Genomic DNA, 57,671 nt, shown 5'->3' on the forward strand with positions numbered 1-57,671 from the left:
GGGTGAGTGCTCATCCGGCCTCGGGGGGGATGTGGCCGTGGTCGAGGGGGTTCGTAAGGAACTATAAACCACCTGCTGCGAGGCTGTCTACCCCAGAGCTGAAAAACTTCTAGCCGCGAAGTTACAGCGGCGCGTTCGCAGGACGTTTCGGCAGATCAAACGGCAGGTTTGCCAGGCTGGCCAAATCGGGGACTTTCGGCAACTCCGGTACATCGAACGGCAGCTTATCGCGGTATTGCGGGAGCAGCGCGACACCAACGGCCGCAAGCGCCGCGATCGCCAGGATGGTGCCCGAGATGGCGGCGTTGCGCGAGGACTGCTTTGCCATCACGCCTTCCAGCTCCGCATTCACTGCGTCCAGGCGCGCCTGGGCTTCCTCCACATCCTGCTCAGCGCGGGCGATACGGGCCGCCGGATCTGAAGGATCTGGAGTGCCTTCGTGAACCTGCGCGATCACTCGATCGCGTTCCTTCTTTGCTTCCCTCAGGTTGGTATCCGCCAGGCCGTAGTTTGCACCCGCGTCGGCCATTTCCCGGTCTGCTTTTGCTTTCTCCTCTGCATCGTGGGCCGCGTTGACCCGGTTCAAAGCATCCTGCAGAGCCTTCCTGGCCTCGTCGAGCGCCATCTCCGCCTGCGTGACCTCCCGCTCAGCTCGATCGATCTTCTTCTGCTCGTTCAGAGCCCAATTCAGCTCTCTTTTCGCCGCGTCGAGTTCCTTCTCCGCCTTGTCGTACTTCTCCTGCCAGCTGGCAGGAGGCTGGCTGGAGCCGAACGTGGGCGTGGCGGGTTCGGCCATCACCGGCGCAGGCAGAGCGGCGGTAGTAAGCGCCGCAGCGGTAGCCACGGCAAGGAAACGGGAGCGCATGGTGGGGCCTTTCACGGGAAGCAATTGCGCGGGAAGCACACGGGAACAGAAGACACTGGCTAATAAGGTAGCGCGGCCGGGCGGGTAAAGCACTACTCCCACGCGTGTTCGACAACCGGTGCGAACGCGGCTCGTGGGGTCGGTGGGCGCGATAGGGTTTTCGTCATGACATCGCTTAGCGACGAGCTTCAGCAGCACCAACCCCAGCAGCAATCAGAGCCTGCCCCAGCACTGACGGATCAGACTGCTTTAGCGCCCGGTTTGATGGTCAAGGTCCGCGATGAACTCTGGCTGGTCACCAGCGTTACGCAATCCACGGACGGCTACCTGCTCAAAGTCCGCGGCCTGTCGGATTACGTGCGCGACACCACGGCGAGTTTTTACACGGCGCTTGACGACGTGAAGGTCTTCGACCCGGCCAAGGTCGAAGTCGTCGCCGACCACTCCCCCGGTTACCGCACCACGCGCCTGTGGCTGGAAACCACCCTGCGCCAAACTCCGGTGCCGCTGTACCAGGAGCAGCTTTCGGTGGCGGAGGACATGCTCATGGACCCGCTGGACTATCAGCTCACGGCGGTGCGCAAAGCGCTTTCCGACGATAACCTGCGCCCCCGCGTCCTCATCGCGGATGCCGTCGGCCTGGGCAAGACCCTGGAGATCGGCATGATTCTCTCGGAGCTGATCCGGCGCGGCCGCGGCGAGCGCATCCTGGTGGTCACCCCGAAGCACATCATGGAGCAGTTCCAGCAGGAGATGTGGTCGCGCTTCGCCATCCCGCTGGTGCGGCTCGACAGCGCCGGAATCCAGCGCGTGCAGCGCATCCTGCCGGCGAGTAGGAACCCCTTCACGTACTTCCCCCGCGTAATCGTGTCGATGGACACGCTCAAAAGCGGCAAGTACCGCGCGTATTTGGAGAAGGTCCGGTGGGACGCGGTGGTGATAGATGAGATCCACAACGCCACCAACGTCGGCACCCAGAACAACGAGCTCGCCCGCACCCTCGCCCCCACCACGGAGGCGCTCTTGCTTGCCTCCGCGACCCCGCATAACGGCGACCCGGAGTCCTTCAAGGAGATCCTGCGCCTGCTGGATCCGACGGCGGTGCTGCCGGACGGCACGATTGACCAGGAGGCCGTCGCAAGGCTGCTGATCCGCCGCCACCGCCACAGCCAGGAGGTCGCCAGCGTGGTCGGTGAGAAGTGGGCGGAGCGCAGAGAGCCGATCAACATCCCGGTCGAGGCCTCCGCAGAAGAAAACGCCGTCGCCGCCGAGCTTGAGCACGTGTGGATGCGCAACAACCCCGCTTCAGACCGCCTCTTCCCGTGGACGCTGATCAAGGCGTTCCTCTCCTCCCCGGCGGCGCTCGAGGAGACGATCCAGAACCGCCTGAAGAACCCGAAGCTAGACACCACCCAACGCGCGGCCCTCGATCGCCTCCAGCAGCTCAACGCCAAGGTCACACGTGAAAACTCCAACAAGTACGCGGCTCTGGTGAACTACCTCCAGGACATTGGCATCGCCAAGAACAGCCCAACACGGGTGGTGGTGTTCTCGGAGCGCGTCGCAACGCTGCATTGGCTCCAGCAGAACCTGACCAAGGACCTCAAGCTCGGCAAAGAGCAGGTTCAGGTCATGCACGGCGGCCTCTCGGACGAGGAACAGATGCGGCTTGTGGATGAGTTCAAGCGCGAAGACTCCAAACTCCGCGTCCTGGTCACCGGTGACGTGGCGTCCGAGGGCGTGAACCTGCACACGCTGTGCCACAACCTGGTGCATTACGACATCCCGTGGTCGCTCATCCGCATCCAGCAGCGCAACGGCCGCGTGGACCGCTATGGGCAGACCGAACCCCCGCAGATCGCGGCACTCCTTTTGGACACAAAGCAGGGCGGTTACGTCGGCGAGCTGCACGTGCTGACCAAGCTGATCAACCGCGAGAACGAGGCGCACCGCCTGCTCGGCGATGTCGGCTCGCTCATGGGCAAGCACACGGTGAAGGGCGAGGAGGAGGAGATCCGCAAGGTCATCCAGAACCAGCTCGCGTTCGACGACGTGGTGAAGGCCCCGCAGGATATCGCGAGCTCGCAGCCGCAGACGGCTGAGGAGCTCGACGCGTTCTGGATGTCGGGCTTTGGGCTTATCGACGATGCCCTGCCGGAGCAGCCTGCCCTCACCCCAAGCAACCGGGGCGGCCAGCCCAGCCTGTACCCCTCCGAGATCGCGTACCTGGAGGACGCGTTGAACGAGGCGTTCCACGCAGCCCCGGAGCGCCCGCTCGCGGCCGGCGGGGTGGGTTACCAGCTGCACAAAAACGGCGTGGCGGAGCTGAAGCCGCCGGAGGACCTGCGCAGGCGCCTGGAGGTGCTGCCGCAGGATTACCTCACGGACCGGAAGGTGCGGGAGAACTTCCAGCTGGCCACCACCCACGCCCGCGGAGATGAGGTGCTGCGAAACGCGCGCACGGGCGACGACGGTTCCACGTGGCCGAAGTCGCACTTCCTTGGGCCTCTTCACCCGGTGACGGATTGGGCGGCGGATCGAGCTTTAGCGTCGTTAAGCGCGGGCCAAATCCCGGCCATCGCGGGCGATGTTGCTGAGCCCACCGTGCTGCTCATGGGCACCTTGACCAATAAGCGCGGCCAGGTGGTGTCGCGCGCGTTTGTCACGGTGGCCGGCATGCGGCCGGATACTATCGCGGACCCGGTGGAATGGCTGCGCGGGGTGGGGCTGACGGAGCGGGCGATCAACCCGGGTGGGCTCACGCTGCCGGAGGACACCGCCGAGCTGATTGAGGGCGCGGTGCTGCTCGCCGGCGGCCAGCTGCAGCCGATGATGTCCGCCGCCCGCAAGCACGCGGACGAGCGCATCGCGCACTGGGTTCAGCGCACCGAGGATTGGGAGGACGCACGCGAAGGTGCGCAGACCACGCTGCGGCTGACCCGTTCGGAGAACCTCATCGCGCAGGAGAAGGCGCTTATCGCCTCGTTGCAGCCGGATCGCGAGCTCATCCGCCCGCTGGTCCTGGTACTGCCCAGCACCACCACAAACAACACCGCCGACACCCACCAGGAGCACTAACCCATGGCTACGCACGATTCCATCCTGAACGTCGACGAGTGGATCAGCGACCACTACTTCACCACCGACGAGGCGAAGGGCGAATCCTTCACCAAGCGCGTGAAGAACCGCGTGAAGGAGTGGGCGCAGCTGGAGCACGAGTCCGGCTCCCCCTCCCCCGTCAAGCGCCTGCAGTCGCTGCGCGGCGAGCTGCAGACGGCGTTTGCCACCGGCGCGGACCCGGCCGTCACGAACCAGCTTGTGCGCGACGCGTTCGGCTACGGCCTCCCCACCACTGTGCGCGCCGCCCGCGCCGGGGAGACCTTCACTTTCGAAGGCTGGTTGGGCCACGTCGGCACGCTGGCGGTGCTGGCCGCAGGCGAGCCGGCGGAGACGGAGGAAGACCTCACCTCCCTGCCCATCGACGTCGCCCAGGAGGGCAAAGACCCTGCGCCGGTCAAGGTGTCCAGTCTGGTCGGCGACCTGTTCCTGTCCAACGAGCCGCCGGAGTACGTGGTGGTCATTGCCGGGCCCTGGGTGATGCTGGCGGAGCGCGAAACCTGGCCGCTTGGCCGCTACCTGGCCATCAATCTGCAATTGGCGGTGGAGCGCAACGACACGAAGAAAGCCGGCGAGCTCGAGCGCGTCGCCGTCATCCTGGCGCGGGAGAACCTGGAGCGCGCAGCGGACGGCACCACCTGGTGGACGCAGACACGCGAGGAGTCGCAGCAGCACGCGGTGAAGGTCTCCGGCGACTTGCGCGACGCGGTGCGCGAGTCCATCGAGATCATCGGCAACGATGTTCTCGACCGCCGCCGCGAGCACAACCTGCCAATCGACACCATCGACGGCAACGAGCTCGCGCGCCAGTCCCTACGCTACCTCTACCGCATCCTCTTTCTGCTCTTCGCCGAGGCTTCCCCGGAGTTGGCTATCCTGCCCACGGGCGCACCGGAGTACGTCGACGGCTACGGCTTGGACCGTCTGCGCGACCAGATTCTGGATGAGCCGGTGACCGACAAGGCCCGCCGCGGCACCCACCTTTACGATTCGCTGCAGCTGCTGTTCACCCAGGTCAACGACGGCCACGACCCGCTCGAGGTCGCGGGCGCCGACCAGGACGCGCAGAACGAGGGGCTCACCTTCCGCAACCTGGAGGCGGACTTGTTCAAGCGGGAGAGCACATCGCTTATCGACGAAACCAAGCTCTCCAACGCCGCCCTCACCAAAGTCCTGCAGAACCTGCTCCTGTCCAAGGTCTCTGCGGGGCGCGACCGCGGCTTCATCTCGTACGCCACCCTCGGCGTGACCGAGCTGGGCCAGGTGTACGAGGGCCTGATGTCCTACCACGGTTTTATTGCCGAGGAGGACTTGTACGAGGTCGCGCCGAAGGGCGACGCCTCCAAGGGTTCCTGGGTGCTTCCCACCCACGCCGCCGACACCGTGCCGGGCGATAGCTTCGTGCTGGAGGACAAGGAGATGGCTGAGGGCGGCACATCCAAGGTGCGCCGCGAGCACCCCGCCGGTTCGTTCGTGTTCCGCCAGTCCAGCCGCGACCGGGAGCGCTCCGCGTCCTTCTACACCCCGCAGGTGCTCACGGAGTTCACCGTCGGCCAGGCCATCGAGGTGCTGCAGGAGGAAGGACGCATCACAACATCGGAGGACGTGCTCAGCCTGACGATCTGCGAGCCCGCCATGGGTTCCGGCGCCTTCGCCGTGGAGGCCGTGCGCCAGCTCGCGGAGCTGTACTTGCAATTGCGCGAGGACGAGCTGGACCAGCAGGTGGAACCCAAGCAGCGGACCGTGGAGCTGCAGAAGATCAAGGCCCACATCGCACTGCACCAGGTGTACGGCGTGGACTTGAACCCAACCGCGGTGGAGCTCGCCGAGATCTCCCTGTGGCTGGACACCATGACCAGCCAACTGAAAGCGCCGTGGTTCGGCCTGCACCTGCGTCGCGGCAACTCGCTGATCGGCGCGCTGCGCTCCACCTACTCCACCGCGCAGCTGAAGAAGCGCGAGTGGCTCACCGCCGTGCCGCGCCGGGAGCCGGTGCAGAACTTGGCTAACGCTATCGACGCCGGCGAGACCAAAGATGCCAACGTTTCCGGCCGCATCCACCAGTTCCTCCTGCCGTCTGCCACCTGGGGAGCGGCCGCGGACGCGAAGGACTTAAAGACTTTGGCCGCGGACGAGATCAAGGCCATGAAGGCGTGGCGCAAGTCCGTCACCGGCAAAGTACCCACCAAGGAGCAGGCGAAGAAGCTGACCAACCTCGCCGCGCGCGTGGAAGCCTTGTGGACCATCACGCTTTCGAAGATGCGCATCGCCGAAGACCAGATCCGCCGCGACATCGATATCTGGGGCCGCGACACCGAACACACCGCGAAGAACGTGCGCCGCGAGCAGATCGAGCGCGAGCTGCTGCACAATGCCGACGGTGCCTACCTGCGCCTGCGCCTTGCAATGGACGCGTGGAACGCACTGACCTTCTGGCCGCTCACCGAGGTGGACGCGCTCCCCGACCTCGACGAATGGCTTGCCGCACTCACCGACATTCTCGGCACCGAAGTCACCACCAAAGACACCACCCAGTACCAGTTCGCGAGGGCCCAGGACTGGGACGAGCTGGTAAAGCTGGAACGCTACGACATTCAGTTCTCCAACGCGCCCCGCATCGACCGGGTGCTGGAGAAGCACCCTTGGTTACGCATGGTGCAGTCCATCGCCGCCGAGCAGGGCTTCTTCCACTGGGACCTCGACTTCGCAGCGGTCTTCGCCCGCGGCGGCTTCGACCTGCAGGTGGGCAACCCGCCGTGGGTACGGCCGCGCACAGACCTGGACGCGCTGTACTCCGAGGCCGACCCGTGGTTCTCCCTTGCTCACAAGCCGACGCAGGCTGAGAAGAAGGCGCGACGTGAAAAGTGGAACACTGATCCCTCTGCCCGTGAGGTTGTCTACCGAGGCCTCGGTGAATCAGTTGCAACCGCTGCCGTGCTTACCGACGTGACGCGCTACCCGCACCTCGTGGGCCAGCAGCCAGATCTTTACCGAGGGTTCATGGAACGGACGTGGGGCAACGCATCGGAGGATGGAGTCACCTCGCTCATCCACCCCGAGTCCCACTTCACGGAGAAGAAAGCGGCCCCTTTGCGCCGGGGTGCATATCTGCGGCTGCGGCGCCATTGGCAGTTCATTAACGCTCTAATGCTGTTCGATATTGATGATCATGTGGTCTACGGCGTACACCTCTACGGATCTGAACTCGAGGTGCCTAGTTTCATCATGGCTGGCCGCATGTACCATCCGGCAACCGCTCAGGAATCAGTCCACCACGATGGGACAGGGGACCTTCCTGGTATCAAAGATCCCGATTACAACTGGGACCTGCGTCCGCACCGTCACCGAGTGCAAACGGTTGATCTCAGGGCGCTTGAGGTGTGGCACTCCATCATCGAGGACGATTCGGTTCCGCCCATCGAATCCCGCATGGTCTACACCGTCAATACCGAAGCCGCGGCAGTGCTCGAGAAGCTTGCCGCCGCACCCCGTATCCGCGAGCTCGGACTTCAGTTCTCAGCGGGATGGCACGAGACTGCCGACAAGAAAGCCGGTTACTTCGACACCGGGTGGGCGCACCCAGATTCATGGGATGATGTCATTCTCCAAGGCCCGCACCTCGGTGTGTCCACCCCCATGATCAAGCAGCCCAATCCCTCCCTGAAGCACAATCAGGATTGGTCCGAGATCGATCTCGAAGCGATGCCTGCGGACTTCATCCCGGCGACGGCGTACCAGCCTGATCGCGAACTGTCGCCAACGTACGACATCGACTACGGAACTTGGAATGATGTCTCCGCGAAGGAGCCATTTCGGATCGCATGGCGAGTAATGGCAGCGACAACCGGTTATAGAACGACATACCCGTCTCTAATCCCTCCCGGGGCCGCTCACGTCGACGCTGTCGGTTCCGCAGCCAGCACCGAGAACGCAGCGGACACTGTTCTGCTGGGAGCGACGCTCTCCAGCCTCGTCGTGGATTTCCTGGTTCGTGCCTCAGGTGTGAGCCACCTCCGGCCAGCCGCGGTGGAAGGTTTAGTCTTTGGAAAAAGATCTTTGGGCCGCGCGCATTTGCTACGCAACTACCTCCGTCTCAACTGTCTCAACGAGGCGTATGCGCCTTTGTGGGAGGAGTTGATGGGGGAACCTTGGGGCGTCGATAAGCCTTTGCGTAAGGATGAGGAGCGTCGAGCCGCGCAGGTGGAGATTGATGCGATTGTGGCGTTGTCGTTGGGTGTGACGGCGGATGAGCTGTGCATGATTTATCGGACGCAGTTTCCTGTGATGCGGCGTTATGACCAGGAGGATCGGTTTGATGCGAATGGTCGGAAGGTGCCGAAGGATGTGTTGAAGTTGCAGGCGAAGTTGCGCGACGGTGAGGAGTTGTCGATGGCGGATCGGACGTGGGTGCATCCGCAGTCGGGTGTGGAGTACGTTTTCGAGTATCCGTTTAGGCGGTTGGATCGGGAGGCGGATATGCGGGAGGCGTACGCGCGGTTCGAGGGGATGGTCGGATGAACCCAGCCCAGCCAGAGACTATTCCGTTATATTTCATATAGAAGTGTTGGAGTAGCAGGTGGAAGAACGTTACGAACGCGTGGCGAGGTTGTTTGCCGATCTCGCTGCCGTCCAAAACGACGCATACCTGGCCGGATATCTAACTACTATCTCGGAACAGATTGCGGATGCTAGGGAAATCCCCAGCGGACTCGATGCCCTATTTTTAGGGGATAACCAGGGAGCACAGCGAAAGATCTTTTGGGCTCCTATTCGCGGGGGCGGCGATGAGACGATGCGAGAACGTGCCCGCGACTTTGCGATTCGTGCCACAGCAGAACCCCTAGTGGTACTGGAGGGGCTACCCGATTTAGAGAAGCTGGAAACCATTAGCTCACTAATTTCGCGTCAGCTCGAGCTCGACAAGAAAGTGATTGTGACGGGGGATGACTCAGCCTTCCACAGCGGTCTGAAACACCAACTATCAACGCAGATAAACCGGTTGAAGCCAGAATTGGCGAACTCGGCGGATAAGATCAAAGAACTTGAAAATCGTCGGTTACAGCTGCAGCACGAAATCTCAGTAGTAAACAGCCAGAGTCTCGACATCGTCGGGTATAAAGTGCCTCTAGAAGAAGCGGCGAGACGCATCTCAGAGAATCAGGCTAAGTTCGAATGGATTCAGCAGGCAGGCCTAAAGAGGCTTAGTGCGAGGTTTCCGCTCACCAAAGCTGAGGTGGAGAACCTTGGTCGACTGCTGGAATCATTCGGGAGTCCAGAACTCCATTCAGCAGAGAAGTTCGTTAGCTTCGAGCCGAGCCTCCTCCCAACGGTCGCCGAGTTCGCGTCGCTCTTCGAATCGTCAGTGTCGGGCGACGCGAAACAGAGCACGATTGTTACCTCCTTATTGAACCAATGGGGTTGTCTAAGCCCTTCCGGAAGAGCCTCGGTTCAACGAGCGGTAAATCGCTTCTTAGAAGTAACTGGAGAGCTGGAAGCGTACGGTGGCCATCTAGGTGACGAGATTCAACGTGAGGGGTTGAGCTCGGTCTATCGGCAGATCAGCAGCAAGGAGCGAGAGGTCCGGGATCTCTACACGCAATTTCGGCGACTCCCAGAGGCTTTGGGTGGAAATTTCAGGATTGAAGTAATTGGTTCGCCTGGGCAGTATGAGGGGGCAGCGAATGAACTTCTGAGTTATTTACATGCGGGCAACACCTTAAGGCTCAAGTCAGACGGGAGTGTACGCATCCCCTACTTAGGACACCGGGCGGTGCGCAACGCGAAAGCATTCTTGTCGGGTGTTCTAATAGACGGGAAACCGCCCATGGACGTTGCCTCGGTCGATCTTTTTCTTTCGTATCTACACTTGCTGCGCGTGCGGGAGTTGGCGAGAGCCATCGGCTTACAAGTTGGGACCGGGTCTTTCGAGCCCCCGAAACTCTTGCAAACGACCTCCGAAGCCTTCCATGATTGGTTTCAATCGAAATCCCTCCTTGGGGAAGCGGTATCTGAGATCGCTTCGTTGGAAGACCTTGGTCTCCAGACGAGTCTCATCGCAGGCAGGGAAGCAAAAACGCTATTTTCGTTGCAGAACGTGCTGGACGAATTCATACGAGAAGAAGCCCATCGCGCTGATGAGTTAGAACGTCTTAAACGTTTGGTGTCCGATCGTTTTCCCACTGCAGCGAAGCCTGATTGGGTGCGTAACTTCAAGAAGTCATTGAGCGAGGGTGATGTCAACCTTTATCGGTCGGTGTTGGAAGAGATTTCAGAGCACAATGCGCGGGTAGAAGATTGGCGCGAGCTAGAACGGCTGCTCAACAAGGTGGGTGATTGGGCACTTCCCGTCGCGAACTCGCTGAGGCGCGGAGACAAAAGGTTCCAGCTTTCGGAGCTAAAGGAGGCAGAGCGTGCGCGGCGCTGGCTCCAAGCATCTGAAAGTAGCTGCGAGTACGGGAAACAAATTGCAGTACGTCACCAGGAGCTCAAGAAGGTTGAGGTTCAGCTCGATGACTTCCAGCGACAAACTACTCTCCTGTCCAACTTGACATCAGGTTTAGGGGAAGAGGATTCATCCCCATGTGCGGCAAAGGGGGTTGTGCTTTCCAACCTGCGCTTTATAGAACGATCGGCATTGCTTCGTTCTGTCCCACCATTACCCGAATGTGTCAATTTACTAGTGGTTGACGACCCCTCAGCGCTTGGACCCGAGTGGCTCTGTCTTAATTACGTCGCAAAGCAAGTTGTGGTGGTGTCTGACAACTCGGCGAAGCCGCACATGGCTACGAGAATGGTTGATGGGGATCCCCTTGCGGCTATGGCACGCTCGCTGAAACTAAAAGACGCGGAGAACTTGTATTGGTTGTGGGTAAACCAGGTCCCGTCCGCCCACATTTCATGGATTGATCCGTCCTTGACAGGCGCACGGTCCCGTCCGTCTAAGGAATCTCGCCGTAAGGGAGAGCAACAGTACAGAGAAACCTTGGCTAGGGCAGAGAAGGCTCGTCGCCAGCAGTTCAGAAACTCGGCGAACAACCAGAGCCGAGCGTCAGTCAAGCGTCATCAGGGCAGAGAAGACTATTTGCGGTTGGAGAAGTACGAGCAATTTTCGGGTTCGACTGTATCAATCTATGTCGCAACGAACGACCAGATTGATCAAGGGATTCTGAATATCCTTGCAGTGGAAGGCCCTATTCTCGAAAGACCCCTCTTCCAAAGGTATGTTCGGCGAGGAGGAGACTTGCGCGTGGCGGATCAGGCCACCAACCGTTTGCGAGCTTCAATACTGCGTCTGAAGCGACGGGGACTGATTCTTGAAGAGAGTGGAGAGAGGGCATACCGGTTGCCGGACCAACCTGCGGTGCGTCCAAGGACGAAGGGCCCGAGGTCAGTCGACGATATTCCATACAAGGAGTGGGAAGCCCATCTTCAGTACGTAGTGGATCGACACCACATTAAGTCTGCCGAAGACGCTTACCGTCGGGCATTGGACCGGGTGGGTCTAGAGAGGCTGACAGTTAGAGCTGAGAGCCGCATCGCTCGCGCTTATAGATCCATTCGTTGACCAGAACCCAGCAGTTTGGTTGGAACTATGATGATCTTGATTACATGTTGACGAAAAGTTCTTCTGAGCAATGGTGGTGCGGTGGGTGTGTCTGAGAACGATCTGGTACGGATGAGTCGACGAGTGCGCAGTCCAGAACGACCGACACTTCAGTCAATCCATTTAAAGTCAAAACAAGAAATTAGGCTTGATACGGATTCAATCCTCGCTTTGGTCGGCCCCAACAATTCGGGAAAATCGTATTTCATTCAGCAACTACGCGCTGTTCTCTTCGGGCGTTCGATAGAGACCGCCGATATAGACCGTGGTCTTCTCGAGTCGGTCGAAATCCGATGGCCAACGGAGGACCTTTCGACTTACCTACGACAAGTTGCAGAGGCTAATTTCAAAGATGAGGGTACTTACTACAATCCCGATTTGCCATACGGTTTATACGGCAATTCGGGCTTTATTAGCAAGCAGGATTTTTCCGGATGGACCCATGCTAGTAACCGTTTTGGAGAATTCATTGAGGCATTCGTTCGTTTTGACGAGCCGCTGAGTCGCATAAGTGAATCTGATCGAAAATCGCTTGAGGACCTGTCAAGTGCCATCGTCAAGCTCAGGGACCAGGAGAACGCTTACGACGCGGTACGCGAGGACTTTAGATATATCTTCAACGAGGAAATTAACTTCCACATCCATGGGGGAAAACTAACTTTTTTCCTCGGGCCGCGGCCGTGTGAAATGCCGTCGATCGCGGACGCTAATCCCGCCAGCGTCATTTCGTTCCTCGAAAACGCAAGAACCGTAGACCAGCAAGGACTCGGAATGCGCAACGTAGCTGGGTTATTAATGCGTCTCTACACAGATTCGAGGAGCTTAGTACTGGTCGATGAACCTGAGGCTTTTTTGCATCCGCCGCAGGCGTATCGATTAGGCCAGGTTCTCCAACGCGTCTGTCGGGTTGAAGAGCGGCAGATCGTTTGTGCAACTCACGACCGCAATCTCCTAAGCGGCTTATCCCGCGAAGGCTCCAGGCAACTGGTTGTCCACAGGCTCTCATATAAGGGCGACATCGACACCGTTTATTCGTCGACGACTGTGCAGTCAGAGGTATTCCAAGACATTAGAGCTAAGAGCCGTATCCGCTATACACCGATCCTTGAGTCGCTTTTCTCGGCGGTTGCTGTTCTCGTTGAGAACGAGAAGGATGCGCTCTTCTTCGAGGAGGCATTCGACCACTACGCGGCTACTTCTACCGTCCCCCACGCAAACGCGCTGAGAGATTCGATAATCTTCATTCCGACGAGTGGAAATGGAAATTTCCCTGCGACTGCGTCTTTACTCAGAAGTCTTAAGACTCCCACGTTGATTGTGGGTGATTTGGACCTGGTGTCTGAGAAGAAGCGCCTCTTGTCCACAGTTTCTGCAATGGGGTGCAAAGAGTCTACCGAGGTGGAGCGTTTGGTGGACGCGATCAATCATCGTTTCAAGGAGATTCACCGGACCGAATTCGAGGGGACTCCGAAAGGGGCGCTAGAGGGCAAGCTCAAGAGCAAAGTGGCCGATGAGGTTAGCGCGGACCACGAGGATGAGAGAATCCAAGAACTAGTTAATGATTTGTTGGAGACCTTGGCACGGATTGGGCTCCTGCTTATACCAAAGGGCGAACTCGAGGATTTTGATAGGTCTGTTGTCGCTTCTTCGGATAAGACCCTTTGGGCGAGGGAGGCAATTGACAGGAAGGTCTTTGAGAACGACGCGGTGCTGAATTTTTGCGAATCGGTGGCATCCGCAGCGTTCAGGGCAATCAATGAAGATGAAGCCTCATCGTTCGTATGACTATGTCACTAGCGAGAGTTCGTTTCCGGCTTGAACTACGATTCCGAACGTGTCTTCCCTCATCCCCGTCCACGCATCAGAGCACGTCCTCGGCGGTGTCTCCGAGTACCTGGCCACCGCGTTCTCTTTGGCGAACCCGGAGACCTCAAACGCGCTTAAGGCGTTCCTGGAGGACGCGGAACGCGGCATGTTCCACGGGCCGTAGTTCGTCGATAATCCAAAAGCTTCCAGCACGGTTCGGAGATGGCGGAGTGAACGCACCGAAAACGACCTTTTGCTCGAAAGGTTCAGCCTAGAACAACAAGAAAAGGAACGTTCGCACCGAAATGCCGGTTCCGTAGCGTACGATGAGGCATCAGACGAACATTCCGGAACGATCGATCCGTTAGGAGGGCCCAAGTGGACACCGCGACTTTGGGCGCGTTCGTGCGTCAGCAGCGCAAGGACCGGGGCTGACGCAGCTGGATGTGGCGGAGCTTGCGGAGGTGTCGGACCGCTTCCTGCGCGAGTTGGAGCACGGCGAGCCGACCGCAGAGATTGGGAAGGTGATCGACGTGCTTACGGTGCTTGGGTTTGATCTTGAACCAGTGGTGCACAGGGGTAGCGCGTTGTGATCGCCGCGGACGTATACGTAGGCGCGCGGTCTCGGCGGAGTTCGACGTATCGGCGGAGACTGCGCGTAATGCGTTGGAGCGGCTCGAGGCTGACGGGATTGTGGTGTCGGCGCAGTTGGACAAACGGCAGCGGGCGAGGCGTTCACCGGAAGTACTCGCGTTGTTGAATGAGTTCGCGGCGTTAGGCGGGCGGCGCGGGTAGGGGGTTGGATCCCACTTCATAGAGCCTCACAGGTGTAGTTGCGCGACTCTTTACGGTGCGGGATTGCTATATAGTGTGCGCTGCGTGCACCACGCCCTCTCCGGTTAAGCCGAGACGGCGTGGTCTTCCTGTCAAACCCATTTATTTGACCCACAATCATGTGCTGGAGGGGCTCGTGCACTCGCCGGAGGAGGATTTCGGCGCCGTGATCACGCGGTTAAGGGAATTTCAGAACAGGCACGGGGTCGTGGAGGGACTTAGCGATGAACCCGAGGACCTGCCCGCCGGCCCAATACCGAACATCAACGCTCCGACCGAAAACGACGATGGCCCAGGGAGGACATCCTCATGCTCGCGTACTTAATCCAGTATCAGCGTCGGACGGGTGAGATGGCACTTGAGAGGTTCGACTCGCTGCGCGACGCGACGGTGGAACGGTTGAAGCTCGATCGTTCAAACACCGATCCCGACCTCGAGATTGTCGCGATCGCCAGTGAGAGTGAAGACCATCTTCGGGTATCGCACTCCAGGTACTTCTCGGCGGGTTAGCCCGTTACCTTCGTGATTCCTAAGGCAGCTCGACTCCGCACTGCTGAAGGATGGTCTTGGGGAGGCGGAAGCGGGCGGTCATGTGCGGGTCCACGATCTGGCTAATCTGCGTGTCGCCGGTCAAGGAGAGCAGCATGAGGGCATCGGTCTTATCAAGGTCGGTGCTCTCGGCGAGCCAGTCGCGCATCATCCGGGCGGATTCCTTCACCGCGTCGGTGAGGTCGAGCTCGGAGGAGATGGTGTACACGGAGTCGCCGGAGTCGAGGAATGGCAGCGGTAGCGGGCGGCCCTGCAGGAGGGTGACGCGGATTCTCACCTCGGCTTCGATTTCGGTGCCGCAGACGGCGACTTCGCCGTCGCCCATGACCGCGTGCACGTCCCCAAGGCTTAAGTTCGCGCCCTCAACCTCCACCGGCAGGTAGAGCGTGGAGCCGACGACAATTTCCTTGGTGTCCATGTTGCCGCCATGCTGGCGGGGCTCGCCGGTGGGAACCGAGTCCGCCGCGGGTGCGGTGCCGATGACGCCGATCATGGGGCGGGTATCGATTGCGATGGTGTCGGTAAAGTGCGCTTTGCCGTCGCGGATGGGGACGAGGCGGGTGCGTTCTTCAACGGTGCCGGGCAGTGCGCCGAAGTCGGGGTGGGTGGTCATGGTTGCGCGGTCGCCGACCTCGATGCTCAAGATTTCCACTTTGAGGGTGTCGCCGGGCTGGTTGTTGTTGATGGCGATCGGGCCTGTTGCCGGGTTGACCTTGTCCCATCCGACGCTGCTGAACAGCTCCGTCTCATCGCTGATTGTGTTAGAGAAGCAGTCCATGGTGTGGACAGTGAGCTCGTCCCCGCTTTCGATATGCAGCTGCGGCTTATGCTCCGGGGACATGGACAACACGCAGTTGTGGGATTCGATGGAGTGCAACCTTCAACCTCACTTCGTCTTGATGGGGACTATCGGACGCTTGTTGAGTTGATGTTGGCCCTAGTCGGTGTATGGGGGACGCTAATGGTGGATAGCCAGGCTCCGCAGGCGAACATATGTGTTATTATGCGGTTTGTGGTGGCTTGACGTTAGGCGAATAGCCAAGAAGTGCTACATGGTGCTATTGAGCTCCAGGCGAGTTCGAGTTTACGCGGAACGCTGCTCGTGCCGAATAGGATATGTATCCATCCGCAGCCGGGGTGGAATAGGAGCACGAGTAGGGAGGCGGACATGCGGGTGTCATACGTGCGGTCTGAAAGGGGAGCTCGAGGTAATGACTAGTTTCTTGCAGTGACTAAATAGCGCAAATGGGACCTCAATAATCGTTGCGTTTCTAACCCTGATCGGCGCTTTTGGGACAACACTTATAACCAACCATAAAGCGGACCAACGCCGAATAGCGGATCAGATCGCCGAGGATAAACGCCGGAGAAGCGAAAGGGCTGTACAGCTGGTTCTGGAAGAGACAGCACGAGAGAGACGGGAAGTTAGTCGTTGCGTTAGAGAGATTAACGAAGCCGCCGAGGAAGCGGTAGGGATTGTCAAAAACAGCGTAAGCGCCTTGCTGGGCAATAGTGGGCACGGAGGCAGCTCCGCGCTACTTGAAGCAAAGGCTTTCCAAGCCCAGGCGCGGGCGGAGTTCTACCTCCGAGCGATAAGTGCGACGGACAGGCTCCGTTTGGAAGTGATCCAGCCCGACGTGAGGAGCAAAGCGGAGGAATTATCGCGATTCCTTCACGATGAGTCTAACCGGTTCAGTTTCCGCTACGGATCGGATTTTGAGGCTTTGCTCGGTGCCGTATCGGATGAGCCGATAATCTCTGCGGATTTGAAGAAGAGGATTGCGGCCCTCATTGATTCGGCGTTCGAGCACCTGCACACGCCACCTCCGAATGATGAAAACCAAGGCGAATCGAACAGGGGCAATGGTGACTGAGAACTCCCGAGAGAAAGGAAACGCGTTGCAGGAGATAGAGACCATGAGAGCTTTAAAGAAAATTCTTGGACCAACTGCGGAAAGTTTGAGTGCCGAAATGTTGGATTGGTCCAGCAGTGATAACGTGCAACGAGTAGCTGCGAAGGCCAGTGCAAAGAACATTAACCGCGGGAATGCCTCAATCCCGCCTCGGGCGGCGCGAGCGGTGCTGATCGAATCCTGCTGGGCAGATAGCGAGATCTTGGCAGAGTATCTATCGGGGGTATTAGCGACATCTCAATCCGGAAATAGTCGGGGTGACGGTGGTGTGATGTGGGCATCGCTAATCGGACGACTGCCTAGTGACCAACTGGCTTTGCATTGGGCGATCTATACCGCGGCCCATAAGCGCACTCGGGGGGCCGAATATGAGTCTGTTTTTGAAGCGATAGATGAGCAGTATGTCATTGACGCATTATCCATAATTAACAAGTTTGGTTGGGAGCTCGACCACTGGAGAGTTGTCACCCGACTTTTTGAGGCCGCGTATGGGCTTGAACGTGAGGGCCTTTTGAAGAACTTCTCCTACGGCCCACCAGATTTTCTGGAAACCCAGTGTGTCTACACCCAGGGGCATATTTTCGACCCAGAAAAGGTGTTCATGACTTTTTCGCTGACGCACCACGGGGTGGGCTTGCTTTTACAAGTGTTGGGCCTGCCGGACACTTGGTTGAGCGATTTCATCTCAAGGTCCGAGGTGACAGAGCGGATTGACTCTGTAACCAGTCTTCCAACGTTTGATCCAGCAAAGTTGGTCGGTGACTTCCCTCGAGCTCACACCTAAGTTTGCTTTGTGGATTGGTGGGGAGCAGGAGTGCCTCGAATTACTAAACGCCGATGCCCGCCGCCAAATTTGCCACGTGCGGTCCTGCTTCCTTTACTGATACTGACCCGATACCGAAATCAGACCAGTTCATGGTTGCCCGTTCGAATGCATCCCATTGTTCCTCTGTTGTTGGAGGGGCATACATCACGGACACAGGGACATCTTCTTCCAGCTTCAATTCCCGGTCTTCGTGTAGGAGGGACCCGCCGGTGCGCCGCAGGTTGAAAATGCGCAGTGTCCAAGAATCGACGCTCTGTTCGTGCCGGGTTTCGGGGGGTATGTTGAAAGGTACTGAACGAACTAGCTCCCGGACACGGGTGCCTTCGATTACAGCAAGATCGGTCGGAGCTTGGGAGCCGCCTAGGTTGACCCGAGGGTTTCGGTGAACCAGCGGGGCGAGATGCGTTTCGGCCTCGTATAGCTCCTGGACCTTCTTCCTCAGTTCGCGGTAAGCATTCGACCGTGGAGTCGGAGTGCGACGCACGAACATGGCATAGAGATATTCAGCTGCTTCCTCCAGAAGCATTTCGGTTGACAGTGTGCCTTCGGAGTGAATCCGTGCGGCGTTATGCCAGCGTGCGGCTGTGGTGCTCATAAAAGCACCGAGGGGGGTTTCTGATTCGAGGGGGAGAATTGGATCGACTGCAGTGAGAGGTTCAATTTCCGCGCGCAACACGCCCAGGATTGATCGTGACGCCGCCCTTGCTTCGGGGGTCATGCCGGCTGTTCTTAAATCGGCTGGGGAGATGAACTGGGCCGTTGAGGCGCCGTCTTCCCGCTCCACTACAACCCCAATTCCCTGCCGATCGAGCAGAGTCGGATCGGGCTGGAGCGCAATTGTCCAGTAACGAAACTTCATCGCACCAACCTCCTGTTCCGTAGTGCTTCGGTTTGCAGCCGCTCGATTGTGTAATCTCTGCGACTTAAGCAATACCGCGCGATTGTCGCGACGTCCGATTCTGGCACGCCCCACTCTGGTGGGAGTGCTTCGAGAATCTGCTTCACAATATCCTCGCGCAAGTCGGCCACTGCTTCAATAGCCTTGGTCCAGGAGTCTTCTGGGATGAGGCTGTCGGGGTGGGCGATTTCTGTTTGGGCATGTACATGCGAAGTTGGAGCTAGAAACCACTCCGGTGATTCATCTGCGCCGAACCACATTCCGTGATCAACGGAATAGATCCTCATGTCAGAGGTGGCGTCGTAAAGTACCTGTAAATCCTTTGCGTTGCAGAGGAGCCACAGCGCGATGAGCCGCGGGATACGGTCGCCGTTCCCGTCGGATTTTCCGAACTGAATTCGAGTGTGCAAGTCTCCGATATCGGCGTAAGGCAAGAGACGCGAACCGAAGACAGGTAAAGAATCGAGGATCACGGAAACTCCGTGTGCACTGGGTGGGGTCTTCGTGCCTACGAGGTCAGAGGGGACGTTGATTATCTCCCAGGGGACCGTTGGCGCGTCTATCGCTTCCCCAATTACCGAACACACAACTTCATTGATTGTGGCCTGAGGCCCGTGTTCGTTCTTCAGCTGCTTGCACCAGTACAAGGAGCCGTCGCTAGCGGAGACAAGAAATGGGTGCGCTCCCGTGTCCGCAGTTTTAGTCGCCGTGACGAGGTCTAGTCGCGGCTTCGGTATGCGCCGTTCGTCCTGCGGCTGATTCAAGGCCGTCACCCTCCTCGGCACTTTTCAGATGCTCGTCCTCCAAACACCTGCAAACTTAATGGCATAACCTTACCTGCGTGTCTTCCCTCATCCCCGTCCACGCATCGCAGCATGTCCTTGGTGGCGTGTCTGAGTACCTCGCCACCGCGTTCTCGCTGGCGAACCCGGAAACCTCAGCGGCGCTGAAGGCGTTTTTGGAGGACACGGAACGAGGCATGTTCCACGGCCCGTACGTGCGGGTGCGTCTGCCGTACGCGCGTGCCATCGGATGGGACGGGATCTTGGACTGGATGCCGGAGTCCTTCGATTTCACGCCGTACCACCACCAGGCGGAAACGTTTCGCAGGCTGCGCAGCCGCGACGAAAACGGGGAGCGCCGCCCGGACCCCACGCTGGTGATCACGGGTACGGGATCGGGTAAGACGGAATCCTTCCTCTACCCGGTGCTCGACCACGCTGCGCGCACCCGCGCACAGGGCAAGACCGGGGTGAAGGCCCTGCTGCTTTACCCGATGAACGCGCTCGCGAACGATCAGGCGGACCGCCTCGCCAAGTTGCTCACGCAAGAGAAGGGGCTAGCCGGGGTCACCGCCGGCATCTACACCGGTGAGGCCAAGGGCAATGTGAAGCGGGTGACGCAGCAATCGCTCATCAACGATCCGGACGAGATGCGGCTCAACCCGCCGGACATCCTGCTTACGAACTACAAGATGCTGGACCAGCTGCTGCTGCGGCCTGAAGACCGGGAGATCTGGCGTAAATCCGCAACCAGCTTGCAGTACCTGGTGTTGGACGAGTTCCACACGTACGACGGCGCGCAGGGCACCGACGTCGCGCTGCTGCTGCGCCGCCTCGGGCTCATGCTGAAGAAACACCAGCCGGAGGGCTTCCTCGGGGAGTACGCGGCGAACCCGTTGGGGCGCGTTACGCCGGTGGCAACGTCGGCGACGCTTGGTGGTGACAAAGAGCGTTCGGACGTGCTCAAATTCGCGGGCACTATCTTTGGTGAAACGTTCGCGCCGGACGCGCTCGTCGGCGAGCGCACGCTGACCTACCGAGAGTGGACCGAGGAGATCGGGCAGACCTTCGGGCACCTCGCCACTCCCCTGTCGCCGGACATTGATCAGCTGCGCCAGATCGTGCAGACGATCGCGAACGACACTTCCGGGCGAGAGCACGCGGACGTGGTGCTGGATACGTTCCGCACGCAGCTTTGGGGCGTGGCGGCGGATGCGGACCTGGATGCCGCCATCGCCGCCTACGCGGTGCACCCGCTCACCGAGGCGCTGCTAGGCGGCGACGGCAAGGCGAAGCCGCTCATCGATAGGGAGGGCGAGACGGAGAAGACACTGCCGTCGATAGTGCTCAGCGACATCGTCGTGCGCAGCCTGGGCGAGGAGACCTCCCGCGAATTCGTCACCCACCTGCTCACCGCGGTGGCGCAACTGCGCGCGCTCGCCGGCGAGAAGTACGGCTTCGGCGGCAAGCGGCTCCCGGGTGTGGAAACACACCTCTGGGTGCGTGAAGTCTCGCGCATCGACCGCACCGTCACACCCACCGAAACCGGCGAGCAGTTCCGCTTCGCGGACGACGGCCAACTCGGCTTCGAGGAAACCGCCGTGTGGCTGCCCGCAATCTACTGCCGCCAGTGCGGGCGCGCCGGGTGGATGACGGCGCTCGAGCCGGGTACGGACGCAACGGTGGTGGATGGCGCCGAGATCCGCAAGGCGAGCGTGGAGCGGCCCGAGTCGCCCCGCCCGCTCATCGACGCGACCAACGAGCTGCGCCGCGCCAACGCCGACGGCGTGGACCTCAGCGCGTTCGACGACGAGGACGGCAAGCGCGCCCTGATGTGGTTCCACACCAAGTCGCGCACCGTGTCGCGCACGGAGCCGAGCGAACAGGAGCTTGCCGACGGCCTGTCGGTACCCGTACTCACCTACTCAGGGCTGAGCGCCCCCGAATACGCGCGTGAGCAGGTCTGCCCGAACTGCGGGGAGGCGGACACCATCCGCTACATCGGCTCGCGCGTGGCGACGCTGCTGTCTGTGGGGTTGTCCAACCTGTTCGGCATGCCCACCCTGGCGGAGAAGGAAAAGAAGACGCTCGTGTTCGCGGACTCGGTGCAGGACGCCGCCCACCGCGCGGGCTTTGTGCAGTCGCGGGCGAGGGCGTTCGGGATCCGTACGCTGATGCGCGGTGTCGTTGGCTCCGGCGCGGGCTCCGGCGATGAGGCGGTCTCAGTGGCGCAGCTGCCGCTGCGCATCCTCGAGCGCGCCGACGCATCCGAGGACCCGCTGCGCGCCCGCTTCGAGCTGCTGCCGCCGGAGATCGCAGAGACCCCGATGTTTACCCCGTTCTGGTCCAAAGACGCGGACGTGAAGGCCCGGCGCGAGGCCACCGCTGCGGTACTCGCGCGCCTGGAGTTGGACGCCGCGCTCGAGTTCGGGCAGATGGCGGACCTGCCGCGCTCCTTGGTGTCCACCGGCACGCTGATGCCCTCGGTGGACGTGGATGACGAGGTGTTGCTCGCCACCGCAGAGGAGGCGCTGCAGAGTCTAGACCCGGCCCTGTTCGATGCCGAGGAGACCACGGCCGAGATGCGCCTGCAGTGGATGCGCGGTCTGTTGGAGCAGGTGCGCGCCCGCGGCGGCGTGTACACGCGCATGTTCGACCAGTACCTGGAGGAGGACGGCAACACGTGGCGGCTGCACAACCGCTACGCCAAGGCGCGCGGCATGCGGCGCTTCGCCAAGGGCGGCTCGCCGGAGTTCCCCCGCTCCGGCCCGACGTTGGACGACAAGGACCGCGGCATCACCCCGGTGGGCAGCCCGCGCGGGCGCTACGCCCGGTGGACCAACCGGGTGTTGAAGCAGATCAGCGCGCACGATGCCGCCTTGCTGGTCAGCAACGCTTTCCGCGAGCTGGCCAAGCGCGGCGTGCTGAAGACAGTGCAGACGAAAACGGGCGCCATCATGTACGCCATCCCGCCGGAGCTGGTGGTCGCGCGGCGCGACGAATCGCCCGCGTTGTTGCAGTGTGAGGTGTGCAATGTCCCGTTAGGCGTCGATAAGCAACGCCGCCGTGCGCTCGTGGGCATGCCCTGCCCAACCCCTGGATGCCCTGGGCAGATGTATGTGGAGCCGGTGGAGGAAAGCTACTACTCGCGGCTATATACCTCCACCGATCCGCGCACCATCGTGGCGCGGGAGCACACCGGGCTCATCCCGAAGGACGAGCGCCTCGCGCTCGAGCGGGCGTTCCGCGGCGGGAAGGACGCCGAAGATCCCAACGCGCCGAACGTGCTGGTGGCAACGCCGACGCTCGAGATGGGTATTGATATCGGCGATCTGTCCACGGTGATGCTCGCCTCGCTTCCCACCACTGTGTCGTCGTACGTGCAGCGCGTGGGCCGCGCCGGGCGCCTCACCGGCAACTCGCTCGTGCTCGCGTTTGTGCGGGGGCGCGGCAAGACGCTGCCGAAGCTGAACCGGCCGCTCTCCGTCATCGCCGGCGACGTGACGCCCCCGGCCGCGTTCCTTTCCGCCACCGAGATCCTGCGCCGCCAAACCACCGCCTACCTGGTGGACACGCTTGACTTCACCGCGTACGGGCTACACGTGCAGTACGCGCCGGACGTGTTCTCCACCCGCAAGCGCGCAACCCTGGTGGGCGCGCTGCTCGAAGAGATTAAAGGCGGGGTGCAGGAGCGCGTGGAGAGGTTTTTGGCCACCGTGGCGGGCAACGTGGATGCCGGCACGGTGGGCGGGGTGCGTGCGTGGGCGTGTGGGACCGGCACCGATTCACTTGCCGGCGATCTAGAGCAAGCCCGCAGCCTGTGGGATTCGGAGGTCAAAGCGCTTACCGCGCGCAAGGAAACGCTGCAGCACCGGCTGGCTGAGCTGGAGGCCAAGGTGGACCCGCACGAAGGCACCGAGAAGGCCGACGCCGAACTGGAACGCGAAAAGCGCAGCACCAAGGCGGCGGCGAAGCGCACCTCGCGCGACCTGGGCAAGCTGTTGCTCGATGATTACTGGATCAACTCCATGGAGCGCTACGGGCTGCTGCCCAACTTCACGCTGCTCGACGACGCGGTAGAGCTCGCCGTGGTGGTCTCCCAACTCAACCCGTCCACCATGCAGATCGACCCGGAGGCCTTCGAGCTCTCCCGCGGCGTGTCTTCTGCGTTGAAGGAGCTCGCGCCGGGCAACACGTTCTACGCCCGTGGCATCGCAGCCACCGTGGATGCGGTTGAGGTGGGCATGAACGGCGCGGACATCGAGCAGTGGCGCCTGTGCCCCGCCTGCTCCTACGGCGCGCCAATCACCGCCGGCGCTAGCGTTGCCGCTACCTCGTGCCCGAAGTGCGGCTCAGCGGCGTACGCGGACAAGGGCCAGGTGCTGCAAACGGTGCGCATGCGGCGGGTCTCCGCTGAGGGGGATCGGGCGCGCGCGATTATCGACGACTCCTCAGACGACCGCCACGCCCTGAGCTACCACAGCACCTTGAGCTTCTCCGTGCCCGAGGGCGGGCAGGGTGCCAGGTGGTTCCTCTCCCAGGGTTTCGGTGCGGAGTACCTGCGGTATGTGGACTTGAGCTGGTTCAACCTAGGCCGAGGCCCCGCGGCGAAGCGGATGCTCGCCGACCACGAGATCGACGCGCCGCTGTTTACAGTGTGCAACTACTGCGGCCACCTGGACTCGCAGAAGGGCTCCAACTCCAAGTGGGACCACCGCCCGTGGTGCCCGAAGCGCAAGGCGCTGCAAGAGGAGACGGTGACTGTTGCGCTGCACCGCACGCTGCGCACCCAGGGCGTGCTGCTGCATGTGCCGGTGCAGCTCACGGCGGGCGACAACGCCACCATCCCCAGCCTGACCGCCGCGATCAAGCTGGGCTTCAAGGAGGTCCTGGGCGGCGACCCGGACCACTTGGGTGTAGAGACGGTGAAGGTGTCGGATCGCCGCGGCAACACCGTGGACGCGCTGCTGATTCACGACAACGTTCCTGGAGGCACCGGCTACCTGTCCCAGTTCGCCTCGCCCGAACAGGTGCGCCGCCTGCTGGAGCGCGCCTTCACCAAGGTGGCCGACTGCGCCTGCAAGGACGACGAGCGCCTCGCCTGCCCGGAGTGCCTGCTGCCCTACACGCGCTCGAGCCTTATCGACGTCACCTCGCGCGCCGCCGCCGAACGTGCCCTGCGCTCCATCCTGAGCAACCAGGACCACCCCGCGGCGGACCTGAACCCGCTCGCGGTTGCCTGGGAAACGCAGACGCACGAGCCGGAGCTGGACCACGCCTCCAACCTGGAGGTCCGGTTCCGCGAGACGGTGCGCAAAGCCCTAGAAAACCGCCACGCTGTCGTGAAAGACATCCCCAACGCGGGCGGCGTGGAGTGGCTTATCACGTTCCCCGACGGCCAAGAGTGGTCCATGCGCGAACAGATGAACCTGGGCTACACCACCCCGGACTTCTACTTCGCGCAACGCAGGCGCCCGGACGTGCGCCCAGTGGCGGTGTACACCGACGGCGCCGCGTTCCACTACGCGCCGGCGAACTATCGCTTCCCCAGCGACATCGTGAAGCGAAACCGCCTGCACCACGAAGACAAGCAGGTGCTGCCGTGGAACGTGACCAACGCGGGCCTGGACTGGTTCGAGGCAGAAACCGCAGGTACAGCGGATGCGCCGCAATGGGTCAGCAAGGTCGCCGAGAACCGCGCACGCGCAATGGAGGGCATCGGCAACGACGAGGTCGCGTTCTTGAAGGCCTCCCCCGTCACCCAGCTTTTGCACTACCTGTCCAGCCCGGACTGGGCCGCCCACGAGCTTCTTGATAAGGCGCTGCTGCAGATGCTCAGCACCTCACTCGTTCCCAAGGTCACCCCGCAGGGGGCGACGCTGACGTTCCGCAACCAGATCGTCTTCGACGCGATCCCGGTTAAAGGGGTTGCAACACCGGTGCGCATGCGCGCAGATGCCGACGCGCCGGGCACGCTTACCGAGGACAACTGGCGCGAGTTCCTCCGCTTCGCCAACATCATCTGGCTCGCCGACAACGCCGTCACGGTGGCGGTGGGTGAGGTTGAAGTGGTGGAAGGTGGGCGCCCGGATGGCGTCGATAAGCAAGAGGCCCCTGTGCAAACCGGGCTGTGGGCGGAGGCGATCGAGGAGTTCGGGGACGAACCCGAGGTCGCAGGCGCGCTACGCACCCTGGCCGAGGCCGGGGCGCGCGAAACCGAGGAGATCGGCGAGGAGGTCGGCCACCTGCCCACAGCGGTGAGCTGGGTCGAGCACAAGATCGCGCTGCTTATCGACGCTGAAGGCACCCACCCCGCCGAAGAATCCACCCTGCGCGATCAGGGCTGGCGGTTGATGTACCCCGATACACTGTCCGCGACAACAATCCCGGCTGAGCTGCTGGGCAAGGAGTAACCCATGGTGACGTTCAGCCTGTACAGCGGCCTCAACCTCGACGGCGCGCTGCTTAAACCCACAATGAACTTCCTGCAGAAGCTCTCCGCGGACCCCGCCAACCCCTCGCTGCGCATCAAAACGCTGCAAGGCGCGGTGGACAAGCGCGTGCGCACAGGCCGCATCAACGACCAGTTCCGCGCGGTGCTCTTCGAGCTTCGCGACGCAGACGTGCACCACTTCGTCCTCGTCGACGTCGACTCCCACGACGAAGGCAACGCGAAAGCCGAACGCCTCGACCCGGCGACGCTACGGCTCGAGGTCAACCCGATCAACGGCATCACCACGCTAATCAAGGAGGAGCCGGCGGAGGTCTCCGCCTCGCAGGCGAAGGCCGAGGAGGCGGCCCAGGCTGCCGAAGCGCTGGCCGCCGAGCAGGCGAAGGCGATTGCGGAGGAGAAAGGGGTGGAAGCGGAGCTCGTCGTCAAGCGCACGCCCCCTCCCCGCGAAACCCTGGCCGCGTTCACGGCGGACGAGCTGTGGGAGGAGCTCGGCGTCGACCGCGCGCTGGCCGAGCAAGCCTTGGCGGCGGACAGCGAGGCGGAACTGGACGCGCTGCTTGAGGGCCGCCCGAAGTGGGAGCACGATGCGGTGCTGTCGCTGGCGGCGGGGTATTCGATTGGGGAGACGCGGGAGTCGCTGGGATTGCGCAAAGTCGACGCTTCCAGCGATGTTTCGGAGGATGCGCGCCTCATCGCGGGTCTGCGCGAGGCGGCTGCGGAGCTCGAGTTCGCGTACGTGGACGACGTGGAGACTAAGTCGCTGCGCAAGGTCATCGAGGCCGGGACCTTCGACCAGTGGCGCGTGTACATCCACCCCGAGCAGCGCCGCATGGCGGAGGGCGCCTACTCCAGTTCCGCGCGCGTGTTCGGCGGCGCCGGCACCGGCAAGACCGTGGTGGCGGTGCACCGCGCGAACAACCTGGTTACGGGGCGCGTGCCCGGCACGCAGGCCGACTCGCGGGTGCTTTTGACCACGTTTACGAAGGGGCTAGCGCAGGGATTGAAGTCCCAGCTCAACGCGCTGAACCCGTCGTACCTTGAGGCCGGTGATCCGGGCGAGCCCGGGGTGTGGGTGGACAACATCGACGCCGTAGTGCGCAAGGTTGTCTCGCTTGGCACCCCGGAGGAGACCGAGGAGGCGACGCGGCGCGTGCTCGGCGTGCCCGCGCCGCGTGTGCGCCCCTACACCGACCACGCCGCCCGCCAAGTATGGGAAGGTGCACTCGAGGGCGCGCCGGAGGACATGCCGGACGAGCTGGCGAACGAGACGTTCCTTCAAGCCGAGTACGAGACGGTGGTGCTTGCGGGTGGGATCACGACCTTGGCCGAGTACCTGAAAGTCGCCCGCACCGGCCGCGGCACGCCGTTGAGCCGCAGGCAGCGCAAGCAGGTCTGGGCGGTGCTGGAATCCGTGATGCAGACCCAAGCCATCGACGGGCAGCTGTTCTGGCCCACCATGTCCACCGTGGGCGCGGAGATCCTGGATGTGCACTACGAACGCGGCGGCGGGTCCTTGTTCGATCACGTTGTGGTCGACGAGGCGCAGGACTTCAACGCCGGCCACTGGCGCTTCCTGCGTGCCTGCGTTGCCGAGGGCCCGAACGACATCTTCCTCGCTGAGGACTCCCACCAGCGCATCTACGGCCAGCCGCTGACCTTGTCGCACTTCGGCATCTCCACGCGGGGCAGAGCTTCTCGACGGCTCACGCTGAACTACCGCACCACCAAAGAAAACCTGGACTACGCCCTGCGCATCTTGGTCGGCGGGGACGCGGAATTCCTGGATGCCGAGGGCGCTGTGGATTCCGTTGCGGGGTACCGCTCGGCGCGTTCGGGGCCTGCGCCGGTTATCCTCACTGCCGCTTCCGAAGAGGAGGAGTTCGCCGTCGCCGCCGAGCTGATCCGCGGCTGGCTGGAGACCGCCGAACAGACTGGTGACGAAGACAAGGTCCGCGTCGGCGTGATGTGCCGCACCCGCGGACAGCTCTCGCGCGTAGTCTCCGGGCTGGCCGATAACGGCATTGACGCCGTGCAGACCAAAAACGCCGAGCTGGCATCCCACGAGCAGGTCAGCGTGATGACCATGCACGGCGCCAAGGGCATGGAGTTCACCCACGTCATCCTCATGGGCGTGGGCAAGGCCGTCATGCCGCTGCGTTTCCAGCTGAAGAACCTGTCGGAGGAGGATGCCCGTTCAGCGTTGCAGCGGGAGCGCTCGCTGTTATACGTCGCGGCTTCGCGCGCCCGCGACGCGCTGGTGATCACGACGGTGGGCGAGCGCTCGGAGCTCCTTCCGGAGGGGTAGCTTAGTGGGACCCTTCGGTTGATTGCGCCGAGCTCTCCGGCAGCAAAGTTTGACGGTCGGCGTCGTCGCCTTCCCGATCTTCCCAATCCGCCAGCGTGACAGACGGGGCGTCCTGCAGGTGCCACATGGCCCTGCCGTTGGAACTACCACCGACGAGGAACGAGGCAGCCGCGGACGGGCTGGTGAACTCTACGTCATTGAGCAAAGTGGCTCTTCGTGATTGGGAGTGCGTAGGTTGTTTCTAGGCCCCTGGGGTGTGGCACAAGATATGGGGGTCCTTGCTGCGTTAAGGATGTAGGTGTTCAAGCCAATCCACAACACAACAAGGACCCTGCGATGCAGCCTAGTTCCAACATCGTCGCCGACACCATTTGCCGCACCGCGGAGCTCGGCCTGGCGATCACGAATGCCGCGCACAACGATGAGTGCACCGTCATCGAGTGCGAAGCTCTCGCCCCGATCAACGCGTGCCCCGCATGCGACCGGCCTGGTGTGCTGCGCGATCACGCCCACCGTGAACTGGTGGATTTGCCTGTCGTCGGGTTTCCCACGAAGCTGCGGGTGCGCCTGCCGCGGTATGTGTGCACCAACCAGGTGTGCCCGAAGAGGGTCTTCCGGGCTTCTCTTGCATGTGCTGATGACCGCTCGAAGGTCACCCACCGGGTGGTGCGCTGGATCCTACAGCGTTTAGCGATCGACCGGATGAGTGTTGCCGCCACCGCCAAGGCACTCGGTATCGGCTGGCAGTTGACATGCGATTTGGCTCTTTCTATGGCCAGGGAGCTCGTCGCTGACCCCGACCATTTGGCTGGGGTGCGCATCATCGGGGTTGATGAGCACAAATGGGCCCACAACCGGCGTGCGGCTGGCGGTGGGTTCGTCACCGTGATCGTGGATATGACCCACCAGCACACCGGTCAACCCGCCAGGTTGCTTGATGTCATACCGGGCAGAAGTGCGCACGTGCTCACCAGGTGGATCAACCAACGCCCGAAGGCGTTCCGTGACCAGGTGGAGGTGATCACCATGGATGGGTTTCAGGGCTACGCCACCGCAGCCGATGAGGCGCTTCCGCAGGCTACGCGGGTGATGGATCCGTTTCATGTGGTGCGTCTTGCTGGCGACAAAGTCACCTCGTGTAGGCAGCGGTTGCAGCGTGAAACCTATGGTCGGCGCGGTAGAACCAACGACCCCTTGTATAAGAACCGTCGCACCATGCTCACCCGCATCGACCTTTTAACCGGCGAGCAGCAACATCGCCTGGATGCGTTGTTCAACTACGATGACGATTACGCCGTGCTGCAAGAAACATGGCTGGTGTACCAAGAGATCATCGACTGCTACGACGACCCGAATAAGCGGCGTGCGAAAACCAAGATGCGCAGATTAATCGACAGGCTGCGCGGGCTTCGTCAAGCCGGGCTAACGGAGCTTGCCCAACTCGGGCGCAGCCTGCACAAGCGGCGCACCGACATCCTCGCATTTTTCGACATCGGCGCCTCCAACGGCCCGGTCGAAGCCATCAACGGGCGCCTTGAGCACCTGCGCGGCATCGCACTCGGGTTCCGCAACATCAACCACTACATCTTGCGGTGCCTGATCCACTCCGGAGGCCTGCAACCCAAGATCAACGCACTCTAAAACGCGAAGAGCCAGCAAAGTGTTGTCTTGAATTTGGTCTGTGTAGCGATCGCGGACTGCATGGACGCCACGGGGAGCACTCGGACGGAGATCCGGACGCACGGTAGACCCGCTGAGCACGAGGAAACCAGTCGAAGTGCGCTGCCCCAGTCCCTGCACGCCGTAGCGGGGAAGGGTGAGTTCAAACGTCGGTTCCTCTTCGTCGGCTGGCGTCACCGAAGTTCCAGCGGCGCTGGTGCCGCGCGATTTTGTGGAGGACGCCTTGGGCTGGAACGCTGAGATGCCCAGCGCACTGATGATGAGGTTCGTGTTCTCGATGAACTCGTCCAGCTCAGCCTGTGTCTCTTCGCTCACGCTTCCAGCGGACGGGGTGTTACCATTGGCAACTTCGTAACGGCCCGCCTTGATCGCGCGCTGGTGGAAGGCGTTCTCTAGGAACGTGATCTCGGTTGCGCCCCACGAGTCGTCCACCACCACTACGTAGATGATGCGGTTGAAAAAGTCCTTGTCTTCGCTTCGAGAGTGCTCAGCAGCTCGTGCAAAGGCGGCCCCGTTTTGGCGTGGCGCAGCCTGCCCGATGTAGATGCGCGGTTTGTCGGTTTCCGGGTTCGTGCCCACGAGGAAGTACACCGCAGGGTGGTTGAGCTCACTGCGCCGACGAAGCTCTTCGGAGTTGAGCTCGGTGCGCGGGATCGAATACACCCGCCCCACCCAGTTCCTAATCGATGCTTTAATCGGACCGTCGGCTGTTCCGTCCATCATGAAAAGCTGCAGCGTCTTCGGAGAACCCATGCGCTTCAGATTAATCGGAGCTCGTGGCTCAGGAGCGCGGGATCTTTTGCTTTCCGAAAAGACCGCCAAGGTTAGCCACCTAAGTTTGGTAATCTTTCGAACATGACATGGCCGAAGGTAGGTGTGGAGACCCTCCCTTGGTCCCCTGCGTACGAGATGTACTCTCGGCGGGCCGCGCGCACTGCCCCGCGTGAGTATCAGGCCTCGGTTGCGCCCTTTATCGCCGATGAGTCGCTGGAGCTCGCGGACGAAACTCGCGCACTGGTCGAGCAAGCGACAGTGGAGATCGTGCGTTTCGATGCTACCGACGCGCACCGTCTCATCCCGTTCACGCCGCTGCTGCTGCGCAGCGAATCCGCCGCGTCGAGCCGGATTGAGCAGCTCACATCGTCCGCGCGGAAAGTGCTTGAGGCGGAGGTGACCGGGCGTGGCAAAGGCAACGCGGCGTTGATCGCCGCCAACACTCGCCAAATGGAGCAAGCCGTCGAACGGGCCCGTGCAAGTGTGGACGGCATCGTCGACATGCATCGCATCCTTCTCGCGGAATCGGCGCCAGACATCGCGGGCAAGCTGCGGGAACAGCAGGTCTGGATCGGTGGCAGCGACTTTTCTCCCTCGGGGGCGGTGTTCGTACCGCCAGGGGCTGAGAGCGTCGAGAAGCTAATGGCGGATCTGGGGCGATTCATGCAGCGCACGGACATTCCCGCGCTCGCGCACGCGGCCGTGGCGCACGCGCAGTTCGAAACGATCCACCCGTTCGCGGACGGCAATGGTCGAACTGGGCGTGCACTTGTCCATGTGATGTTGAAAGAGCGTTGCTTAACGACGAGCTCCGCCCTCCCCATCTCAGCCGGCCTCCTTACCGATTCCGCTGGGTATTTTGCGGCACTCAACGCGTACCGCGACGGAGATGTGGACCCAATCGTGCAGCGTTTTGCCCGCGCCGCCGTCGAAGCGATCGAGCGGGGCTCCTGGCTCGCAGAAGAGTTGGAGGCGCTGCGCGATGAATGGGAGGAAACGCTCTCGGCCCGCGCGGACGCACTTGCGTGGCGGGTACTGGAAGTGTTGCTGCAAAGGCCGGTGTTGACCACGCGCGCGGTCTCGGCGGAATTCGGGGTGTCGGTGGAGACGGCACGCAACGCGCTCGAGCGGCTGGAGCAGGACGGCATTGTGGTATCGGCGCAGCTGGACAAGCGCCAGCGTGCTTGGCGCTCCCCCGATGTGTTGGCGGTGCTGGATGAGTTCGCGGAGATGGGTGGGCTGCGGGCGTAGGGGCGTCGATAAGCAACTGCGCGTCGCAGATGATGTAGGAGCCGCATGCGTTACGTGGACTACGACGAGAACCTCGCGGTTGCTCAACCGTTGCATCATCGCATCTCTTGATTGATGCAGTGATGCAACGTTAACGTAAGGCGCATGAGGACGACGATCAACTTCCCTACGAACCTGCTGCAGGGAGCGAAAGCAGAAGCGAAACGAAACGGGATGACGCTGAGCGAATTCGTCGTGGATGCGGTGCGTGCTGCGCTGGCGGAGGACGAACGCCGGAAGGATCCGGTGCGTGGCTCACTGCCCGTTTTTGATTGCGGCGGACCAGCCCTTGTCGATCTCACCGATAAAGAGGCGCTGTGGGAGGTTTTGGATGATCGTCCCTGATGTCAACATCCTCATTTACGCGTTCCATTCTTCTTCGCCTGGGCATGCCGCGGCTCGAAGTTGGCTCGAAGACGCGCTGACCCGGCGCGAGACCGTGGCCATCCTTGACGTCGTGGCTACTGGTTTCCTACGGATCATGACGAATCCCCGTCTCTTCTCCGAACCGCTTGAACCCGCCCAGGCGATGGCAGCGCTTGAGGCCGTGCTGGGAGCGCCGAATGTTGTCTTCCTGCGAGCCGGTGAATCAACGTGGGGCATCTTTAGGGAGCTGGTCGAGTTACACAAGTTGAGGGCTCACGACATCCCAGACGCGTGGATCGCCGCGGCGGTGATGAGCGAGGAAGCCACATTGCTTAGCGACGACACCGGGTTCGGCCGATTCCGTGAACTGCAATGGGTGACGTTGGCGGACCTCGTCGAATAGCCCCTGTACGCGTCAGTCACTTCCTACACTGGCCGCATGCGTTACGTGGTTTATGACGAAGCAATGGCAGCCCTTTCACCCGCGGCCGCGGTCGAGGCGATCCGCGCAGCCTTGACCGACGGCTTCGATCCCGCCTCGGACCCACAACGCCAAAAGGTCGCGCTCCCGCACGGAGAGATGCACCTGTTGCCGTCGGCGCTCGGCGGCTCAGTTGGGGTCAAAGTGCTCGGCATCCAGCCCGCCGGGTCCACGATCGATGTCCCCCTCGTGCAGGGCGCGTACCTGCTCATGGGCGGGGAGACGCTTACTCCGCAGTGGCTTATCGACGCCGCAGCCCTCACCACCCTCCGCACCCCAGCCGTTGCCGTGGCTGGTGTACTCGACCTGCTCCGCGCGACCGACGCTCCGTTGCGTGTGGTGATCTTCGGTACCGGTGCGCAGGGCCGGGGGCACGCGGCAACCATCGCGGACGTGCTGGAGGGGGTGCGCGACGTCACGTTCACGTTCATCTCCCGCCACGAACCAGACGGATTTCCGTACCGGTGGGTGCAGGCTGGAACGCCGGCGGCCGACCAGTGCGTTTCGGAGGCCGGGGTGGTAGTTACTGCTACGTCTTCGCCTACGCCCATCTTGGACGCGCGCAACCTGCGAGATGACGCGATCATCCTCGCGGTTGGGGCGCACACGGCGGATACGCGCGAGCTGTCGGAGGACGTTCTCGCCGGCGCCCAGGTTGTGGTGGAAGACCTTGGGGCGGCGCGTCGGGAGGCGGGGGATGTGGCCGTGAGCGTCGAGAAGCGTGCACTTGAATGGGGCGATGTCGCAGTGATGGCCGACGTGGTCCGCGGCGACGTGGCGTTGGACCCGCAGCGGCGTGTCGTGTTCAAAACGGTGGGCATGCCCTGGGAGGATCTCGCCGTTGCCCAGGCGCTTGTGGGGCGGCTGAGCTAAGGATCGTTCCGCACGGAAGCGACCGGTGTGGTCACGCGTTCAGGCTGCGGGTTGCGTAGGTGCTGCGCCGGTAACGGCGAGGGTGCCTGCCAGAGCGGGGGCGGGGTCGCGATAGCGCGAAACAGCGCCACAAAACGGCGTTAACTGAGTGCGGGGTGTGCGTTGTGCGCTATTGGGCCGCCGGGCGTGGTCGGCGGCGTGTCCACAGGCGCGACGACCGGGTTGGTTGGGCTTGTGGGGAGGCGGGGTTTGGTGGGACGTGGGCGTCGATAAGCAAACTGCTCTTTGTGCAACCTTTACCGTGTCGTCACCCGCTGTTCAGCGGGTCGCCATGGACAGGTCTTAGCTTCGAAACGTTGCTTCCTCCTGAATTGTTGAGGAGTTCCCGTCGCCATGAAAACGTTCCGTCAGAAGATCCGCACCAGCATCGCGGTTGCAGGTATTGCCTCCGTTGGTATGTTCGCCGCAGCATGCTCCGGGGATGCGTCCCAGGAAGCGTCGCAATCTGAAACTGCAGTGACGGAGGCGTCCGCCGCAACGGAGTCCTCCTCCGAGAACGCCGCGGGTGACGATGCATGTGGCAAGCTCAAGGACCTCAAGTGGCTGGACGAGAACCGCGAGCGTCTCGACGAGATGCTGGAGGAGCTCGGGGATTGCGGCTCCGACCCGGACCGCGATGACGCGCCGCTCGCACTGTTCGACTGGGACAACACGGTGGTGAAGAACGACATCGGTGAGGCGCAGACCCACTACGTGCTGCTCAATGACCTGGTGATTCAGCCCGAGGATTGGGCCGATGTGAACGAGTACTTCACGGAGCCGGCAGTGAAGGAGCTCAACGAGAAGTGCGGGGCGATCGCCAAACCGGGCGAGGTTCTGCCGACCAGCAAGCCGGAAGGCGCTGACTGTGCCGACGCGATCGAGACGATCATCGGGGAATCCGAGACCACCGCTGGTGAGAAGGCTTTCGACGGCTTCAACGCGCGCCGCATTCAGCCCGCCTACCTCTTCACCAACCAGCTGATGGCCGGCTACACCGAGGACGAAATCCGCAGCCACACGGAAAAGGCGCGCAAGCAGTTCCTCGACGCGGCTGAGGGCGAGAAGATCAAGGTGGGTACCAAGGAGTACACCGGTTGGATCCGCTACTACGAGGAGATCGAGGACCTGATCAACCAGCTCACCGCCCACGGCTTCGACGTGCGCGTTGTTACGGCGTCACCAGAGCCGATCGGCCAGGTGTGGGCGAAGGGCATCGGCATCCCGGCTGAGAAGGTCATGGGTGTGAAAGCGGTCCTCGACGGCGACAAGAAGTGGGGCTACGAGCTTGAGGAGTGCGGCGGCGAAGCTTCCATGACGTACATCGAGGGCAAGCGCTGCCGCGTGAACGAGGAAGTCCTCGGTATTACCGGCGAAAAGGCCTGGGATGTGGCTCCTGAGGAAAACCGCCAGGTGTTCGCCGCCGGCGACTCTGACACCGACGTCTCCTTCCTCTCCGATGCGACGCACCTGCGCCTGACGCTGAACCGCAACAAGGTCGAGTTGATGTGCAACGCGTACTTCAACGAGGACGGCAACTGGTTGGTGAACCCGATGTTCATCGAGCCTAAGGATCAGCTTGCCGACGGCTACGCTTGCTCCACCGAGGGTCGCATCGAGGAGGACGGTTCGAAGGGGCCGCTAATGGACAGCAAGGGCAACCCGATCCCGGACCAGGAAGACACCGTTTACGAGCTGAAGAAGTAAGCGCTCGTGCACTGGGGCGTTTGGAACCCCCACTGTTCTATTGGGAGCACCAAGCCGTATTAGAGCACGCCTATCGGTTTGGAGGGGCGGTTAGTTCTAGACGGAAGCGACCGGAGGTTCGTCGATAAGCGAATGTCCACTGTAATGCGCACCTGAAGGGTTAAGTTGCCGCGTGCGGTACCCTAAGCTGCCCGACATGGGGATTACAACTTGGAAAATTGGGGGGCGCCAGTTGCGCCCGGTAGTCGACTAACTTCGAGGTGCAGACTCCGTTTTGGGATCTGGCGGGGATCTGGCGGGGACCGAGCGGGGCGTGGAAGACCGGTGAGGTGGGCCAGGGAAACGTCGATAAGCAAGAGCCCGGAAAAGTACTGTGAAGGAATGACTGAGCAGCAGGCGGGCGAGGAATTCGACCTCGAGAACCTCTCCGAGGCGGACCGCGAACAGGTTAAAGAGACAGCCGAGGGCGACGATCCGGACGGGTCGACGATGTCGTGGGCGGTGACGCTGTTCGGCACGGCGGTGGGCGCGGGGATTTTGTTCCTGCCGCTCGACGCCGGAACGTTCGGCTTCTGGCCGCTTGCGATTGTGACGTTATTCATCGGGCCGCTGGTGTACCTGTCGCACCGCACGTACGCGCGCATCGTGTCCGGTTCGCCCGTGATGGGCATGGACGTGCTGCAGGTGGTCACGGCACTGACCGGGCGGAAGCGCGGGTTCGCCACGGCGGTGTTGTATTGGCTGGCGATCTACCCGACGGTGCTCATCTACGGCATCTCGATCACGAACACGGTCGACAGCTTCATCCAAAACCAGCTCGGCGGCGCGGAGCTGAGCCGCTGGGTGCTCGCCCCGATCTGCGTGGGTGTGCTGACCGCGGCGTTCGCGCTCGGGCAGAAGGCGACGCTGGCGCTGGCGAACTTCCTCGTGTACCCGTTGATTATCGCGCTGGCGGGCGTGTCGCTCTACCTCATCCCGCGCTGGGACATTTCGAGCTTCATGTCGTACGAATCGGATACGCCGATGTGGCAGTCGCTGCTGCTGATCCTTCCGGTGATGGTGTTCTCGTTTTCCCACATGGCGGCGCTTTCCCAGCTTGCGATCGATGTGCAAAAGCGTAACGACGGCGACGTCGACGCCACCGAAAAAGAAGTGACCAAAATCGAGTTGATCGCGTGTTCACTGCTCGTGGTGTTCACCATGTTCTTCGTGTGGTCGTGCGCGCTGGCGCTGGGCGCGGACGGGCTCGACGAGGCCGCCTCGCAGAACATCCCCGTGCTGTCCTACCTGGCCAACGAGACGGACACGCCGTTCATGGCGTGGCTCAGCCCGCTGATCGCGGCGGCCGCGATCTCTTCCTCCTACTTCGGGCACATGCTCGGCACGGAGGAGGGCACCACCTACATCATGCGTGTGGTGGCGCCGGATTTCGCGCAGCGTGTCGACGACCGCATCCTGCGCTGGATCATCAACCTCTTCGTGTTCGTCACCGCAACGCTCGTGGCCGTGCTGAACCCGTCCGTGATGGACATGATCTCGGTTGTCGGCGGCCTGTTCGTGGCGTTTCTGGTCTACATCGTGCCGTCGCTACTGTTCCGCAAGGCGTCCGCGTTCAAGCAGTACGCGAACCGCCCGGACACGCTCATCGTCGCCGCGGCCGGCATCGTGATCGTCGGCGTGACCATCTGGGATCTGTTCCGGTAGCAGCTAGGGATCCTTCTGCACGGCGGGCTGGGCCGGGGGTTCGTCGATAAGCGAATGTCCACTGTAATGCGCACCTGAAGGGTTAAGTTGCCGCGTGCGGTGCCTTAAGATGCCCGGCATGGGGATTAAAACTTGGAAAATCGGGGTCAAGGCGGCGGGGACGCACGTTCGTGGCCGGGTTATTGCGGCGAGTCCGTCGGGGGACCTCGACGGGTTCGGGAAGGAAGTCGGCGCGGAGATCGTCGACGCGATCAACCAAGCGGCAAAGCAGTGGCGTCCGCGGCGCAACACGTGGGCTGATGAAGCGGAGGCTGTGCAGACTCTCGCAAGCATTACGGTCATGGCGGCGCTGCCCCTATTGGGGATGCGGGAGGCAAAGACGGCGGAATCGCTGGCGTCGGCGGCGGGAATGATGGCGGATCTGTGCCGGGAAGCGCTGCTGCTCGAGCCGCGGTTTATCTGCCTGCACGCCCTGGTAGTGACCGCGCGTGAGCGGGCCAATGCGGGTTATATGCAAACCGCGCAGGAGCTGTGCAACGCCATCTCGTGGGCGCTCCCCCAACCCGTCGAGCGCGCCGGGGAGGCGGATCGGCTGATGCGGGTGGAGGTTCGAGATCTAGCGTTCCCGGAGCCCGGCGCCGCCCTGAAGGACGCGGGGCGCGCGGAACTCACCATGAGCGTCAAGTGCGACGAGGTGGATGGCAGCGAGGTGGGCAGGCACCCCAGTTGCATGTATTTCCCGATGCAGCTGTTCGCTCCCAGGCAGCCAGAGCCGGCGTTGTTTGTGGAGATGTGGGTTGGTGAAGTCCAAGTGATCGTGGAGTTGGAGACGAAACGCCCGGCCTACGGCGCGTTGCGGGACATGGTCTTCGCGGTGGAAGAGGTCGTTGAAGGTCGGCGCTTTGGTAGCTGGGGCCTGCAGCCGGCGTGACCAGCGGTCGTGTGATGGGCGGCGTCGTCGCCGCGCTTGTGATCCCTACCCAAGCTCGCGGATCGCACGTGCGGGAACGCCGCCAGTGTTGCCGAGGGCGTTGAACTCGCGGGTTAAGGCGAATGTTTGCAGATGCTGCGCCTGCGATTCACGGGACCCGGGCATGTACCAGGTGCCGGATCGTTCCGCGTCCATCCCGGTGTGTTCACCCATTCGGGCTGCGTTACCTGTACGCGTTGGCCCAGGCGCCGTTTTGGTTGTACGGGCTGAACCAGCCGTACAGGCCCAGGAGCACCGCGATGAGCACCAACACGCCGATGGTGCTGCCGATCTCGCTGCTGGTCTCAGAGGACTCGGAAGCGTTCTGGGCCAGCGCCGGTTGCATCGGTGCTGCGCCGGTGATGGCGAGGGTGCCCGCCATGGCAGTGGCGACCCAAGAACTGCCCACTGAAGTGAGCACCAAAAGTCTTCCGCGCACCCGCCACAGTTCCTACACTTCGCACTATGGAGTCAAAGACATGGAAAGTCGCGGTAAAACCGGCAGGCACGCAGGTGCGCGGCAAGGTCACCGTCGCCGCACGGTTCGGGCAATTAGATGAAGCAGGGATTGAGCTTGGCGACGCTATCGTGGCCGCCCTCACCCAAGCCGCCAAAAGCTACCGTCTAAAAGACGAATCGCAGCCGGATTCAGGCGAGGTTGCCGAAGAGCTGGCCGGCTATACGGTGATGGCGCAGTTCATGCTGGCTGCACAACAAAACGCAGAAACTCCCGATAGCTCCCGCTCCTTTGCCCGTCTTCTCGAAACGTGCTGCCACCACGCTCTCGTGCTGGAACCCCGTTTCGTCACCGCGTACGGGTTGGCCCGGACGATTCGCGAGCAGGTGGAAAACTTCGATTACGCGATGGTGGACCAGCTTTGCGGCATCTTAGAAACCTGCCTCCCCGAGATCGTTCGTTTTCCGGGTCAAGCGGAACGCGCGCTGCTAGCGGAATTCACGGATCCGGAGTTCGGCGAACCCGAAGGCGGCACGGCCGAAATGGACATGCAGATCCGCTACACGGAGCTGGAGGGCGCAGACGTCGATGCCGCAGTGCTCAGTCCTCCGGAAGGCTCGTTGCTCACACCCCTTCCGTTGTTCCAACCCGGCGAGCCCGAGCCGCGGCTCTTCGTCCAGATGGTGACGGATAAGGTGGAGCTCTTAATCGATCTGGAGGCGAAGCGCTCGGTGTACGGTGCGCTGCGTGCGATGCTGACCGCCGTGGAAGTGTTGGTGGAGAAGCACCAGAATTACCCGGCTTGGGATGTCGTTCAGGCGATTGCTAGCGCGAAGGCTGTTCTGCGGCTCGTCGATAGTGAAGCTTTCGAAGCAAACGACGACCTGCCCGCGGCGGTCCACGATGCGCTCGCCGAATCCGCAGACGTGCTCTGCGTGCTCGAGGGGACACCCTTCGATTACTTCGCCGATCTCGTAGCTGAGGCAGGAAATGAAATCGAGGATGGTGCCTCTCTAGAGGACGTCGCCCCGATTCTCGCCGCCGCCGGCCGCTGGTTGCCCCATGACGTACGCGACCTTGTTCCGCCGGGCGCGGACATACACCCCGACGAGTGGCCCGAAGTCATGCGCGCCCTCGAAGCCCAGGGGCCCGGGCGCATCGTGGTGGCGTTCTACGAACCGGAGGACAACCCCCTCGCCAAAGAATTGCCAACCGACTACCCGCCGTCCCTCGAGGACTTCAAGGTGATGGATATCGATCACCTCAGCAGCGACCTGTTCGGCAACCCCACCACCCAGGTCTTCTACGGGCCGTTCTAGTCTGGTCCTGCGGCCGGCCCCGTGGCTCTGCCCCGCTCTACTGCATGTGGGCGAAGCGGCCGTTCGGGTTGTACGGATTGTTCCAAGTAAACCACGGCAGGAAAAGACTCTCTGAACTTAGCACCGCACCGCGCCCGAAAGGCCGTTGCAGAAATCGGGTCCACCTTTTCGCTGCGGCGCCACTACCAGTCTGTATTAGTTCAGTGCATGTCTCAGATTCTCGATTTCTGCAACAAGACCAACGACGGGCAAAATCGAGCGGCCGTCCCAGTGTGGAACGGCCGCGCGTTAAGGTGTCACGAAGGCGAACTAGAACGGCAGGTGCTTCTGGATGTACGGGAGCAGCAGCGGAGATGCCGCGGCCGCTACCCCAGCAATCGCGAGCAGCACGGTGCCGATAATGATGCCAGCCTTCTCGGCACCCGCGACCGGGGCGCTCTGGAAGTCCTTCCCTTCGGCGCATGCCCGCACGGCGCGGAGGTTGTTCGCGTAGCGGATATCGTAAGCGTAGGTGCCGTCCGACGAGCCGAGGGCCTCACCCCAGCGCGAGGAGGCCACGAACGCATCTGGGTTACCTGGTTCAGCGTAGTACTGCCAGTGGGCCTCCTGGGGGGTGAAGTTCTTGGAAATGGGGTCCTCGTCGCTGAGGAAGCCCAGGTCGGTAGCGTCGTCACGAACGATTTGGCAGTAGCCGTCCGCGGTCATGGTATTCGATGCGGCGCCAGCCATCGGCGCGACGAGGGACAGGGTCGTGGTAGCAGCGACGGCCGCAGCAGCGATCTTCTTCACGGAAAACTCCTAGATTGTGGCAGCAAATGGTTGAGCTGGTTTTATAAATAACACCGATCACCACGGCTGTCCTGGCGAAGACGGGGGTAGCGGGGGTAAAGTTCGCGATGCATACGGCTCACTTGCGTTCCGGAACTTGCCGTATCGCTTTTGGCCCGAAGTACTGGCCAGCTGATATGCGTCGGCGGTCGTCCCATTTTCCGCGAGCTGAACGGCTGCTCCGCTGGACAACAAAAACGCGGCCGACCCAAGTGGGACGGCCGCGCGGAAGTGCGCCTAGAACTAGAACGGCAGGTGCTGCTGGATCATTGGAGCGACGATCGGTGCAATGGCACCGATGACCGCGAGGATGACTCCGATGATGATGCCGGCCTGCTCCCAGGTGGTCATTTCTTTGGACTTGTAGTCCTTGCTGGCCTTGCATGCCTGGACGGCGTCGATGTTGTTTGCCAACGCGATGAGTTCCGGGTCGGATGAGCCGAATGCCTGACCAAGATCCGCCGACGTGCGAACCAGGCCAATGTTCTCGTCTGCGAGGGCTTTGCGGATATCCCGGTTATCGTCAACCTTGTTGGGTGTGGTGGTGACGCGACCTACACCCTCCAGGTAAAGGGTGCATGTCTCATTCCGGCCAGAGCCGCTCATCGTGTTCGAAGCGGCATCCGCTGCCGGTGCGGCGGCAAGGGAAACGGTCATGGTTGCGGCGACGGCCGCGGCTGCAATCTTCTTCACAGCGACTCTCCTAAAGGGTGACAGGGAACTGACAGGTTCAAATATGAATAGAACCATACTCGACGGGTGTCGGGAAACGGTGGGGGTAACGGGGGTGGAAAATTACCATTTGTCCAGTGCAAAGCGACTATCAGCTCGCGACAACCCCAGTGGAGTACGCTCGGCCCCGCACATCACGAAGTAGGTGTGACGGGGCAGAAGTTCGGCGAGACGTTCATCGCGGCGAGTGAAAACGTGGTGCTTTCCGACGTCTCCGACCAACCTATCCAAATGTTTCGTTGGGGGATTACGTGGTGGGGGCGGAGCCGTCGCAAAGCGCGCGCTCTATTTACAACCTGTTTGAATGTCCCGATTTGGGCGATGCTGATCTTTAACACGGTGCTGAACACCAGCGCGGCGCGACCGGGATGAGAATTCCGGACAAATCGCTGAGCTGCGAAAACGGCCCCGTCCTAGATCTCTCCCGCTCACCTGCTCCTCCACCCAGCGGGCCCGCGTATTCAGGTTTGCTCGCCAAACCTGAATAGCCTTTGAGCATCTGCGCTGTTACCCCACGTCGCAATACCGAGATGCCCTTGAATACCTCCGAAAATCGCCCGCGGATTCAGGTTTGGCCCTATGGTCCGCATCGTGTCTATACCCACCTATCTCTCCCGTTCCCCGTTTCGCCCGCGCCCGCGCCCCAATCCCTGGGCGCCCGCAGCAACGGCACAGATTAGACTGGCCAACTATGACTGAGGCGAACTCCAACGCGACCAACAACGCGAACCCGAACGCGGCTAACGCGGTGACCGCGTCTTCCGGCCCGGCGCACCGCTACAGCGCGGGGCTGGCGAACCAGATTGAGCAGAAGTGGCAGCAGTACTGGGCTGATAACCACACGTTCTACGCGCCGAACCCGGTGGGTGACCTCGCCACCAATGAGGGCGAGCTGCCGCAGGAGAAGCTCAATGTGCAGGACATGTTCCCCTACCCTTCCGGTGCGGGCCTGCATGTTGGCCACCCGCTGAGCTACATTGCCACGGATGTTTACGCCCGCTACAACCGCATGTTGGGCAAGAACGTGCTGCATACGCTGGGGTACGACGCGTTTGGTCTGCCTGCGGAGCAGTACGCCATTCAGACGGGTACGCACCCGCGCACGACTACTGAGGCGAACATCAAGAACATGCGCCGCCAGCTGGCCATGTTGGGGCTTGGCCACGACCCGCGCCGTTCGGTGGCCACCACGGATCCGGAGTTTTACAAGTGGACGCAGTGGATCTTCCTGCAGATTTACAACGCGTGGTTTGATGAGGAGCAGCAAAAGGCACGCCCGATCGAGGACCTAGTGAAAGACCTCATGACTGGCGCGCGCCAGACCAAGGACGGGCGCGATTTCCGCGAGCTTTCCACGGAGGAGAAGCACAAGGCTATCGACGAGTTCCGTCTGGTCTACCTCTCCGAATCCATGGTCAACTGGTGCCCGGGCCTCGGCACGGTGCTGGCGAACGAGGAGGTCACGGCAGATGGTCGCTCCGAGCGCGGCAACTACCCGGTGTTCCGCAAGCGCCTGCGCCAGTGGATGATGCGCATCACCGCGTACTCGGACCGCCTGCTCGACGACCTTGACCTGTTGGATTGGCCTGAAAAGGTCATCTCGATGCAGCGCAACTGGATCGGCCGCTCCCGCGGCGCCCAGGTGACTTTCTTGGCGGAGGGCCAGGACGGGCAGCAACGCCCGATTGAGGTCTTCACCACCCGCCCCGACACGCTCTTCGGCGCGACCTACATGGTGCTTGCACCGGAGCATGAGCTTGTCGACGTTCTCTTGGCACCCTCCTACCCGGAGGGCACCGACGAGCGCTGGACGAATGGCCAGGCCACCCCGCGCGAGGCCGTGGATGCCTACAAGCGCGCCATCGCTGCGAAGTCCGACGTGGAGCGCCAGGAGAACAAGGAAAAGACTGGTGTGTTCTTGGGTGCGTACGCCACGAACCCGGTCAATGGCGAGCAGGTGCCGGTGTTTATCGCGGACTACGTGCTCACCGGCTACGGCACCGGTGCCATCATGGCGGTGCCGGCGCACGACGAGCGCGACTACGAGTTCGCAGGAGTCTTCGGCCTGCCGATCGTCCCGGTGCTTGACGGCGATGTTTCCGAGGAGGCGTTCACCGGCGACGCGTCCCACATCAACTCGGCCAACGATTCGGGCTTGGATCTCAACGGCCTGGGCAAGGAAGAAGCCATCGACAAAGCGATCTCTTGGCTGCGTGACGAAGGGGCGGGCCAGGAGAAGATCCAGTACAAGCTGCGCGACTGGCTGTTTGCCCGCCAGCGCTACTGGGGCGAGCCTTTCCCGATCGTCTACGACGAGAACGGCCAGGCGCACGGCCTGCCGGAGGACATGCTCCCGGTGGAGTTGCCGCAGGTGGAGGACTACAACCCGGTTGCCTTCGACCCGGACGACGCGGACTCTGAGCCCGCTCCCCCGCTAGCGAAGGCCACCGACTGGGTCGAGGTGGAGCTCGACTTGGGCCACGGGAAGCAGAAGTACTACCGGGATACGAACGTGATGCCGCAGTGGGCGGGTTCTTCCTGGTACCAGCTGCGCTACATCGACCCGACGAATGACCAGCAGTTCGTCGATAAGCAAAATGAGGCGTACTGGACGGGCCCGCGCCCTGAGACCCACGGCGCGAACGACCCGGGCGGCGTGGACCTTTACGTCGGTGGTGTGGAGCACGCCGTGCTGCACCTTTTGTACTCCCGTTTTTGGCACAAGGTGCTCTACGATCTCGGCTTCGTCACCTCGAAGGAGCCGTACCGCCGCCTGTTCAACCAGGGCTACATCCAGGCCTACGCCTACACGGATGCCCGCGGCGTGTACGTCCCGGCCGCCGAGGTGGAGGAGCGCGACGGCAAGTACTTCTACCAGGGCGCCGAAGTAAACCGCGAGTACGGCAAGATGGGCAAGTCGCTGAAGAACTCCGTCGCGCCGGACGATGTGGTGGCGGAGTACGGTGCCGACACCCTGCGCGTGTACGAGATGTCCATGGGCCCGCTGGACACGTCGCGTCCGTGGGCGACGAAGGACGTCGTCGGCGCGCACCGCTTCCTGCAGCGCCTGTGGCGTCTTGCGGTGAACGAGGAGACGGGCGAGCTCGCGGTCACCGAAGCCGAGCTCACTGACGACGACGCGAAGCAGCTGCACCGCACCATCGCGGGCGTGCGCGAGGACTACGAGGCACTGCGCCTGAACACCGTCGCCGCGAAGCTCATTGAGTACGTCAACTACCTCACCAAGACCTACCCGTCCGGCGCCCCGCGCGCGGCTGTCGCACCGCTGGTGCAGATGGTCTCCCCGCTCGCGCCGCACATCGCGGAGGAGCTGTGGGCGGCACTTGGCAACACCGGAACGATCACGTTCGAGGCGTTCCCCGACTTCGATGAGCAATTGCTTGTCGACGACACCGTGGAGCTGCCCGTCCAAATCAACGGCAAAGTCAAGGCCCGCATCGACGTGCCTGTGGACGCCTCGAAGGACGCCATCGAAGAAATCGCGCTGGCCGATGCCCGGGTCACGGAGCTCACCGCCGGCAAGAACGTGGTGAAGACCATCGTGGTGCCGGGCCGCATGGTGAACCTGGTGGTGAAGTAGCCCCGAACTAGCGCTCAACTAGAGCCGGGGCTTCCCGTCACCTCGCTCCCAGGGTCGTGTCATAGTCGCCTGTTACTATCCGTGAGGAAATAGCCAACAAGCGAAAGTAAAGGACGTGTAGCTTTGTCCACCCCTTACAACGGCGGCGGCAGTGAGCCCAATGACCCGCTCGAGCCGAACGGCCAGAATGACCCGGCCGGCTACGAGCCGTACCCGGACCTGCCCGCAGGCTCCCACCCGGAGAACGACCCGTACCCGGCCTACGGCGAGGCCAACCCGGCCAGCCCGGGCTACCAGGACTACCCGGCCTACGGCGAGACCAGCACCGGCGCCTTCGGTGGCTACGACGAGTACAGCGCGTTCGACGTGAACTCCGCTGCTGCCGCCGCGGGTGCGTCCGCGCTGCGTTTCCACGGCGAGCAGCTCACGGACAACGTCCCGGGCGACGGCCAGTCCCCGCACCCGATCAACGACCCGGAGTCGAACGGGTATTTCCACACCAAGGGCACCGGCAAGGTCAACGTCTTCGAGGCGCTCGGCTGGGGCTTTAAAACGACGTTCTCCAACGCGAAGCTGTGGCTTGTCCTCGGCCTGATCTACCTGGTCATTGCGGCGGTGCTGCAGTTCGTGCCGGGGTTCGGCTCGATGCTCAGCTCGCTGGCGATGTTGTTCTTCGTGCCGTGGGTCGCGGCTGTGGCGCTGCAGCAAACACTCGCGCGCGACGTGAACTTCAACAACGGCAAGGCGCCGGCGTACGGCAAGTCCATCGGAATGATGGTGGTCATGGGCCTTTTGTGGTCCGTGCTGAGTCTGGTGCTGTTCACCGTGTTCGGCGCGGCCGCGATGAGTGATATTGACCTGAACGCGCTGCCGCAGTCGCCGGAGGAGATGTCCAGCATGACTCCGGAGGAGATGTTCGCGCTGATGCGCCCGCTGCTCAGCGCGATGGGGCTTACGGCACTGGTGAGCCTGCTCTTCGCGCCGTTTATCTCGCTGCAGCTGTACTACGCGGCGGACAACAACGGCTCGTTCGGCTTCGCGTTTGCTGAAGGCTTCAAGGCGGGCGCGCGCAACTACGTGAAGCTGCTGGGCCTGGTGGTGCTGTGCGTGCTCATCGCGGTCATCGGTGCGGCGCCGTTCGGCCTGGGCCTGATCATCGCGATGCCGGTCGTGCAGCTCACCTTGGCGTACGCGTACCGCCAGATTTCGGCAGGCCCGGTGCCTACAGAGGCGTAAGTGGGGAGCAGTCGCTTATCGACGAGCTCCGCTTTCCTCACCACCCTCCTCGTCGTCCTCGCGCTCACGGTGGGCAAAGCCTTCGTGAGCATGCCGGGGCTGTGGGAGGCAAGCGCCCACCAGGTGCGCGAGCTGCGCCTTGTGCCACTGGAGACGTTCCGGACGTACCTCGTGTGGTGGGGGCCGTGGTTGAACCTCGTCGGCAACGTTGCCTTATTCGTGCCGGTGGGGTTCGTCGCGTATCGGGGGTCCGTGGCCAAAGCGGCCGCAGCAGGCGCGCTTTTGAGTTTGGGGATTGAGGTGGCGCAGTACGTCTTCGCCCTCGGCTACAGCGATTTGGACGATTTGCTGTTTAACTCGGTGGGGGCGTTTGTGGGGGCTTGGTTGGCGTCGATAAGCAAAAGCTCCTGGATGCTCTGGGGGCTCACCGCGCTGAACGCGGTCGTGCTTACCGCCTACCTGGGGCTAGGGTTGAGGCCATGAGCGAACGCGGATGGTTTACCCGGCAGGTCTTCCCTACTGGCGATGAGCCGGATCCGCGCTTCACCCTGGCCAACGAACGCACCTTCCTCGCCTGGACGCGCACCGCCCTGGCGTTCCTGGCGGGCGGGATCGCGCTCGAGGCGTTCGAACTGCCCGGCATTGAACCCGCGGTGCGCTCCGCCATCGCCGGGGTGATCATCTTGCTCTCCATGGCGATCTCCGCCGGTGCCGCGGTGCGCTGGGTGCGGGTGGAGCGGGCGCTGCGCCACGACGAGCCGATCCCCGCGCCAGCGATCGTGCCGCTGCTGTGCGTAGGCGTGTTCATCGCCGCCGTGGTGGTCGGGGTGAGCCTGATCTAATGCGCGCGCCCATCCCCGTCGCCGACACCGGCCTGCAGCCGGAGCGCACCTCAATGAGCTGGACGCGCACCGGGCTCGCCGCGCTGGTGTGCGCCGCTACCCTGCTGCGCTGGTCACCGGCGTACCCGGGGCTTATCGTCGCGGCGATCGGGGGCTTGGCGGTGGTGGCGGTGGCCATCTTCGCGCTGAACAGGCGTGCGTACCGGCACGAGGCGGACTCGATCGCGCACGAGCACTCGGAACCCAACACCGTGTCGGTCGTGCTCACCACGTGCGCGGTGTGCGCGGTGGGAGCGCTGGCGCTGTACCTGGTGTCCGCGCCGGTTTAGGCCGGGTTAGGCCGGTTCAGGCAGGTGTAGCGCCCGCCCTGGCCTTAGTCTCGGTCTTAGTCTTGGGCCCGGTAGGCGTCCAGCATCAGGCCGATGAGCTTCTCGCCTTCGTCGGTGAGCCACCCGCCGTCTGCTGGGTCGTCGGAGACCAGCACGGCGAAGTAGAACATTTCCAGCCACACCAATCCCCCGCCGAACCACTCCGGGGGCTCGTCGCTCACGTCGGCGAGGAACTCGACCAATTCGCGCCAGTAGTCGGCGCCCAATAAGTGTTCCCATCCCAGGCGCAGCGGTTCCGCGAGAAAGGCGATCAGATCCTCGGCCTCGAAGAACTTCTTCCCCAGCTCGGATAGCACGAGCTCGCCGGGGTGTTCCTCCACCAGCCCGGTGCCGATGAGGAAGGCCGCGACCGCGTCGTCGTCTTGGAACTGCAGCAGCGCCCGGACCATTTCCGCGGTGGATTCGTCACGGATGAACTCGTCGGCGAATGGCACGGGGCGGCGGAAGAGCTTGAGCAGCAGGGTAAACATTTCCGCTGCGGTCGGCTCGTCGCCGGTCTCGTCCAGCGCGTCGAAGCCGGGGAACGCGCCTAGATCAACGGCCGGGTCGCCCGGGCCGTCGCCAAGCAGCTCGTCGAAAAACTCCGTCACCGCGGAGATCAGCGTCGGGTTGCGCTCCGGGTGCGGGTCGAGGTCGAGCACCTCGCGCAGCTCCGGGCGCGCGTGCAAAAACGCGTCGAAGTGGTCCGCAAGGCCGCGGCCCTGCGGGTCCTCCTCGGCGGCTGCGGCGGCCTGGTCGAAGAACAGCTCCTCTGCCACGTAGCCGATTCGGGTGGCCACCGAGACCGGGTCCGCCACCGTGAGGCGGTCCAGCACGCGCTCCGGCGCCATCACGGGCAGGAAGCTGAACATCAGCGGGATGACTTCCAAGTCCGGCTCCACACCGGCGGCCAGGCGGCGCGCCTCCGCTCGGAATTGGGTCATCATCTCGGGACCGGAACAGGCTTCGACGACGTCGGGCCCGGCAGCGTCGACAAGCATTGGCGTCGGGCCCTCCAGCTGCGAGGGGCCGAGCAGCTCAACGTGGATGTTCCAGTTCGCCGACGGGTCGTAGACGTAGGTCATCGGCTCCATGTCGCCCACCAACATCTCGTCCTCGTCGCGCTCGTCAAGCCCCGGCACCTCCGCGAACACGTCGCGGGTGGTGCCGTGCTGGCCGACGAACAGGTGGGTGGCCGCGCCGGAGAACCCCAGCGCGGCGTCGATGATCTGGGAGAGCTCGCCGAGGGTGATGTCCTCTTCCACGTTCACACAGCGAGAGATCTCGGGCGAGGAGCCCTCCACGATCATCAGCACAGAGACGGTCATACGCCACAGATTACGCGATGAACATAAACGCGCACACGACAGAAGTGATGGTGCCGGCCAGCATCGGCACGATGGTGCGGCGCACAATCTCGATCGGGTTGACCTGCAGCGCACCGGAGACGATGAGCACGGCAGCATTCACTGGCGACGCCTGACGCATCAAGTTCGACGCCGACCAGATGGAGGTGAGCATCTGCGGGGCGTGCACCGCGGACTCCGCGGCAATACCCGGCACCATCTCGGAGAACGCGAAGTACGGAGCCACGCCGGAACCGGTGAGCATAGCCATCAGGCCAGTCGCCGCCACGAAGATGAGCACCATGAGCACCGCAGCGCCGGAGGACGCCTGCGCGATGGAGGTCAGGCCGTCGATCACGCCCATCTGCGTGATGCCCTCCACCAGGATGGCGGCGGCCACGATGAGCGAGACCACGCCCGCCGCGCCCTCGCCGAGGCCCTTGAAGAAGTCCTGCAGGCTGTCCACGGCGTAGTTCACGTCGCGCAGCCGGATCGCCTCGATGATCATCGTGACAATGAGCGAAACGACAGTCACCGGCAGGATGTCCGCCTCGAAGGAGACGACGCCGGCGCGGTTCAGGATTGCGGAGATGATGATCAGCAGCAGCGGCAGAAGCGGCAGGATGGCGTAGAAGCCGGGCAGGCCCTCGGCGCGCTCCACGGCCTCGCGGATGCGGCGGTCAGACTCGTTCTCCTTCGCCGCCTCCAGGTCCACGTCAGCGACATCGCCCGCACTGTCTGCACTGCCCGAGCCACCGACACCGGCGTGGGCCTCCACGGCGGCCTTCGCCAAGTCCTTCTTGTCGCAGCGGTGCTGCCACCACATGTGCGTAAATGCCACAACCACCAGCGCGGGCACCGTCGCCTTCGCCACGTTGCCGAAGGTGAACTCGGTGACCGTCATGCCCACCAGGTCCGCGCCGTGGATCAGGCCCGCCTCCAGCGGCGAAGGCGCGATGGTTGAGGAGGTCACCACAATCGCGCCGACGGTCAGCGGGGTCAGGCCCGCGGCGATCAGCGCGGGCATGAGCGTCGCGACAAGGAGCAGGGACAGTGCGCTTGCCGACGGCACCACCAACGACAGCAACGTACCCACCGCAAACCCGATCGGCACAAGCCAATAGGAGCCGTGGAAGCGGCGCAGCGGCGCGGACAGCGCGACGACCGTCTTCGCGTCGGCACCGATGTGGCGCATGTAGCCGACGAAACCGAACAGCACCATAATCGCCATACCGGTGCCGGAGAAACGCGACTTAAACAGGGACTCGATGATGAGCAGCTCGTCGTAGAACGCGTTGCCCGAGGACTCGATCTCCTGGGTGGAGAGGGTGACCCGGCCGGTGGCCGCCGCGATCATGAGGAGTAAAACACCCACGGCGAAGATCGCGGAGGCGGCGTGGACTTTCTTGTAAATGAAGTAGCCGACGGCGGCGATTGCGGCCACGGCGATGAGAATAAATAGCACGGGCTAAGTATGAACTCATGCGTTACTTATCGCGACCTATCGCGCCCGTTTCTCCGCGAGTGTGCCCGAGTTCTCCCCCAAACGTGATTTGGCTTAGGGGCAGCCGCCGATAAGCAGCGCGTGCGCGATGCCGCGGCCGCGGTTCTCAATACCCAAGTGCTTGCGGCCGGCACCCAAAATGCCCGCGGAACGCTCCGGCACCGGGGTGCGGTTGAAGAACAGGTCCGCGTCCGGGCTGATCAGGGCGTGCTCCAAATTCTCGTCCACCGCGACGGCGATCTCGGTGTCCGGCGCGAGCGTGAGCTGGGCGAGCAGCACACAGTCGTCCTCCGCGATCTTGCCGGTCTGCCCGAACAGCTGGCCCGCGAACACGAAGCCTTCGCCCGCGACGGCCGTGGTGACGTCGCGCAGCGTGAACGGTTCCGGCCTTGCCCGCTGGGCTTGGGGTGGGACCGCGTTTTCGTCGATAAGCAACTGCGCCTGTGCCCGCTCCAAATCGCCGTTGAGGCGAGCGGTGCCGTCGTGGCGCCACAACACAGTGGCGCAGCCCTTCGGGGTCTGTTCGGGTGCGTCGGTGCCAACCAGGAAAGCGACGCCGCGCCACGGCCCTGCATTCACCTCAAGAAACGACATAATCCAAACCCTACCTGCTTCCCTTAGGATGAACGAATGTTTTACACAACCGCTGGCCCCGCACCCGCTGAACCCGGGTTGCTCGCGCGCGAAATCGACCGGCGCACCGGCATCGCGGACCTGCCGCCGCAGCTGACCAGCCTTGCCCTGGGCGCCGGCGACGGCTACCTCGCCGCCGACCTCGAATTCGTGCGTGAACTGCGCGAAGTCGACCCCCACGTCGTGGCTTTCGCGATCGGCGAGACGTTTTTGGTCACCTCGGTGCAGGAAATGGGTGCCACCATGCTGCGCGGCGATGACCTAGTGCGCGTGCCGCACGGCATCTTCCGCGTGCCGGCGTGGGGGCAGCGCACCTTCTTCGCGGGTGCGATGGCCGAGTTCGTGGGGCGCCACGTGGAGCTGGCGGAAGCGGGGCGTTTCGTTGAGCCCCGGCGCTTCCGCAGGCGGGTGGGTGAGCGGCCCGCGTAAGGCTACTGGGGTTACCGCAGCTTGGGGCGCGAAAGGAACGACAGCGTGACAAACGCCGCGGCGCCCAGCGCCAGCGTGGACAGCAGCGTGCCCGCCAAGAACCCGGCGTCCACGGTCGCGGCGCCGAGGGCGGAACCGGAGGCGATACCCACCTGGAACGTCACCACGTAAATGGAGCTGGCCAGGTCCTGGTTCCGGCGGCCGGCGTGCAAGAAGATCGTGGTTGCCACCGTCGGCAACGCGCCCGCGGCAACACCCAGCACGGCGACCGCGAAAAACATCAGCACCCCGGAGCCCACCTCCAGCGCGCCGATGCCGATCATCGCGGCGAACACGAGCAGGCCCGCCGCCGCGGCGTTGAGACGGATCATGCGCATGTCCACGCGCTTGCCCGCCCACATCACGCCGATCAGGCCGCATGCGCCGTACATGCCCAGCCCCACCGGCACCAGCCCATGGCCCGCCGTCTCGCTGATCAGCAGCGCGAGGTAGGTAAACGAGCAGAAGATCGCGGTCACTGCCAGCACGAGGTACAGCATCAGCGATGGGATGGCGGAACGGGTGGAGCCGGAGGAGGTATCGGCAACCGGTCGCTTCGCCGGCATGCTGGGCAGCGAGTAGCACAGCAACACCACTGCGATCACCGCGCCCACGCCGAGCACCCAGGTGGCGCCGCGCCAACCGATCCAGCCGCCGAGTGCGGTGGTCATCGGCGCGCCAACCACCGTGGACATCGTGGAGCCGAGCGAGACCGCCGCGACCGCTTTGCCCGTCTGCCCCGGTGGGGCGATGCGCGCCGCCATCGGGTTGACCAGCGACCAGAACAACCCGTGCGTGAACGCCGCCGTCACACGCCCCGCGGTGAGCACCAGGTAGCTCGGGGCGAGGGCTTGCAGCACAACTCCGCCCATGAGGAAGAACAGGGTGGCGATAAAAAGCGGGCGCCTATCGACGCTTCGAGTCACGTGCATCAGCGGAATCGTCACCACCGCAACGAGCCCCGCGTAGATACTCATGAGCAGGCCGATTCGCCCCTCCGAAACCCCTAGGTCCGCCGCCATTGGCGAGATGAGGCCGACGGCGAACATCTCGAAGTTGACGTAGATAAACGCGGCAAAACCCATTGCCGCGAGCGGGACAATGGGAAACTTCTGCTGGGTTGCGGGCGAATTCACCCGGACAAGGTACGGCTAGCTGGCAAACAGCGCAAACGCAGCGCCAGCGATGCCGAGTGCGGCGAGTACGGCTGCGATGATGCCGATTACGGCGCCGGTGTCGAGGTTCTTCACCGAGCTCTGGCCGGTCGGTGCTGTGGTGTCGTTCTCCCCGTCCTTCTCACCGGCCTCTTCTTCTACATTCTCTTCGCGTGGCTGTGAGGAGCCGACGCCGTCGTCGATGGCACCGTCTATGGCCGTGTTGTCAGCAAGCGAGGCACCACTATATGTGGTGGTCGTTTCGGCAGTGGGGAACGCCACCGCGCCGCTCTTGCCCCGTGCGCACAGCACGCGGGCGTTTTGGAACGCGTTCTGCACCTGCTGCGCCTTACGCGCGTTCGCCACGGTTGCAGACTGGTCGAAAGCCTCGACCCACGCCTCCAGCTGTTCGCTGTCCATGCCCGGGTACTGCTTTTTCAGATCGGCAAGCAGCTGGGTGCTTGACGGAATCGCCATGCCACCGTCGTACAGGTCGGTCTCGCGCGGTGCGTCGATGTAGCCCTCGGTCAGGGCGATCTCCAGGTCTGCCTGGAAGTTACGTTGATCGAGGCCAGTATTCGGGTCCGTGAACGCCTCTTCAATCAATTCGTCCACGTACCAGGAAGCGGCGGCCTCGTCGATGCCCTTTTCTTTCAGGTGGTTCACCAGAGTAGAGATGAACCCTTCTAGGTCGTCGATCACGATTGCCTGAAAAGTAGGGTTCTGCAGTCGCTTGCGCGTAGCGTCGCCCAGTTTCTTCGCATCCGGGAAAGTAACCTCGAAGGCGTCGAGCCATGCTGTCTCGATGAAAGAGGCGTCGTTTACAAACTCAACCTCTTCGACGAACGCGCGCTCCTCGTCGGTGAACTGGATTTCGCAGCGGTTGAAGTTCGATCCCTGCGTGGCCTCGATAGCAACGGGCCCGCTCACGACAGCCGCCTCAGCGGGTGCGACGGTGGCGACGCCGGCGAGTAGTGCGGCCCCGCAGACCGTGGCTGGGATTCTCGGATTGCTCAACACGCGTATGAGCGTAGCGCAGCACTGGTTATATCCCCTACTCGGAGGGAACGTGAAATATGTCTCTACCACGGAAATTCCCGTGATTAAAAATGTACCTGCAGGTGACGGGTGCATTATTTTCCACGGAAAAACCAAGCCGCTGGGACTAGACGGCAATTTTGGGGGGAAAGTAGATCCGGATCAGCCAAAATTACAAAGCTGTAAGTTTGCGTTCAGCGAATTCTATGCAGTGGTTTGGATCGACGCTGAGTGGCCGGGTAGCTAGCGGCGGTTGAGAAGCGCCACCGCGGGACGCACGTGCTCCGCGATGCGGCTCGCGGGAGCGGCGGCGTCGCCGTACGGGGTCTCGGCGGCCAGCTTCGCCGCCACCTGGTGGGTGCCCACCGCGGGCGCGAGCACCCAGTCGTCCAACATCCACTCCGCCTGCGGCAGCGCCATCGCCGCGCCGAGCACGCCGGCGAGTACGTCACCGGACCCCGGGGTGGCCGCCCAGGAGTGGCCCGCGTCCACGGCGTGCACCAGTCCCGGGGTCACTTGCGAGGCGATGAGCGTGACACGCCCCTTGCGCACCACGGTGCAGTCGAGCTCCGCCGCCAGCGCCACGGTTTCCTCCAGACGGTCTTGCTCCGGCAGGCCGAGCGCTTTCCGCAGCCGGGCGAACTCGCCGTCGTGCGGGGTGAGCACCGTATAGTCCTCTCGCCCATGCAGCAGATCGATGAGGTCGGGGTTATTTGCTAGGAGGGTGAGCCCGTCGGCGTCGATAAGCACTGGCACCTCCTGCTCCAACACCCACTTCAGCTCCTTAGCCGCGGAGTGGCCGGTGCCCGCGCCGGGGCCGAAGACCCAGGCCTGCACGCGGCCGACCTCGCGCAGGGTCTTGGTGGCCACCACCTCCGGGTGCGCGCGCACGACCTCCAGGGCCTGCGGGCCGGCGTAGCGCACCATCGCCGGAGTGGCGTTCACCGCGCCCGCAGTGCACAGGATTGCGGCGCCCGGGTACTGGCCGCTACCTGCGCGGATGCCTACTACTCCCCCGCTGTACTTGTCGTCGAACGCGTCCGGCTCGATATCCAGGCCGGGCGGCGGGGTGAGCGTGGCGATGCCCTTGGGTAGGTCCAGCTGCGGAACCACGGCGCGGGTTGCCGCCACCGAGATGTCCTCGGGCCCTTCGTCCATCTTGCGTTCAAGCAGCACGTCTAGCTCGTCTTTTAGCCGCCGCTCCCCGATCCCGATGTCCGCCAGCAGCTGGATCCCGCACTGCGGCGCGAGCACGTGCGCGCGGCGCCACCCGCCGAACGTGACGGTCACATCCGCGTTGAAGTGCAGCTCCCCCGCCTCGCCGGTATCCGCCTCCACGCCGGAGGGCACGTCCACGGCCAGCACGCGCATGAGGCTCCGGCGGTCCACCATGTAATCCACCAACGGCTCCAGCTCCTCGCGCAAGCCCGCGGTGCCGCCGATGCCGGTGATCCCGTCGATGGTCAGTGCGTAAAAGGCGCGCCAATCCGGTGCATCCAGAACCTTCCCGCCCGCGTTGCGGAACGCGGTAAGGGCGCGCTCGTGCGCCTTGCCCGCGGTGAGCAGCGCCTCCACCGCATGGCCCGCGAGTGCGAGCTCGGCGGCTGCATACAACGCGTCGCCGCCGTTGCCGCCCGGGCCCGCCAGCACCAGCACGCGCCGGGCCTGGTCGTGGTCGAAGCGCAGCGGCCACTTCAGCATCATCTCGGCCACCTGCGCCACCGCGTGGGCGGCGCTGCGCATGAGCTGATCAGGCTCCGTCTGCGCGTCCAGGAGCGGCTGCTCCGCCGCCCGGATCTCCTCGACGGTAAATGTGGTTTGGTACTGGCCCATGGTGAAAGGGTACGTGGGCGGGAGCTCGTCGATAAGCAAATGCCCTACTATTGCCCACATGCCGTACACGACCGGGTTCGACCGCGAGCAATACATCCAGCTGCAATCGGAGCACATCCAACGGCGCAGGGAGGAGGTCGGCGGCAAGCTGTACCTCGAGATGGGCGGGAAGCTTTTCGACGACAACCACGCATCGCGCGTCCTGCCCGGCTTCACCCCGGACAACAAAATCGCGATGCTCGACCGGATCAAAGACGACATCGAGATCATCATCTGCTTCAACGCCGGCGACGTCGTGCGGCAAAAAATGCGCTCCGACCTGGGTATTTCCTACGAAGATGATGTGCTTAGGCTTGTCGACGTGTTCCGCGAACGCGGCTTCCTAGTAGAAAACGTGGTGTGCACCCAGCTTGACGGGCCCGAGGGGCATAACCAGAACGTCGAAGCGTTCCTCGAGCGGCTCGGGCGCCTCGGGCTGAACGTCGCGCGCCACTACCTCATCGACGGCTACCCCGGCGACACCACCAAAGTAGTCAGCGAAGACGGTTTCGGGCGCAACGACTACATCGAAACCACCCGCGACCTGGTGGTTGTCACCGCGCCGGGCCCCGGCTCCGGCAAGCTGGCCACCGCGCTTTCGCAGGTCTACCACGACAACACACGCGGTATCCGCTCGGGCTACGCGAAGTTCGAAACCTTCCCCATCTGGAACCTGCCCCTGTCCCACCCCGTGAACCTCGCGTACGAAGCCGCGACCACCGACTTAGACGACATCAACGTCATCGACCAGTACCACCTCGACGCGTACGGGAAGCAGGCCACCAGCTACAACCGCGACATCGAAGTCTTCCCGCTGCTGCGCAGCCTGCTGAAGGAAGTCACCGGCGGCGAGCCGTACAAGTCCCCCACCGACATGGGCGTGAACATGGTGGGCAATTGCATTTCCGATGACGCCGCGTGCCGCCACGCCTCCGAGCAGGAAATCATCCGCCGCTACTTCGCAGCGCTCGTGGAGGAACGCCGCGCCGACACCGATTCCACAGTCTCCGACCGCAACATGACCATCATGCGCAAAGCCGACCTCAACGTGCGTGACCGCGTGGTGGTCGCGCCCGCGCTCGCGGTTGAGGAACGCACCGGCAACCCCGGTGCCGCGCTCGAGCTGCCGGACGGGCGCATCGTCACTGGCAAAACCTCCGACCTGCTCGGACCTTCCGCGGCGGTGCTGCTCAACGCGCTCAAGGAGCTTGCGGGTATCGACGATTCGGTGCACCTCCTCTCCCCAGATTCCATCGAGCCGATTCAAACCCTGAAGACCCGGCACCTCGGTTCGGTGAACCCGCGCCTGCACACCGACGAGGTTCTCATCGCACTCTCAGTTTCCGCTTCGCGGAACCCGGATGCCGCGCTGGCGCTCGAGCACCTGCGGAGCCTACGCGGATGCGACGCCCACGCGACCACCATCCTCGGGTCTGTGGACGAAGGAATCTTCCGTAACCTGGGCGTTTTGGTCACCTCCGAGCCGCGGTACTGGCGCAAGGGGTTGTACCACAAGCGCTAGGGCTGTCTTTGGTTTCGTGTGGGGCTGCCTGATGGCTGGCTGCTGGCTGTTGCGCTGATTTCGGTTGCGGTTTAGACTCTGAGATATGCCTGAACAGCTCTCCCCGGTCGAGGCCGCGCTCGCCCAACTGAACTCCAACCTCGCGGCCGCCCGCGCCAAATCCACCGAAGACGTGGTGGTGCCCAAACAGACCGCGGTGTGGGTGCGAGACCTTCTCGAAGACATGGCGGAGGGCCGCCTCGTGCGCCCGCCAGCGCCAGACGACGAAATGACCACCCAGCAAGTGGCCAACCTCCTCGGCGTCTCGCGCCCGTTCGTGGTCAAACTCATCGACGACGGCAAGCTACCCGGCCACAAGGTGGGCACCCACCGCCGCGTACTCACCCGCGACGCCTACGAGTACAAACAGCGCCTCAACGGGAAATAGGGTTTCGCTGGCGGGGTTGCCGCGGGTTGTGCAGGCGGGTTGTGCTGGCGGATTTGGTCCGGCAGGAAGCGTCGATAAGCTGCATGCATGACCGAAAAGATCCTCCTGTACTACAAGTTCCAGCCCATTGCGGACCCCGACGCGGTGCGACTCTGGCAACGGGACCTGTGCGAAGGGCTCGGGCTTAAAGGGCGGATCATCATCTCCGAACACGGGATTAACGGCACCGTGGGCGGCGACATCCGCGCCTGCAAGACCTACGCGAAGAAAACACGCGAGTACTTCAACGGCATTGAATTCAAGTGGTCCGAAGGCTCCGCCGACGACTTCCCGAAGCTCAGCGTGAAAGCCCGCGAAGAAATCGTCTCCTTCGGCGCGCCGGGCGAACTCAAGGTGGACGAAAACGGCGTAATCGGCGGGGGAGAGCACCTCACCCCGCAGCAGGTCAACGAACTCGTCGCCGCGAACCCCGACACCGTGTTCTTCGA

43 protein-coding genes (1 of these 43 running past the window's edge) are annotated in these 57,671 nt (G+C 62.8%); 28 read left to right on the forward strand and 15 right to left on the reverse strand.

The genetic code is table 11. The annotated features are described in order from the left end of the window. Positions 1-121 precede the first annotated feature (121 nt). Positions 122-865 carry a hypothetical protein gene (locus tag HWX32_RS00005; protein WP_175934238.1) on the reverse strand — a complete coding sequence of 248 codons (744 nt, stop codon included), beginning with the start codon at positions 863-865 and terminating at the stop codon, positions 122-124. A 165-nt stretch (positions 866-1,030) separates the two neighbouring features. Here HWX32_RS00005 and HWX32_RS00010 point away from each other — a divergent pair, with 165 nt between their 5' ends. The 7 genes from HWX32_RS00010 to HWX32_RS00045 all read left to right on the forward strand — a co-directional run bounded on the left by HWX32_RS00010 (position 1,031) and on the right by HWX32_RS00045 (position 14,735). Next, positions 1,031-3,943 carry a DEAD/DEAH box helicase gene (locus HWX32_RS00010; protein WP_175934239.1) on the forward strand — a complete coding sequence of 971 codons (2,913 nt, stop codon included), beginning with the start codon at positions 1,031-1,033 and terminating at the stop codon, positions 3,941-3,943. Positions 3,944-3,946: 3 nt separating this feature from the next. Then, positions 3,947-8,500, forward strand: a complete 4,554-nt coding sequence (locus HWX32_RS00015; RefSeq protein ID WP_175934240.1) for a DNA methyltransferase — start codon at positions 3,947-3,949, stop codon at positions 8,498-8,500. A 58-nt stretch (positions 8,501-8,558) separates the two neighbouring features. Continuing rightward, entirely contained in the window at positions 8,559-11,546 is a 2,988-nt protein-coding gene (locus HWX32_RS00020) for a hypothetical protein (RefSeq protein WP_175934241.1), read from the forward strand. A gap of 87 nt (positions 11,547-11,633) precedes the next feature. After that, the gene (locus tag HWX32_RS00025) at positions 11,634-13,370 is read left to right on the forward strand and encodes an ATP-dependent endonuclease (RefSeq protein ID WP_175934242.1); all 1,737 of its coding nucleotides are present in this window, start codon (positions 11,634-11,636) and stop codon (positions 13,368-13,370) included. Between the two features lie 49 nt (positions 13,371-13,419). Next, positions 13,420-13,575: a hypothetical protein gene (locus HWX32_RS00030; RefSeq protein WP_175934243.1), complete on the forward strand. Its 156-nt coding sequence runs from the start codon at positions 13,420-13,422 to the stop codon at positions 13,573-13,575. Positions 13,576-13,837: 262 nt separating this feature from the next. Continuing rightward, positions 13,838-13,984, forward strand: coding sequence for a hypothetical protein (locus tag HWX32_RS00035; protein WP_175934244.1), 147 nt, complete (start codon positions 13,838-13,840; stop codon positions 13,982-13,984). 550 nt (positions 13,985-14,534) lie between these two features. Beyond that, positions 14,535-14,735 carry a hypothetical protein gene (locus HWX32_RS00045; RefSeq protein ID WP_175934246.1) on the forward strand — a complete coding sequence of 67 codons (201 nt, stop codon included), beginning with the start codon at positions 14,535-14,537 and terminating at the stop codon, positions 14,733-14,735. 19 nt (positions 14,736-14,754) lie between these two features. Here the strand turns inward: HWX32_RS00045 and HWX32_RS00050 are convergent, their stop codons facing one another. Next, positions 14,755-15,651 carry an acetamidase/formamidase family protein gene (locus HWX32_RS00050; protein ID WP_217702876.1) on the reverse strand — a complete coding sequence of 299 codons (897 nt, stop codon included), beginning with the start codon at positions 15,649-15,651 and terminating at the stop codon, positions 14,755-14,757. Positions 15,652-16,604: 953 nt separating this feature from the next. Here HWX32_RS00050 and HWX32_RS00055 point away from each other — a divergent pair. Continuing rightward, entirely contained in the window at positions 16,605-17,471 is an 867-nt protein-coding gene (locus HWX32_RS00055) for a hypothetical protein (protein ID WP_175934247.1), read from the forward strand. A gap of 43 nt (positions 17,472-17,514) precedes the next feature. Here the strand turns inward: HWX32_RS00055 and HWX32_RS00060 are convergent, their stop codons facing one another. Then, a complete protein-coding gene (locus HWX32_RS00060; RefSeq protein WP_175934248.1) occupies positions 17,515-18,372 on the reverse strand; it encodes a hypothetical protein in 858 nt (285 codons plus the stop codon). Next, positions 18,369-19,196 carry a HipA family kinase gene (locus HWX32_RS11335; protein WP_368485893.1) on the reverse strand — a complete coding sequence of 276 codons (828 nt, stop codon included), beginning with the start codon at positions 19,194-19,196 and terminating at the stop codon, positions 18,369-18,371. Before HWX32_RS11335 ends, HWX32_RS00060 begins: the two co-directional genes overlap by 4 nt. A gap of 56 nt (positions 19,197-19,252) precedes the next feature. Between HWX32_RS11335 and HWX32_RS00070 the strand changes: the two genes are divergently transcribed. Then, positions 19,253-25,606 carry a DEAD/DEAH box helicase gene (locus tag HWX32_RS00070; RefSeq protein ID WP_175934250.1) on the forward strand — a complete coding sequence of 2,118 codons (6,354 nt, stop codon included), beginning with the start codon at positions 19,253-19,255 and terminating at the stop codon, positions 25,604-25,606. Between the two features lie 3 nt (positions 25,607-25,609). After that, positions 25,610-27,952 (forward strand): 3'-5' exonuclease, encoded by a 2,343-nt coding sequence (locus tag HWX32_RS00075; RefSeq protein ID WP_175934251.1) that lies wholly within the window; start codon positions 25,610-25,612, stop codon positions 27,950-27,952. A 1-nt stretch (position 27,953) separates the two neighbouring features. Here the strand turns inward: HWX32_RS00075 and HWX32_RS00080 are convergent, their stop codons facing one another. Further along, the gene (locus tag HWX32_RS00080) at positions 27,954-28,157 is read right to left on the reverse strand and encodes a DUF4357 domain-containing protein (protein ID WP_175934252.1); all 204 of its coding nucleotides are present in this window, start codon (positions 28,155-28,157) and stop codon (positions 27,954-27,956) included. 131 nt (positions 28,158-28,288) lie between these two features. Between HWX32_RS00080 and HWX32_RS00085 the strand changes: the two genes are divergently transcribed. The 8 genes from HWX32_RS00085 (at position 28,289) to HWX32_RS00120 (ending at position 37,797) form a co-directional block, all read left to right on the forward strand. Next, the gene (locus tag HWX32_RS00085) at positions 28,289-29,593 is read left to right on the forward strand and encodes an ISL3 family transposase (RefSeq protein WP_175934253.1); all 1,305 of its coding nucleotides are present in this window, start codon (positions 28,289-28,291) and stop codon (positions 29,591-29,593) included. Between the two features lie 894 nt (positions 29,594-30,487). After that, on the forward strand, positions 30,488-31,657 hold the full coding sequence (locus HWX32_RS00090) for a Fic family protein (protein ID WP_175934254.1): 1,170 nt from the start codon (positions 30,488-30,490) through the stop codon (positions 31,655-31,657). 144 nt (positions 31,658-31,801) lie between these two features. Then, complete coding sequence (locus HWX32_RS00095; protein ID WP_175934255.1) at positions 31,802-32,041, forward strand: YlcI/YnfO family protein; 240 nt, start codon at positions 31,802-31,804, stop codon at positions 32,039-32,041. Continuing rightward, the gene (locus tag HWX32_RS00100; protein ID WP_175934256.1) at positions 32,028-32,465 is read left to right on the forward strand and encodes a TA system VapC family ribonuclease toxin; all 438 of its coding nucleotides are present in this window, start codon (positions 32,028-32,030) and stop codon (positions 32,463-32,465) included. Before HWX32_RS00095 ends, HWX32_RS00100 begins: the two co-directional genes overlap by 14 nt. Positions 32,466-32,501: 36 nt before the next feature. Continuing rightward, positions 32,502-33,416 carry an ornithine cyclodeaminase family protein gene (locus HWX32_RS00105; protein ID WP_175934257.1) on the forward strand — a complete coding sequence of 305 codons (915 nt, stop codon included), beginning with the start codon at positions 32,502-32,504 and terminating at the stop codon, positions 33,414-33,416. Between the two features lie 393 nt (positions 33,417-33,809). Continuing rightward, complete coding sequence (locus HWX32_RS00110) at positions 33,810-35,162, forward strand: haloacid dehalogenase-like hydrolase (RefSeq protein WP_175934258.1); 1,353 nt, start codon at positions 33,810-33,812, stop codon at positions 35,160-35,162. 381 nt (positions 35,163-35,543) lie between these two features. Further along, complete coding sequence (locus HWX32_RS00115; protein ID WP_175934259.1) at positions 35,544-36,866, forward strand: aromatic amino acid transport family protein; 1,323 nt, start codon at positions 35,544-35,546, stop codon at positions 36,864-36,866. 118 nt (positions 36,867-36,984) lie between these two features. Continuing rightward, positions 36,985-37,797, forward strand: coding sequence for a hypothetical protein (locus HWX32_RS00120; protein ID WP_175934260.1), 813 nt, complete (start codon positions 36,985-36,987; stop codon positions 37,795-37,797). Between the two features lie 45 nt (positions 37,798-37,842). Here HWX32_RS00120 and HWX32_RS00125 read toward each other — a convergent pair whose 3' ends face one another. Continuing rightward, complete coding sequence (locus tag HWX32_RS00125) at positions 37,843-38,010, reverse strand: hypothetical protein (protein ID WP_175934261.1); 168 nt, start codon at positions 38,008-38,010, stop codon at positions 37,843-37,845. Between the two features lie 10 nt (positions 38,011-38,020). After that, entirely contained in the window at positions 38,021-38,218 is a 198-nt protein-coding gene (locus HWX32_RS00130) for a hypothetical protein (RefSeq protein ID WP_175934262.1), read from the reverse strand. Between the two features lie 83 nt (positions 38,219-38,301). Between HWX32_RS00130 and HWX32_RS00135 the strand changes: the two genes are divergently transcribed. Continuing rightward, a complete protein-coding gene (locus HWX32_RS00135) occupies positions 38,302-39,612 on the forward strand; it encodes a hypothetical protein (protein ID WP_175934263.1) in 1,311 nt (436 codons plus the stop codon). A 309-nt stretch (positions 39,613-39,921) separates the two neighbouring features. Here the strand turns inward: HWX32_RS00135 and HWX32_RS00140 are convergent, their stop codons facing one another. Together HWX32_RS00140 and HWX32_RS00145 are read right to left on the reverse strand one after the other, a co-directional pair. Beyond that, positions 39,922-40,401: a hypothetical protein gene (locus HWX32_RS00140; protein ID WP_175934264.1), complete on the reverse strand. Its 480-nt coding sequence runs from the start codon at positions 40,399-40,401 to the stop codon at positions 39,922-39,924. A 282-nt stretch (positions 40,402-40,683) separates the two neighbouring features. Beyond that, on the reverse strand, positions 40,684-41,133 hold the full coding sequence (locus HWX32_RS00145; protein ID WP_075468667.1) for a hypothetical protein: 450 nt from the start codon (positions 41,131-41,133) through the stop codon (positions 40,684-40,686). Between the two features lie 730 nt (positions 41,134-41,863). Between HWX32_RS00145 and leuS the strand changes: the two genes are divergently transcribed. The 5 genes from leuS (at position 41,864) to HWX32_RS00170 (ending at position 47,180) form a co-directional block, all read left to right on the forward strand. Beyond that, positions 41,864-44,773 (forward strand): leucine--tRNA ligase, encoded by a 2,910-nt coding sequence (leuS, locus tag HWX32_RS00150; protein ID WP_175934265.1) that lies wholly within the window; start codon positions 41,864-41,866, stop codon positions 44,771-44,773. Between the two features lie 123 nt (positions 44,774-44,896). After that, entirely contained in the window at positions 44,897-46,009 is a 1,113-nt protein-coding gene (locus HWX32_RS00155; protein WP_075468665.1) for a hypothetical protein, read from the forward strand. Continuing rightward, positions 46,010-46,492 (forward strand): VanZ family protein, encoded by a 483-nt coding sequence (locus tag HWX32_RS00160; protein WP_175934266.1) that lies wholly within the window; start codon positions 46,010-46,012, stop codon positions 46,490-46,492. It begins immediately after the preceding gene. Continuing rightward, the gene (locus tag HWX32_RS00165) at positions 46,489-46,851 is read left to right on the forward strand and encodes a YidH family protein (protein WP_175934267.1); all 363 of its coding nucleotides are present in this window, start codon (positions 46,489-46,491) and stop codon (positions 46,849-46,851) included. Before HWX32_RS00160 ends, HWX32_RS00165 begins: the two co-directional genes overlap by 4 nt. Next, complete coding sequence (locus HWX32_RS00170) at positions 46,851-47,180, forward strand: DUF202 domain-containing protein (RefSeq protein ID WP_175934268.1); 330 nt, start codon at positions 46,851-46,853, stop codon at positions 47,178-47,180. Before HWX32_RS00165 ends, HWX32_RS00170 begins: the two co-directional genes overlap by 1 nt. 56 nt (positions 47,181-47,236) lie before the next feature. On the opposite strand, the gene HWX32_RS00175 is transcribed toward HWX32_RS00170, so the two are convergent. From HWX32_RS00175 to HWX32_RS00185, 3 genes are all read right to left on the reverse strand, one after another. Next, positions 47,237-48,547: a hypothetical protein gene (locus HWX32_RS00175; protein WP_175934269.1), complete on the reverse strand. Its 1,311-nt coding sequence runs from the start codon at positions 48,545-48,547 to the stop codon at positions 47,237-47,239. 10 nt (positions 48,548-48,557) lie between these two features. Next, positions 48,558-50,030: a C4-dicarboxylate transporter DcuC gene (gene dcuC / locus HWX32_RS00180; RefSeq protein ID WP_075468655.1), complete on the reverse strand. Its 1,473-nt coding sequence runs from the start codon at positions 50,028-50,030 to the stop codon at positions 48,558-48,560. A gap of 93 nt (positions 50,031-50,123) precedes the next feature. Next, positions 50,124-50,663, reverse strand: a complete 540-nt coding sequence (locus tag HWX32_RS00185; RefSeq protein WP_175934270.1) for a hypothetical protein — start codon at positions 50,661-50,663, stop codon at positions 50,124-50,126. Between the two features lie 36 nt (positions 50,664-50,699). On the opposite strand from HWX32_RS00185, the gene HWX32_RS00190 reads away from it, so the two are divergent. After that, the gene (locus HWX32_RS00190; protein ID WP_175934271.1) at positions 50,700-51,131 is read left to right on the forward strand and encodes a hypothetical protein; all 432 of its coding nucleotides are present in this window, start codon (positions 50,700-50,702) and stop codon (positions 51,129-51,131) included. An 11-nt stretch (positions 51,132-51,142) separates the two neighbouring features. Here the strand turns inward: HWX32_RS00190 and HWX32_RS00195 are convergent, their stop codons facing one another. From HWX32_RS00195 to HWX32_RS00205, 3 genes are all read right to left on the reverse strand, one after another. Then, the gene (locus HWX32_RS00195) at positions 51,143-52,255 is read right to left on the reverse strand and encodes an MFS transporter (RefSeq protein WP_175934969.1); all 1,113 of its coding nucleotides are present in this window, start codon (positions 52,253-52,255) and stop codon (positions 51,143-51,145) included. A gap of 66 nt (positions 52,256-52,321) precedes the next feature. Beyond that, positions 52,322-53,341, reverse strand: coding sequence for a hypothetical protein (locus HWX32_RS00200; protein WP_175934272.1), 1,020 nt, complete (start codon positions 53,339-53,341; stop codon positions 52,322-52,324). A gap of 264 nt (positions 53,342-53,605) precedes the next feature. Next, positions 53,606-55,195, reverse strand: coding sequence for a bifunctional ADP-dependent NAD(P)H-hydrate dehydratase/NAD(P)H-hydrate epimerase (locus HWX32_RS00205; RefSeq protein WP_175934273.1), 1,590 nt, complete (start codon positions 55,193-55,195; stop codon positions 53,606-53,608). A 58-nt stretch (positions 55,196-55,253) separates the two neighbouring features. On the opposite strand from HWX32_RS00205, the gene HWX32_RS00210 reads away from it, so the two are divergent. From HWX32_RS00210 to HWX32_RS00220, 3 genes are all read left to right on the forward strand, one after another. After that, positions 55,254-56,756 carry a DUF1846 domain-containing protein gene (locus HWX32_RS00210; RefSeq protein ID WP_175934274.1) on the forward strand — a complete coding sequence of 501 codons (1,503 nt, stop codon included), beginning with the start codon at positions 55,254-55,256 and terminating at the stop codon, positions 56,754-56,756. Between the two features lie 85 nt (positions 56,757-56,841). Further along, positions 56,842-57,183, forward strand: coding sequence for a helix-turn-helix domain-containing protein (locus tag HWX32_RS00215; RefSeq protein ID WP_075468643.1), 342 nt, complete (start codon positions 56,842-56,844; stop codon positions 57,181-57,183). Positions 57,184-57,270: 87 nt separating this feature from the next. Continuing rightward, positions 57,271-57,671, forward strand: partial view of a rhodanese-related sulfurtransferase gene (locus HWX32_RS00220; protein ID WP_175934275.1) — the 5' portion only. It continues 490 nt past the right edge of the window; 401 of the gene's 891 nt are visible here — the first part of the coding sequence; the start codon lies at positions 57,271-57,273; its stop codon lies beyond the right edge, outside the window.

It is taken from the genome of Corynebacterium sp. Marseille-P4321 (genome assembly GCF_903645305.1).
GTDB lineage: Bacteria > Actinomycetota > Actinomycetes > Mycobacteriales > Mycobacteriaceae > Corynebacterium.

Excerpts from the sequence above, each read along its gene's own strand:
- HWX32_RS00005 (WP_175934238.1), bottom strand. The coding sequence starts at position 865 with ATGCGCTCCCGTTTCCTTGCCGTGGCTACCGCTGCGGCGCTTACTACC.
- HWX32_RS00010 (WP_175934239.1), top strand. The coding sequence starts at position 1,031 with ATGACATCGCTTAGCGACGAGCTTCAGCAGCACCAACCCCAGCAGCAA.
- HWX32_RS00015 (WP_175934240.1), top strand. The coding sequence starts at position 3,947 with ATGGCTACGCACGATTCCATCCTGAACGTCGACGAGTGGATCAGCGAC.
- HWX32_RS00045 (WP_175934246.1), top strand. The coding sequence starts at position 14,535 with ATGCTCGCGTACTTAATCCAGTATCAGCGTCGGACGGGTGAGATGGCA.
- HWX32_RS00055 (WP_175934247.1), top strand. The coding sequence starts at position 16,605 with ATGATGAAAACCAAGGCGAATCGAACAGGGGCAATGGTGACTGAGAAC.
- HWX32_RS00060 (WP_175934248.1), bottom strand. The coding sequence starts at position 18,372 with ATGAAGTTTCGTTACTGGACAATTGCGCTCCAGCCCGATCCGACTCTG.
- HWX32_RS00075 (WP_175934251.1), top strand. The coding sequence starts at position 25,610 with ATGGTGACGTTCAGCCTGTACAGCGGCCTCAACCTCGACGGCGCGCTG.
- HWX32_RS00085 (WP_175934253.1), top strand. The coding sequence starts at position 28,289 with ATGCAGCCTAGTTCCAACATCGTCGCCGACACCATTTGCCGCACCGCG.
- HWX32_RS00090 (WP_175934254.1), top strand. The coding sequence starts at position 30,488 with ATGACATGGCCGAAGGTAGGTGTGGAGACCCTCCCTTGGTCCCCTGCG.
- HWX32_RS00095 (WP_175934255.1), top strand. The coding sequence starts at position 31,802 with ATGAGGACGACGATCAACTTCCCTACGAACCTGCTGCAGGGAGCGAAA.
- HWX32_RS00100 (WP_175934256.1), top strand. The coding sequence starts at position 32,028 with ATGATCGTCCCTGATGTCAACATCCTCATTTACGCGTTCCATTCTTCT.
- HWX32_RS00105 (WP_175934257.1), top strand. The coding sequence starts at position 32,502 with ATGCGTTACGTGGTTTATGACGAAGCAATGGCAGCCCTTTCACCCGCG.
- HWX32_RS00110 (WP_175934258.1), top strand. The coding sequence starts at position 33,810 with ATGAAAACGTTCCGTCAGAAGATCCGCACCAGCATCGCGGTTGCAGGT.
- HWX32_RS00115 (WP_175934259.1), top strand. The coding sequence starts at position 35,544 with ATGACTGAGCAGCAGGCGGGCGAGGAATTCGACCTCGAGAACCTCTCC.
- HWX32_RS00120 (WP_175934260.1), top strand. The coding sequence starts at position 36,985 with ATGGGGATTAAAACTTGGAAAATCGGGGTCAAGGCGGCGGGGACGCAC.
- HWX32_RS00125 (WP_175934261.1), bottom strand. The coding sequence starts at position 38,010 with ATGGGTGAACACACCGGGATGGACGCGGAACGATCCGGCACCTGGTAC.
- HWX32_RS00130 (WP_175934262.1), bottom strand. The coding sequence starts at position 38,218 with ATGGCGGGCACCCTCGCCATCACCGGCGCAGCACCGATGCAACCGGCG.
- HWX32_RS00135 (WP_175934263.1), top strand. The coding sequence starts at position 38,302 with ATGGAGTCAAAGACATGGAAAGTCGCGGTAAAACCGGCAGGCACGCAG.
- leuS (WP_175934265.1), top strand. The coding sequence starts at position 41,864 with ATGACTGAGGCGAACTCCAACGCGACCAACAACGCGAACCCGAACGCG.
- HWX32_RS00165 (WP_175934267.1), top strand. The coding sequence starts at position 46,489 with ATGAGCGAACGCGGATGGTTTACCCGGCAGGTCTTCCCTACTGGCGAT.
- HWX32_RS00170 (WP_175934268.1), top strand. The coding sequence starts at position 46,851 with ATGCGCGCGCCCATCCCCGTCGCCGACACCGGCCTGCAGCCGGAGCGC.
- HWX32_RS00175 (WP_175934269.1), bottom strand. The coding sequence starts at position 48,547 with ATGACCGTCTCTGTGCTGATGATCGTGGAGGGCTCCTCGCCCGAGATC.
- HWX32_RS00185 (WP_175934270.1), bottom strand. The coding sequence starts at position 50,663 with ATGTCGTTTCTTGAGGTGAATGCAGGGCCGTGGCGCGGCGTCGCTTTC.
- HWX32_RS00190 (WP_175934271.1), top strand. The coding sequence starts at position 50,700 with ATGTTTTACACAACCGCTGGCCCCGCACCCGCTGAACCCGGGTTGCTC.
- HWX32_RS00195 (WP_175934969.1), bottom strand. The coding sequence starts at position 52,255 with ATGGGTTTTGCCGCGTTTATCTACGTCAACTTCGAGATGTTCGCCGTC.
- HWX32_RS00205 (WP_175934273.1), bottom strand. The coding sequence starts at position 55,195 with ATGGGCCAGTACCAAACCACATTTACCGTCGAGGAGATCCGGGCGGCG.
- HWX32_RS00210 (WP_175934274.1), top strand. The coding sequence starts at position 55,254 with ATGCCGTACACGACCGGGTTCGACCGCGAGCAATACATCCAGCTGCAA.
- HWX32_RS00215 (WP_075468643.1), top strand. The coding sequence starts at position 56,842 with ATGCCTGAACAGCTCTCCCCGGTCGAGGCCGCGCTCGCCCAACTGAAC.